This is a genomic window from Nocardia jejuensis NBRC 103114 (genome assembly GCF_001613145.1).
GTDB lineage: Bacteria > Actinomycetota > Actinomycetes > Mycobacteriales > Mycobacteriaceae > Nocardia > Nocardia jejuensis.
In genome coordinates, this window is record NZ_BDBU01000025.1 from 115,343 (window position 1) to 173,013 (window position 57,671).

Consider the following 57,671-nt stretch of genomic DNA (forward strand, 5'->3'; position numbering starts at 1 on the left):
GCCTGGCCCTGGTCCCCGGTCGCCGCGACACCCGCACCATCCCGCAGGAGGTCAAGGCCCAGGTCTGGCTGCGCGACGGCGGCAAATGCGTCGAATGCGGCGACAGTCACTATCTGGAATTCGACCATGTCATCCCGATCAGCAGGGGCGGTGCGACCAGCGCCGCGAACCTGCAGATCCTGTGCCGCGGTTGCAATCGCGAGAAGGGCGCGCGCATCTGAGCGCTCGCATCCAACCGGATCGACGCGCGCTCGAACCCCGAATGTGGCCCATCCGACGTCATGCGATGAATCATGTTGAACGCCGGAGGTTGCGGTTCTAGCGTCCGAGGGAAGGTTCTTCGGGGAAGGGATTCGAGATGCGGGTAGCGGTTTTGGGCGGGACGGGGACGCTCGGATCACCGGTGGTGCGGGATCTGGCCGCACGCGGGCACGAGGTGCGGGTGCTGACGCGCACCGCACCGGCGAACCCGGTGCCCCGAACACGGCACCACGCCGTCGATCTGACCACGGGCGCGGGACTGGACGAGGCGCTGGCGGGCGTGGACACGGTGGTGGATGCCGCCAATCACATCGGAGTCCGCAGCACGAAAGTACTGGTGGAGGGTGTTCGGTCGCTGCTGGCCGCCGAGGAGCGCGCGGGCGTGGGACACCACGTGGAGATCTCGATCGTCGGCTGCGACGAGGTGCCGTTCAGCTACTACCGCAGCAAGGTGGCCCAGGAGCAGGTGGTCACCGGCGGCCCGATTCCGTGGACTCTGTTGCGCGCCACCCAGTTCCACGAGCTGGTCGATCAACTCTTCACCGTCGCAGCGAAATTCGGTGTCGAGCCGCACGGTTCACTGCGTGTGCAGCCGGTCGATGTGGTGGCGGTCGCCGCCCGGCTGGCCGATGCGGCGGAGGCCGGTCCGGCCGGCCGGATCCGCGAGGTCGGTGGCCCCGCGGTCCAGACCCTGACCGAGCTTGCCGCGGCGCGGCGCGAGGTGCTCGGTACGAGGCGGCTGCCGTTCCCCGTGCCCCCACTCGGACGCATGGCCCGACGGGTGCGCGACGGTGCGCTCTGCCTCGGCAACGATGGCGAGGCACTGTCGTTCGACTACGCCGAGTGGTTGCGCCGACGGGGTGCGAAGCCGGGTTCCTGACCCGATTCCGTCGTCACCGACCCGCGCGGAGGGTTCTCAGCGCGAGACGCGCACGACGGCGGGTTCGGCACAGAATCGCTCGGTGGCCTGATCGAGGCTCAATCCGGTGCGGCTCAATCCGCCGGAATCCACGACGCTGCAACGGCTTCCGGCGACCTTGCCGTGCCCGTCGTCGAGCAGCCGGACCTCGGCGGTGACCACCGGCTCCAGCGTGTCCGAGACGAACTGCCAGAACTGGACATCCCAGACCGCGTATCCGTCACGCGCGGTGACGATGGTGTATCCGTCCGCCGAGGTGTCGATTCCGATCCCGGACAGTTCGCCCGCGCGCTGGAACTCTGTCGCGTCCCCGCTGGCGTGATGCACGGCGTAGCGGGTGTTCGCGGTGGCCAGATACACCGGGACGATCAGCTCGTCGCGGCCGTCGCCGTCGAGGTCGCGCAGTCGCGGTTCCCCAGGCGACCAGACGTGCTGCTCCTGGATGGTCTGCACGGTGGAGCCGGACGGGTCGAGCACGGTCACGGCGGTGACCGCGTGTTCGCCGCTGCCGCTGTGCCGCACCTCGAACGAGAGTCCCGCCGAATCACGCGAACGCAGCATGCAGTCGGGAGAGGTTGCCGCAGAAGCGATATCGCCGCACGGCGGTAGTTCCGATCGCGGCGTCTCGGAGGCGCTCGGCGGCATGGCCGTCCCGCTGCGGGTCGCGGCGGGCGGCAGCGTGATGCCCTGCGGTGCGCCCGGCGCCGGCTGCGCCGCCCCGTGCTGTGCGCAGCCGGCCAGCACGACGGCCGAGCACATCATCAGATAGCGCATTGCGGAACTCCTCCCCATGAGGGCGAGAATAGCGGCGAATCGCCCCCGCACCGAACCAACGGGATCAATCGGGCCTCTCGGAGTTTCCGCCGTGACCGGGAGGTGAGGTGAGCACCAGCGCTTATCCGACATCAAGTGCACAATTGCGCACATATAGTCCTATAGTGGCGGGCGTGATCGATGTACTGCGGCACGGCCGATTCCGGAAGTTGTTCACCGCCCAGGTCGTCGCCCTCGTCGGCACGGGCCTGCTCACCGTCGCCCTCGGCCTGCTCGCCTACGACCTCGCGGGCGGCCGAGCGGGAATCGTGCTCGGCACCGCGCTGGCGATCAAGATGGTGGCGTATGTCGTTGTGGCGCCGATTGTTTCGGCACTCACCGAACGTCTCCCCCGGCGTGCCCTGCTGGTGTCCGCCGACGCCGTGCGCGCCGCCATCGCACTCATGCTCCCCTTCGTGACGCACACCTGGCAGGTCTACGTCCTGATCGCCCTGCTGCAATCCGCCTCCGCCACCTTCACCCCGGCTTTCCAGTCCCTGATCCCGTCGATCCTCGAGGACGAGCGGGACTACACCCGGGGTCTGTCGCTCTCGCGCCTGGCCTACGACCTGGAGTCGCTGCTCAGCCCGATACTGGCCGCGGCGTTGCTCACCGTGATCGGCTACCACCTGCTGTTCATCGGCACCGCACTGGGTTTCGTGGCCTCGGCCGCCCTGGTGGTCACCACCCGGCTCCCCCGGCCCGCCGCACCCGAGCGCTCCGATCCACTGCCCCTGCGAATCACGCAGGGTGCGCGATTCATGCTCCGGCAGCCGGTACTGCGCGGCCTGCTGGCCATGAATCTGGCTGTGGCAGCGGCGACTTCGCTCGTGATTGTCAACACTGTCGTGTACGTGCGCGACGGACTCGGCGGTCCGAACAGCGCGGTCGCACTCGCCCTGGGTTGCTACGGGTTCGGTTCCATGGCCGTGGCACTCGCGGCTCCGCGCCTGCTGGCCGTGGTCACCGATCGCGAACTCATGCTCACCGGCTGCCGCATCCTGCCCGTCGGATTGCTGCTCGCGGCCGTGATCCCGCTGCTCGTCCCGGTCTCGGGCGGGTTGCTGCTGGCGCTGACCTGGGTGTTGCTCGGCGCGGGCACGTCGATGATCAACACCCCGTCGGCGCGACTACTGCGCGCACACTCCGATTCCGCCACCCGCACAGCGGTCTTCACCGCACAGTTCTCGCTCTCGCACGCGTGCTTCCTGCTGACCTACCCCCTGGCCGGGGGCCTCGGCGCGCTGGCCGGCCTGCCGATCGCGGCGGCCACCCTCGCGGTCATCGCTACACTGGCTGCTACAACAGCCGTGCGCGTGTGGCCCGGGTCCGCACCGGCGGGCACCGAGGCGGTGGTCTCGGCGGGAAGGTGAGTCATGGCGAGCAAGAGCAATGCGAAGGCGTTGCGCACGCCCAGCCTGACGCACCCCACCACACCGGATCAGTCCCGCCTGGACGCGGCCACCGAAACCTTCCGCATGCTCTCGGATCCGACACGGCTGCACATTCTCTGGATCCTCACCGAGAACGAAGCCGATGTCACCGCGCTGACCGAAGCCTGCGGCGCATCGCGGACCGCGGTCAGTCAGCATCTGGCCAAGTTGCGCTTCACCGGTCTGGTGGACACCCGCCGTGACGGACGGCGAATCATCTACCGCATTCGCGACGGTCACCTCGCCCGCCTGGTTCGCGAGGGCCTCAATCACGCCGATCACCTGGTGACGGGCGAGCCCGCGCACGAGTGACCCGCGTTCGAGGTTCGGGCTCCTGGTCAGTGGGACGAGCTCTCGCGACCTCCCGCATGTCGTTCGACACTATGCCTAATCGAAATAGTGTCAGACGAAGGTGGAGAGGTCGCGCATGCATCCCAGCGCCGAACAGGGCAGTCCATACGATGTGATCATCATCGGCGCCGGGTTCGCCGGGCTCTACGGCGTGCATCAGGCCGCGCGCGCCGGTCTGAACGTGCTGGGCCTGGAGGCCGGTGCGGATGTCGGCGGCACCTGGTTCTGGAATCGGTATCCGGGCGCGCGCTGCGATGTGGAGAGCGTCGACTACTCCTATTCCTTCGACGAGGACCTGCAGCAGAGCTGGACCTGGACCGAGCGTTTCGCGGCACAGCCGGAGATCCTCGCGTACCTGAACCATGTGGCCGACCGCTTCTCCCTGCGCGAGCGCTACCGATTCGAGCAGCGGGTCGGCGCGGCCCGATTCGACGACGCGAGCTGCCTCTGGACGCTGCGCACCGAGACCGGCGCGGAATATCGCTCCCGCTTCGTGGTTTTCGCCACCGGCTGCCTGTCCGCGCCGATCAAGCCGAACATCCCCGGTGTGGAAACCTTTGCGGGCGAGGAGATCTTCACCGCGCAGTGGCCCGAGGAGGGCGCCTGCCTCGAAGGCAAGCGGGTGGGCGTGATCGGCACCGGCTCCTCCGGGATCCAGGTCTCCCCCATCATCGCGCGACAGGCCGAGGCGCTCACCGTGTTTCAGCGCTCGCCCAACTTCAGCGTCCCCATCCCGAACCGGCCGTGGACCGAGCAGGAGCAGACCCAGATCCGCGCCACCTACCGGCAGCGTCGCGAAAAGTCCTACTACGCACCGGCGGCCACCCCGCACGCGAGCATCCAGACCAAGGCCCTTGACCTGACCGCGCAGGAGCGCGAGGAGGCCATGCAGGACCGCTGGAGTCAGGGCGGCGTGCTGTTCAACAAGGTGTTCCCCGACCAGAACAGCGACCTGACCGCCAACGAACTGGTGCGTGATTTCGCGGTCGCGAAGATTCGCGCGAAGGTCGAGAACCAGTCCGTCGCAGACGATCTCATCCCCACCGATCACCCGATCGGCACCAAGCGAATCTGCACCGACTCCGGCTACTACGAGATGTTCAACCGCCCGAACGTCGCACTGGTGAACCTGCGCCGCGAACCGATCCTGGAGATCACGCCGACCGGCGCGCGCACCGGCGAGCGGTTCATCGAGCTCGACACCCTGGTCTACGCAACCGGTTTCGACGCCATGACCGGCTCACTGCTGCGCATCGACATCCGCGGGTCCAACGATGCCCGGCTGGGCGAGGTGTGGGCCGACGGCCCGGTCACCTACCTGGGCTTCGGCATTCCCGGATTCCCGAACATGTTCAGCATCAACAGCGTCGGCACGCCGTCGGTGATGGCGAACATGGCGCTGCACTCGGAGCAGCAGCTCGACTGGGTGCTCGCGCTGATCGCACACAGCCGCGCGGGGAACATCGCGCGCGTCGAGGCGCGGGAAGAGGCCGCGGTCAAGTGGACCGATCATCTGATGGAGGTCGCCGAGGGCACGCTGTTCGTGAAGGCGAACTCCTGGTACATGGGCGCGAACGTCGAGGGCAAGAAGCGGGTGTTCATGCCGTACATCGGCGGTTTCGGCAATTACCGCCGGTTCTGCGACGAGGAACGCGACAACGGGTATCCGAGCTTCGAACTCGGCTGAGCCCGCTCCCGCCGTGAACCAGGCGAGCCCGCTCCCGATCGGGAGCGGGCTCGTCCGGCATCACAGGTTCTGCGTCACAGGATGCAGGCGCTGCTGCCCAGCTGGCAGATCAACTGCGACAGCCATTGCAGCGGGGTGGTCGGGATGCTGACGGGGGTGATCACGGGGGTCATCGGTACTCCTGTTTCTCGGTGTTCTGCCCACGATCATCGCCACACCGTGCTCGTGAGGATCGGCGGGCACGATTCTCGCGGACATCCGGCACACCCGAGGGGTTTCGGACCGGTTGGTTCCAGGTGGGTGTTCCGGACGGAGTCGTCAGGCGGGCAGGCCCAGACCGGCCGCCAGGACCGGCCAGGACTGCTTCAGATCGTCCTCCCAGTAACCCCAGGAATGGGTTCCGGTGGGCTGGAAGCTGAAGGTGGCCGGAATGCCGAGCCGGCCGAGCTCGCCCTGCAGATTGTGGGTGCAGTAGTTGGTCGCGGCCTCGAGCGCACCGCCGACGGTGACCTGATTGGCCAGTCCGCCCACACCGGGCAGCGCGTGCTCACCGTCGAGGGTGTCCCACTGGCCGGGCAGCCCGGATCCGCTGGAGATGAACAGGTTGAGCCCGCGCAGTTGGTCGGCGTGCACGTAGGGGTCGTTCTCGGCCCACATGGGATCGCCCTGGGGACCGTACATGTTCTCGGTCTTGCCGCCGCCGGCGCTGACCACCAGGTTGACCGCGTTGTATCCGACCGGATCGCTGATCTGCGCGCAGCCGCTGTAGGCGGCCACCGACCGGTACAGGCCCGGTGCGGCGATGGGCAGCTGCAGCACGGAGGTGCCCGCCATGGAGAGTCCGGCGATCGCGTTGCGGCCGTCGGTGTTCAGCGCGCGATCGATCAGCGGAGGAAGTTCCTCGGTGAGGAAGGTCTTCCACTTGTTCACGCCCAGAACCGGATCCGGCTCACGCCAGTCGGTGTAGTAGCTGAACCCGCCGCCGACCGGCTGCACCACGTTGACGTTCTTGTCCGCGAGGAAGCCCAGTGCGTCGGTCTGCTTCTGCCAGGTCGCCGAATCCGTGCCGCCGCCCGCGCCGTTGAGCAGGTAGAGCACTGGCGTCGGCTGCGAGGTGTCGACCGCGCGCTGCACGTCGACCTCGATGTTCTTGCCCATGGCGGCCGAGTAGACCTGCAACTTCACCGTGCGTGCGTCCACGGCCTCGCTGGAGGCGATCCGGGAACCGTCCGCGGAGGTTCCGGCCGGAGCTGGCGCGGGGCCCGATACGGCGTGGGCGGTGCCCGCGGCAATCGGTAGCAGAACAGTTGCGGACAGCGCCATCACGGCGGCGCCCCAGGTCTTCGTCGAACGCACGCCGGGTTCTCCTTCGGCAGGTTGAATTATTCGCCACTAGTCAGTCGCTAAACCTGCCCGATCCCACTGAGTGTTAGCTGGCTCGAAGCTGAGTAACCACTGAGAGCACCGGCCCCGACCTGGTGAGAGCCCCGGCTCCGGCCACCGTGACCTCGATCACCACATCCGCCCGAACGTCCCACACGAGCGCGGTCCGCGGGCTTGCTGACCACCTCCCCGAGCCCGCCGACAGCACCTGCCCGCGGGCTGTCGGTCAGCTGTCGGTGCGCTGTCAGCGCACATCGGCACAGTGATGTTCATCGAAAGCACCGGCCGCACGGGCCGGGCACGACTAGGCGAAAGGTAGTGCGATGTCGGATATCACGCGCTCCGAGAACACTCTGTCGACGTTCATCGAAGCCGCCGCCACCGACTTCGGAATCCCCGGGGTCGCGGTCGGAATCTTCGTGAACGGCCGGGAGATCTTCGCAAGCCACGGCGTCACCAGCATCGAGAATCCGCTGCCGGTCGATGAGAACACGCTCTTCGCAATCGGCTCGATCAGCAAGCCCACCACGGCGACCGCGCTGATGCGGCTGGTCGCCGAGGGCGCGATCGACATCGAGGCCCCGGTCCGGCGCTATGTGCCGGAGTTGAACCTGCCCGAGGAGCGCGCCGCCGCCGAGATCACCGTGAAGCAGCTGCTCAACCACACGGCCGGGTTGGACTGGAACCTCATCAACAACACGGGCGAGGGGGATGACGCGCTGGCCGAGTTCGTGGCGAGTCTGGCCGAGATCCCGCTGATCGGCGAGCCCGGCGGGCGATCCTCCTACAGTCAGGCGGGCTTCAATCTGCTCGGCCGGGTGATCGAGAACGTCACCGGGCTCGGTTTCGAGGAGGCCGTCGCCACCCTGGTGCTCGAACCGATCGGACTGCCGAGCACCTTCTACTTCCGCGACGACATCATGACTCGGCGATTCGCCGCCGGGCACGAGCGCGAGGAGACCGGCGAACTGTCGGTGTCACGAATCTGGAAGGGTACCCGCGCGAACAACCCCGGCGGCGGGCTCGCCTCGACGGTGACGGACCAATTGCGTTTCGCCCGTTACCATCTCGGCGACGGACGGACCGCGAACGGCGTGCCTCTGCTGCCCGCCGAGACCCTGCTGTCGATGCGGGAGCCGACCGTCGAACTGCGCGCCAGCCTGCTCGGGGACGCCCACGGCCTGTGCTGGTTCCTGCGGGACATCGACGGGGTGCGGACCTTCGGCCACGGCGGCTCGGGCTTCGGCCAGTTCGGCGAGATGCTCGTTGTGCCGGAACATGATTGCGCGATCGTCGTGTTGTCCAATGCCAGTCCCGACAGCATCCTGTGCAACCAGGTCATCGTGCGCTGGGTGCTGGAGAACTACCTCGGCGTGCTCGACAAGGATCCACAACCACTGCCCTACAACGATTCCCAGGTCCGCGAGATCCTCGGCGACTACGCGAACGAGGCCATGACCATGACCGTCACCACCGACGGCGCGACCCTGCACCTGGAATGCCTGATCAAGCCCGAGATCCGCGAGGCCGCGGGGGCGGAGATGCCCCAGGATCACCCGCCTTTCGAGTTCGGCCTGCTCCCCGGCGACGAATACATCATCACCAAGGGCTCTTTCCAGGGTCAGCGCGGCTTCTTCAGCCGTGACGAGTCCGGGACCATCACCGGGGCAGACCTCGGCGGCCGACTGTTCCCCCGCGTCTCCTGACAGTTCCCGGCTGGACAGGTCGGCTCGGACCGGCGTCCGGCGGAGGTTGCCGCGAGCAGCGCCGATCAGTCCGACGAACCCGGCCGCCGGAGACATCGCCGAACTCCGCCGCTCGGCGGGTGACACGGGGCCGGGAGCGCCCCGCATGGTTGTGGGAGTGCCCACGGCCGGGTGGGTCCGGGTCGCGGACACGGAACTCACGGCCGATCCGAAGTCTCCGGCGAAAGTCGTTGCAGCGCGACCGGTCTGGGTACGCGTGCGCCCCGGCCGTAGGCGTCGAGGAAAGCGCTCTCACCCAACTGCTCCTTCAGGGCGGCGGTGAGCGCGCGAAGTTCGGGGTCGCCGTGGTCGAATACGCCCCGGATGACTTCGCTCGTCCCGAGACCGGTCGCCGCGTCGACCGGTTCGCCCTCCAGGAACCGGAGTTTCGCCAGCAGTTGGGCGGATCGGGCGACCGCCTGGGCGACGGTGGCGGGGTCGCCGTGCAACAGGGAGCCCGCGATCACCAGCGGGAGCAGCTTTCTGGCAGCGGGGGCATCGGCGGCGGTGAGGCGGTTGGCCAGGCGGGCGACGATGATGCGGTCGGCGGCCATCCGTTCGGGATAGGGAAGACTCCCGATGCGCTGTTCGACCCGGTCGAGGTCACGGTCGGCGAGAGTGACATCGCCGCGACGCCGATGGAGTTCGGCGGAGTCGAAGAGGACGGCCGCGGCCAGGCGGGGGAAGCCACGTTCGGTCGCGAGGCGTCGTGCCGCGTCGATATCGCGTTCCGCGCCGAGCAGATCTCCCGCTCGCATGCGTTCGGTGGCGAGTTCGGTGCGGGCGGCGAAGATGTCGTCCTCCGTGCCGAGTTCCGACGCGACGGCGACGGCACGACTGAAGCAGGCCAGCGCCCGATCGTGATCGCCGCGCAGCGAGTGATCGCGGCCGACGGCAAGCAGAGCGACGCCGAGACCCCAACGGTCGCCGACTGTTTCGAAGCCCCGCAGCGCTTCACCTCTGGCCTCGGCGCCGGCGGGCTGCTCCCCACGACCCGTCAGCGCGAAGTCGCGGGCGAGATGGGCGCTGGCACGCACCCAGGGATCCGGCCAGCTCAGGGCGAGTTCGAGCTGTCGCTCCGCGAGGTCGGCGGCTTCGGCCCGCGTGGCCACCAGCGCGGTCCACAGTGGAACCGCCGGATGGAAATCCAGGCCACCTGCGCGGGTGCACTCTTCAATCAGGGCGGGCGCGGCTCCGGGTTGGACAGTGAACGATCCGGCCATCAGCTCGATGACCCGCAACGCGGCACGCGCTTCGGGCCGCAATGCCGTGCCGAGGCGGAGCACATCCCGCAGTGATGTCTCGAACTGCGTGCTCATTCCGCGAATTCCCCAGTACCAGAACAGGGCTCGCACCCAGCGCGTGGACACCTCGGGGCTCGGGTCGGTCAGCGCCGTTCGAAGGGCGGCGGCCATGTTCGCGTGCTCGGCGTCGAAGAGCGCGATCGCCTCCAGTTGCGCGCCGGTGCGCAGCGCGGGCTCGTTCGCCTCGGCCAGCGCGAGGAAGTACTCGCCGTAGCGGTCCGCGAAGTCCTCCCCGGATCGGACGAGTTGCTCGGCCGCATACGCGCGAATCGTCTCCAGCATGCGGTAGCGGGGCTGTTCGTCCGCTCGCGCCGCTTCGCTCGTGCTCGGCGCGTCGTCCCGGGATCCGGCGTCGTCGCTCACATCGCGACCGGCCGCCGAATACGGCGCGACGCTGGAGGATTCGACGATCGACTTCTCCACGAGGGAGCCCAGGACGTACAGCACGTCGCGAGCGGGGAGCGTCTCGTCGGCGCAGGTCGCTTCGAGCGCCGCGATGGTCGCACCACCGGGGAACATGGAAAGCCTTCGGGCGAGCGCTCTTTCGGGCTCCTCCAGGAGATCCCAGCTCCATTCGACCAGCGCGTGCAACGTACGCTGGCGCGGCAGCGCGGTGCGACTGCCGGTGCTCAGCAGGCGGAATCGATCGTCGAGGCGCTGGGCGATGTGATCGACGCTCATCGAGCGCAGTTTGGCCGCGGCCAGCTCCAGCGCCAGCGGCATTCCGTCGAGGCGGCGGCAGATTTCGAGGATCGGCCCGAGGGTGTGTGCGTTCGAGGTGAAGCCCGGGCGCGCGGCGGCCGCACGATCGACGAACAGGCGGACCGACGACGCTCGTTCCGCCGCAGCGGGTTCGGTGGATTCGGACGGCACCGCGAGTGGCCCGAGGTGCCACAGCGTCTCGCCCGTGACGGCCAGGGGTTCTCGGCTGGTGGCGAGAATCCGCAGCTGCGGCAGTCGGGTCAGCAGATCCTCCGCGAGCGTCGCGGCGGCGTCGAGGAGGTGTTCGCAATTGTCCAGGATCAGCACTGCCGCACCGACATCCAGCAGCTCGGACAGGCGCGCGGTCTTGTCGGCACGTGACTCGCCCGCGGTGGCGTCCAGTGCGCCGGCGACCGCGTCGGCGAGCTGATCGGGTGCGCCGATCTCGGCCAGTGGCACGAAGAACACCGGACCGGGGCGCTGCGCGCTCATCGCCTCGATCGACAGCCGTGTCTTGCCCGCGCCTCCGGGACCGACGATGGTGACCAGGCGGGCGGCGGCGACCAGCCGCGCCAGCCCCTCCAGGTCCGCCTCGCGCCCGATGAAGCTGGTCAGCCGGGCGGGCAGGATGCTGCCGATGGGTTCCCTTGCGACAGTGCGTGTTTCCAGCTCGCCGCGCAGCAGTGCCAGGTGGGTCTCCCGCAGCTCCGCCGAGGGATCGATACCCAGATCGTCGTCCAGGCGGGCCCGCACGTCCTCGTACACGGCCAGCGCGTCGGATTGGCGTCCCGCCGCCGCGAGTGCCCGCATCCGCAGTGCGGCCAGTCGCTCGCGCAGCGGATGTTCGGTTCCGGCGGCATCCAGATCGGCCAGTATCGTCGCGTGACGGCCGAGCCGGAGTTCTGCCTCGAACCGGTCCTCCGCGACAGCCGCCCGCAGATCCTCGAGCCGAACCGCGACCGTTCGCGCATACGGGGCATCCAGAACGTCGCACAGCGCTGCGCCGCGCCACAACCCGAGCGCTTCGGACAGCACGGACGCGGCCGATTCGGCGTGCCCCTGCGCCAACTCGCGCCGCCCGCGCGTGGCGAGTGCCTCGAACCGTTCGGCATCGACGATCACCTCGGAGAGGCGATAGCCGCCCGCGACCAGTTCCACGGTTCCCGCCTCGCGCAGAGCTCGGCGCAGTCTCGACACCAGCGCCTGCAGCGCACCCGCCGCCTCCGTGGGCGGGTCCTCACCCCACAGGCCGTCGATGAGCGCCGCCACCGGCACCGATCCGCCGGCCTCGAGTGCCAGCCGGGCAGCGAGCATGCGCACCCTGACTCCGCCGATCTCCACCGGCGTCCCGTCTTCCGCGTGGACTTCGATCGGCCCCAGCACACCTACCCGCACGTCCCGAGTCTGTCAGAGCAGGAACCCGGCTCTCACCGAGCGTCGCCGCCATACCCGGCCGCTCTCGCAGCAGTCGCTCGCTGTGCGGGGTGCGTGGCAGCGCGCGGCGCGCGCTGGCCTGTGTGCCGGGCCGGCATTACCAGCGAGGTAATCGACCATCGACGCGCACTCCGGCACAGTCGTTGCCATGACCGATATCGCAACCGATCCCCTGGGGACGCAGTTGTTCAGCACCATGCCCTTCACCGCGGGCCTCGGGGTCGAGGTGCTCGAATGCGGGCCGGCGCAGGTTCGCAGCCGCCTGGCCTGGAACGAATCGCTGTGCACGCTGGGCGGGGCCATGCACGGCGGTGCGCTCATGTCGTTGGGCGATGCCACCGCGGCGGTGTGCGCGTACCTCAATCTGCCCGAGGGCAAGCAGGGGACCACGACGGTGGAGTCCAAGACGAACTTCCTGCGCGCGGTGCGATCGGGCCATGCCACCGCGACCTCGCGCCCCCTGCACGCGGGCCGCAGCTTCATCGTGGTCGAGACCGAAATCCACGATGACGCAGGCAAACTCGTCGCCAAGGTGACGCAGACCCAAGCGGTCCTGTGAGCCGTGGACAGTCATTTCCCGCGCGGTATCGCGGCGACGTCAAGCACCATCACACAAGTGGTCTGAAAATTTCCGACCGAAGTGGCACTTTCACCAGTCCACTCTGGTGAATACGCTGGTCCCGTGACCAACTCAACCACCGACTGGTTCGACAGCCCTACGCTGTCCGGCGACTATGTGACCCTCGAGCCGCTGGCACTCGCCCACGCCGAGGGCCTGCACGAGGCGGGCAAGGACCCGGCGATCTGGACCTGGCTGAGCGCCCGCCAACCGGTCACCGTCGCGGACACCCGCGAATCCGTCGAGGCCGGCCTCATCGCGGCACGCGACCACGTCCGCCTGCCCTGGGTCCAACTCGACGCCGACACCGGCGAGGTCGCGGGCACCACCTCCTTCTACGAGATCGATCCCCACCACCGCGCCCTCTACATCGGCTACACCTGGCTCGGCGCGCGCTGGCAACGCACGGCCCTCAACACCGAGGCCAAACTCCTGCTCCTCACCCGAGCCTTCGACACCCTCGGCGCCCACCGGGTCGGCTGGCACACCGACATCAACAACACCCGCTCCCAGCGCGCCATCGAACGCCTGGGAGCCACCCGAGAGGGCGTCCTGCGCAGCCACCGCATCCGCCCCGACGGCACCCTCCGCGACACCGTCGTCTATTCGGTCACCGACGCCGAATGGCCCGCGGTCCGAGACCGTCTCCGGGAGCGCCTCGCCACGCATCAGGCCCGGTAGCACCGAATTCCGTTCCTAAGCAACTTTTTCCGTGAACCAGCCGAGGCATCACTGCCACCGATCATGATGCGCGGGGCGGGTCCGCCTGCCGCGCGGTCCGATGGGCGCGACGCACCCGGTAGCGCGACAGAAGATGAGGCGGGCCGCCCACCACAGCCGCGATACCGATCCACACCAGCAGCTGCCGACCGACAGCGGCGGCGGAAACATCGGGGCTCGTGAGTTTTTCGAGAGCCAAGACCACCATCAGAGCCAGCGGCGGACCGGTCCAGCCGATCAGGACTCCGATGCCGAGCTGGCGAGGCAGACCCGGGACGCAGAGCAGCGCCGCGGTGATCACCACGCACCCGGCGAGCAGCGGCCAACTCGAACGAGGGAGCGCGTCCTCCCAGTCGTTCACCCTGCCCCAGACGAAATACGAAATCGACACGGCGAGAAAGCCGAGCGGGCCGAACCGACCGGGGATGCGCCGTTCGGGGATGCCGCCGGTGGCGGTGTCGCGCGGCAGATCCATCAATGACTCGATATCCATTCGGTGATCAACGCACCGCTGACGAGCAACGCCAGCGCCAGCCCGCGCGGCACCGAACCTCCGAAACGGAAGGCGGCCACGGCGAGTCCCGCCTCGGCCGCCAACGGCGCCCAGAGGACCGGGCCCGGTGAACTCTCGCCGAGCCCCGGCACCGGCAACGCGGCCCAGCACAGCCACACCGGTATCTGTGCCAGGACGGCGAGCGGGAACCCGAGTGTGGCAGCCATCCAGAGTCTTTCGTCACGCCCTGTCGATCGCACGGGGATCGGCCGTCCTGCAATCACACCCGAAACCTATCCGGCGCTCGTGGGGTTTCACCACACATCACGTGGAGATCCTGTGTAGAGGCGGGAGGGCGGTGATCGACGCTGCCGCAGCGTATTCGAGCAACAGTGCTCGGATGCTGCACCTCGTGTGGGTACGGTGGGGATGAGGCCGGTCGGGCCGGGAGGCCGGTGGGGAACGAGGGGGACGCTGCTCATGTCCGAGAACGTGTCAGTGGTGCAGGTCGCCGAGGTTGTGGTCGGCGGGATTCGGTGCGCCGTATTCGACAGTGGTCCAGCCGAATCCGGGGAGGCCGTGGTATTCGTGCACGGCAATCCTGGGCCGGCCGACGATTGGGTGGACCTGATTCCCGAGATCGCCGGGTTCGCGCGGGTGATCGCCATGGACATGCCGGGTTTCGGCCGATCGGAACGGCCGCGAGCCTTCGATCACAGCGTGGTCGGATACGCCCGCTTCCTCGGACTGCTCCTCGATCGACTCGGCGTCGAGCGTGCCCACCTGGTGCTGCACGATTTCGGCGGGGCCTGGGGCATGCGCTGGGCGCTGGATCATCTCGATCGCGTAGCCAGCCTCACGCTCATCAATTGCGGTGTACTCGACGGCTACGAGTGGCATCGCTACGCGAAGATCTGGCAGACCCCGGTCCTCGGCGAACTGTTCCAGTTGATCAGCAATCCCCGCGCCATGCATATCGCCCTCAACCGCGACAATCCCCGGCCCCTCCCCCGCGCCTACATCGACCGCGTCGACCGCTATGCGGACAAGGCACACAAGCGCGCCGTCCTGCGGGTCTATCGCACCTCCAGGGATCCCGGTGCGGCATTCCCGGAGAAGAGCCTCGGCCTGGCCGCCGACGCCCTGCCCACCTGCGTGATCTGGGGCGACGGCGACCCGTACATCCCCGTCCGCTTCGCCTCCGACCAGCGAACCCACTTCCCCGAGGCCGAGATTCACATCCTCGAGGGTCTCGGCCACTGGCCGTTCGTGGACGACCCGCAGGCCGTGCTGGCTCCGCTCGCGGCATTCCTGCGCAAGCACGTCCGCCCCTGAAACTTCGCAGACCGTAGGCGCGGTCTCCCGCTCCCGCGACAGCGCCTGGCCGCCGAACTGCAGGCCGGAACAGAGGCGCCGCCCATCCTAGGCCGCGGATCGATTTGCGCTATCTATTCGAATCACCGAAACTCGAATTCCTCTGCCGCACCCGAATGGGAATTTCCCGACAACCCGTGCGATGCCGGAGAATAGAACCACTCCGCGCGACTGTCTGTAATACCAAGGGGCATAACCCTTTCGGGCATGACACTTTCGGGCATCGCACCTTCGTGCATTGCACTTTCGGCCGTTGACGGCCGGTTCGAACGGCTACTACGGTCGTAATCAGAGGCAAGCAATTGCTTGTTTTCGAATGAATTCATCGCGGAAGCCAGAGCTTTCGCTTTTCCGGGCCCGTGGATCGCCGTAGCTCCAGACATCTGCCCGGGCGTCGTCAACGGTTCGGCCGTTTCATTTCTGGGGGTATTCATGCCTGCTTCGATGCGTTTGCCTTTCACCGCCTATCAGCGTGACATCTGGTCGATCGTCGAGCAGCATCCCGGTCTGCCCACCTATCTCTGCTGTGCGGTCTGGCATCTGACCGTTCCCGTCGACGTCGCGGAGATGCTGGGCGCGGCCGAACGCACCCTGGCCCGGAACGACGGCCTCCGGATGCGCTACGGCGTCCTCGATGGCGTTCCGTATCAGGAGCTCACGCCCGACTGGGCGCCGCCGGTGACCCTCATCGACGTCACGGACGCCGCCGACCCGGAAGCCGCTGCGCAGCAGCACATTCGCGACCGCACGCGTGCGCCGATCGATGTGACCGGCCCGGAACCGTTACGGTTCGCCGTCGTTCGGGCCGGTGCCGCATCCACCTATCTGGTCACCACGGCGCATCACCTCATGGTCGACGCGACCGGCCTGCGCAACTTCCGCACTCAGCTGCTGAGCGATTACGCGGCAGCGAGCGAGGCGGGTGCTCGGTCCGGCCCGGCGGGATCCTCGTTCGCCGAATGCCTGGTCTACGAACGTGAATACCGGGCGAGTGAGCACTACCGCCTCGATCGCGACGCCCTCGTTCCGCGCCTGCACGGCATCACCCCCGCGCTGTTCGACCGCCGACTCGACTCCGAGGGGCTCTCTCCGATCATCACCCGCGGGTTCACCCTCGATCGAGAACTGGTCGACCGCATCCGAGCGGCGGGCATCTCGCTGTATCCCTACCTGTGCGCGATGCTCGGCGTCTACCTGTCGCGGGTACTGCGGACCGAGGAGATCGTCCTGGGTGTTCCGTTCAACAATCGCAACAATCCCACCGAGCTGACCGCGGTCGGCAATTTCGCCAACACCCTGCCGCTGCCGATCCGAACCGATGCCGCTGCGACCGTGGCCGAGTTGGTCAGCACCGTGAAAGCCGATGTGCGCCGGATGAAGCAGCATCAGCGCTATCCCCTCGGCGACCTGGTGGCCGAGCTGCGCAGGGCAGGCAGCCCCGCGCACCGGCTGTTCGATGTGACGGTTTCCTATCTTCGTCTCCCCGCCAGTCTCACGCGTGTCGAAGGCTTCGACACCGGCGGGCAGCCGTCGGTGTCGACCACCTTCGCCGGCGCGGCCTCCTCGAGCTGGCAGGGGTACAGCCCCAACACGATGGCGTGGACGATCATGGAGCTGGACGAGGACGGCCCACTGGTGATCCGGCTGGATCACGCCGCGGATGTCTTCGACGCCGACTACCCCATCGAGTCGGTCGTCAGCGGACTGATCACGCTGCTGGAAGCCGGAATCGCCACTCCGGACGCACATCCGGGATCGCTGTGTGCGGTGTCGGCGAACGAGGCCGATCAGCTGGTGGACCGGGAGCGAGTCACCGAGCGTCCCTATGACGACCGGACGAGCGTGGTGGGCGCGATTCTCGCCCAGTGCCGACGGACCCCGGACGCGATCGCGGTGCACACCGGGTCCGCCTCCCACCTCACCTATCGCGAACTCGCCGAGCGCTCGGTCGCGCTCTCGATGCTGCTGCGCGACAACGGTGTCGGGATCGGCGATCTGGTCGCGATCATGCTCGAGCGCGGCCCCGACCTGGTGATCGCGATCCTGGCGACCATGCACGCGGGGGCCGCCTACGTGCCCATCGACCCGGCGTACCCGGCCGAACGCGTGGAGTATCTGCTCACCGACAGCGCCGCCGCCGTGGTGCTGACCGACGCCGCAACCGTCGCACCGTCCGGCGTCACCGTGCTGACCCCGGACCGCTGGGCGGAGCGCACGGCACCGCCGGTTCTCCGTCCCGAGCCGGTACCCGGCGGCACCGACCTGGCCTACGTGATCTACACCTCGGGGTCCACCGGAAAACCCAAAGGCGTAGCCGTCGAACATCATTCGATCGTCAACCGGCTCTCCTGGATGCAGCGCCGGTACCCGCTCGGCCCCTCCGATGTGATCCTGCAGAAGACGCCGTCGTCGTTCGACGTGTCGGTGTGGGAATTGTTCTGGTGGGGACTCGCCGGAGCCCAGGTGGCGCTGCTGAAGCCCGGTGGTGAGAAGGACCCGCGCGACATCCTCGACGCCATCGCTGATTTCGGCGTCACCGTCCTGCACTTCGTCCCGTCGATGCTGACCCCGTTCCTGGATCTGCTGGAATCCGACCCGGCGCTGACATCCCGGGCGGCAAGTCTGCGCACGGCCTTCTGCAGCGGCGAAGCACTGCTGCCGCATCAGGTTTCACGCTGGAACCGAATCTTCGCATCGATCGGTGACGCCGCGCCCCGGCTGGTGAACCTGTACGGACCGACCGAGGCGACCGTCGACGTCTCCTACTACGACTGCCCCACCGACCCGGATCTGCCGGTCTCGCGGATTCCGCTGGGCCGCGCGATCGACAACACCCGGCTGTATGTCCTCGGCCCCGGCGATCAGCCGCAGCCGGCCGGAGTGCCGGGCGAGCTGTGCATCGCGGGCGCGGGAGTGGCGCGCGGCTACCTGAACCGGCCCGAGCTGACCGCGGAGAAGTTCGTCCCGGATCCGTTCCATCCCGGCGAAAGAATGTATCGCACAGGTGATCTGGCCCGTCTGCTGGCCGACGGCGAGTTGGAGTACCTCGGCCGGATCGACCGCCAGGTGAAGATCCGCGGTAACCGGGTGGAGCTCGGGGAGGTGGAGAACGCACTGGCGACGCTGCCGTCGATCACCGCCGCCGCGGTGATCGATCTGCAGTCGCCCACTCGTGGCAGCTATCTCGCCGCCTACTGCGTGTCCGGGGCCCCGCTGGAGCCGGCGCTGCTGCGCGCCGCGCTCGCGAAGACGCTGCCGGAGTACATGATTCCCGTGCAGTACATCGCTGTCGCGGCGATTCCCCTGACCCCCAGCGGGAAAACCGATCGGGCCGCCCTGATCTCGATCCGCCCCACCCGCGAACCCGCCCCGCACACCGCGCCTCGAACCCGGGTGCAGCAGCAGCTCGCACACGTGTGGGCCGAGGTGTTCGATCGCGAGTCGATCTCGGTGACCGACAATTTCTACGACCTCGGCGGCGATTCGATTCTGCTGCTTCGAGTCCGGGCTCGCGCCCGAGCCCGCGGACTGCTGTTCAGCGCGCGCGATATCGCCGAGTCCCCCACCATCGCCGAACTGGCGGATCGGGTTCACATCGGAGTGGCGACGACGCCCGCGGTGACGCCGTTCGAGTTGGTGGCGGTGATCGACCGCTCCCGGCTCGGCCACCTCGAGGATGCGTACCCGTTGACCCGGCTACAGCTGGGAATGCTGTTCCACAGCCGCGAACGCGCCGAATCACCGCTCTATCAAGATGTTTTCCGATACTCGCTGCGGATGGACTGGGACGAGGCGGCATGGCGGACCGCGCTGACCCGTGCCGTCACCCGCCATCCGGTGTTGCGCACCTCCTTCGATCTGGCGTCCTTTTCCGAACCCCTGCAGCTGGTCCACCCGCGGCTGGACCCGCCGACCGAGATCGCCGATCTGCGATCGATCGACACGGAGACGGCCGAGGCCGTGGTGGCCGGCCATGTCAGCCGACATCGCTGGGAGCGTTACCGATTCGAGCGACCCGGGCTGTTCCACATCGCCGTGTTCCGGCTCCCCGAGCGCATCGACCTGGTCCTGTCGTTCCACCACGCGATCCTCGACGGGTGGAGCGTGTCCACACTGATGTCGGAATTGCTGGCCGACTATCGCGCGGCGGCCACGAGCGTCGAGTCGCCCGCTGCCCCCGAACTGCCGTCGTTCGCCGAGTATGTACGCGCCGAACGGAATTCGATCTCCGACGCGGCCGACCGGCAGTACTGGGCCGAGCTGCTCGCGGGTGCGGAATTCGCCGGCATCCCCGGCATCCGCCCGAATGTCCCCGATGTTCGGGACCCGGCGGATCCGCTCACGGCCCTGTCCTCGTCGAGTGTCCGGCTGTCCCTGTCGATTCCGATTCCCGAGCACCTGAGCGACCGGGCGCACGCCGTGGCCGCGACCGCGCACCTGCCGCTGAAGACCGTGCTGCTCGCCGCCCACCTGTGCACGGTCGGACTGCTGTCCGGGCGTACGGATGTCGCCACGGGCGTGATCACGCACGGCCGCCCCGATCTGCTCGATGCCGAGCGCATGACCGGGCTGTTCCTCAATACGATGCCGTATCGGCTGCACATCGGCGGCCAGGCCGGCCCGGGTGAGATCCTGACGGCGCTGTTCGAGCAGGAGCGAAACAGCGCACCGCACAGGCGATTCCCCCTCGCCGAGATCCAGCGCGAGCTGGGTACGACGCTCGATACCGCCTTCAACTACATCCACTTCCATGCCTTCGGCACGGCTCTGCGGGCCTTGGACGTGGACCTGCTCGGCGTCGACATTCGCGAGGACACGAATTTCGCGCTGCTGGTCAACGCCGTGCGCAGACCCTCCGATGGCGGCCTGTCGTTGCGCATCGACGGCGATCCGGCGGTCTACACCCGGGACCAGCTGACATCGATCGGTGACACCTACCTGTCGGTGCTGGCACTGCTCACCGGCGATGCCGCCGCGCCGATCGATTTCTCCGCACTCGCCCCGGCCCCGGCCCCCGCTCCGACGGGCGACGCCGGCGCGACCACGGTGGTGGAACTTTTCGACGCCCACGCGACGCGGTCGCCCGATTCGATCGCACTCGAATTCGACGCCCGCACCGTGAGTTACGCGGAACTGGCGAGGCTGTCCCGCGGGATCGCGGCGGCGCTGGTGACCCGCGGCGCCCGCCCGGGCGACCGCATCGCGCTCGCGGTGGACCGCTCACCGGAACTGGTGGCGGCCGTCCTCGGCATCGCCCGGACGGGCGCGGCCTGCGTGCCGCTGGATCCGAGTTATCCCGTCCCGCGCCTGCACGCCATGCTCGATCAGGCGCGGCCGTTCGCGGTGATCACCGATGCGCATCACGAAACACTGGTCCCACCAGAGCATTCGCGGATCGCCCTGACCGAGCTGACGAACGCGGACGCAGACAGCGATCTGCCCGGGCCCGACCCGGACGCGACCGCGTACGTGCTGTTCACCTCCGGCTCGACCGGCGCCCCGAAGGGGGTCGCCATGCCGCATCGAGCGCTGGCGAACCTGATCGACTGGCAGCTCTCGACCCCCAGCGGCCGACTACCCGAAACCGGACTCGCCCCGGCCACAACCCAATTCGCGCCGCTGTCGTTCGATGTCTCGTTCCAGGAGATCTATTCGACCCTGTGCGGCGGTGGGCGGCTCATCCTGCTGAGCGAGGACCAGCGTCACGACCTGCCCGCGCTGGCCACTGTGCTGACCGCCACCGGCGCCGAGCGCATCTTCCTGCCCTATGTCGCCCTGCAGCAGCTGGCCGAGGCCGCGACCCGGCTGGGCACCGCACCGGCCGGACTGCGAGTGATCATCTCCTCCGGGGAGCAGCTGCGGGTCACCGACGAGATCCGCGCGCTGTGCGCCGCGGGTGCGGAGGTGATCCTCGAAAACCAATACGGCCCCACCGAGACGCACGTCGCCACCCGCTACACCATGCGCGGTGACCCGGATCGGTTTCCCGCGCTGCCGCCGATCGGGACGGCGATCGACAACGTCGAGATTCTGGTTCTGGACGAGCACCTGCGCCCGGTGCCCGACGGCGCTCCGGGCGAAATCCACCTCGGGGGCCGGTGCCTCGCCGACGGCTACGAGAACCGGCCCGACCTCACCGATGCGGCCTTCGGACCCCACCCCCTCGTGCCCGGCGCGCGCCTGTATCGCACCGGCGACATCGGCCGCCGTTTGCCCAGCGGTGACGTGGTCAGCGACGGCCGGCGCGGCGGCCAGGTCAAGATCCGCGGCCATCGGGTGGAACCGATGGAGGTCGAGCTGGCACTGCGCCGGGTCACCGCCGCGCTGCCCGGCGTCACCGAAGTGGCCGTCGTGGCGCACGGCGGCACGGGCGCCTCGAGCGCGCATACCCGGCTGGTGGCTTTCCTGGTCGGATCCCGCACCGGCGTGGACGAACCGGGCGTCATCGCCGCACTCCGAGAATGGCTGCCCGAGTACATGATTCCCAGCCGTCTGGTCTGGCTGACGGCGATGCCGCTGACACCCAGCGGGAAGCGCGCCGACGCGGCGCTGGCCGGAATGTCGCTGCCCGCCCTCGACCTCGTCGATCGGGTGCCCCCGCGTACACCCGTCGAGTCGGTCGTAGCCGCCCTGATGGCCGAGACGCTGGGACTGACCGATATCGGCGTGCACGACGACTTCTTCGCCCTGGGCGGGAATTCACTGACCGCCATGCGGCTCATCGTGCTGATCGAGCAGCGGTTCGGTTCGTCGCTACCGGTCTCGTCCCTGGCGACCGGCCCGACCGTGGCCGCGCTGGCCGAACAGCTGCGTGAACGACCGGACTCGGGATTCGACCCGCTGGTCCTGCTGCGTGCGGGAGACGGCACGCCGCTGTTCCTGGCGCCCCCGATCGGCGGAAACGTGCTCTGCTACGTCGAATTGGGCAAGCAGCTCCCCGAGGGCACACCGCTCTACGGCTTGCAGTCCGAGGGACTGCGGCCCGGCAGTACCGCGCCGACGAGCATGGCGGAGATCGCGGCCACCTACGTCCGGGCGATCCGGCAGGTTCAGCCGGAGGGGCCGTACCACCTGGGTGGCTGGTCGCTGGGCGGCATGATGGCCTTCGAGATGGCCCAGCAGCTCGGACGAGCCGGGCACGAGGTGAGCTCGCTGGTGCTGATCGACGCGATGACGGTCCGGCGCGGCGATCCGCTACCGGTATCGGAGCGCAGGCTGCACGAGTTCTTCCTGTGGGAGCTGCTGCTGCCTGCGCGCGGCACGGACGCCCCCGCGCTGGAGATCCCCGCCGAGTTCGACACCGACGACGCAGTATTCGATTTCATGCTCGACGCGGCTGTCGCGGCGGGGGTGCTGCCCGCCGCCGGCTCGCGGCAACTGGTCCGGCGCCTGTTCGACGTGTTCGTCGGCAATTGGCGCGCCTTCGTCGGATACGAGCCGCTGCCCTATGCCGGGAACATGACCCTCCTGCGTGCCGCCGAACCACTGCCCGCGATGCTCCGGCTGCGACACGACCGGGTCGGCACGTTGCACCGGGATCCCACCAATGGCTGGAACACCTACGCCGCCGGGCACTTCGAGGTGATCGAGGTACCCGGTGACCATCTCACCCTGATCCAGCCCCCACAGGTCACCGAGGTCGCGGCCCAGCTCGTGCGGCTGCTGCACCCGGCATCCGCGTCGGCCTCGTGAAACATCCGAATCACCCTATCCTGCAAGGAGATCCAGTGAATTCTCCCGTGAAATCCGCGATCGTCGTCGGAGCGGGCATCGGCGGTCTCACCGCCGCGGCGGCGCTGCGCCGAGCCGGCATCGAGGTGGTGCTGTGCGAACGGGGCCCCGAACTGCGCGCCGCCGGATTCGGCCTGTCGCTGCAGTCGAATGCGCTGAACGCGCTGCGCACCCTGGATCTGGGCATCGACGAGCAACTGCTCCGGGTCGGTGGCCGGGCGCTGTCGGCCAGTTATCGCCGCCCCGACGGCTCGGTGATGCGCCGGGTCGAGGTCGCTCCGGCCGAGGCGCTGCTGGGCGCACCCGCCGTCGTGCTGGCCCGGCCCGATCTGCACGACGTCCTGCTGGCCGCCTGCGGCGCCGATCTGCGCGTCGAATCCGGCGCCGAGGTGCTCCGATTCACCGAGACCTCCGACCTGGTGCAGGTGGAACTGGCCGACGGGCGCACCCTGCGTGCCGACGTGCTGATCGGCGCGGACGGCATCAATTCCGCGATCCGCCGCCAACTGCACGGCGACGAGCCGCCGCGCCCCGGAGAGTTCGTGTGCTGGCTGGCATTGGCGCGCTTCGACCGCAGCTTCGTCGAGGTCGGCGAGTCCGTCCAATACTGGGGCACCGGAACGAGATTCGGCATCAGCGATCTCGGCGACGGCCGAATCTACTGGTGGGGCACCCAGACGACCACCGCCGAGCTGGCCTCGAACTGGCCGTACGGCAAGGACGATCTGCTGGCCCGGTTCGCGGAGTGGGCTCCGCCGCTCACCGAAATCATCTCCGGCACACCTGAATCCGACATCCTGGCCCTCCCCGCCCAGGACCGCCCGGCACTGTCAGAATGGGGACGCGGCCGGGTCACCCTGCTCGGCGACGCCGCCCACCCGATGCTGCCCAGCCTCGGCCAAGGCGCGAACGCGGCCATCGAGGACGCGGTCGTCCTGGCGCACGCGCTGTCCACCCACGACGATGCCGAGACCGCGCTGCGCGTCTACGAGCGGCGCCGAATTCCCCGCACCACCATGTTCGTCGACGAATCACGCAAGCTCGGCGAGCTCGAGCAGACCGTCGATCCCGACCGCGTCGCGGCGCGTGACCGCTACATGTCCGGCGACACCGGCCACACCCGGAGCCTGGAACCGATGACGTGGCCGGGTTTCGACGAGCCGGGTTCGCCCGGCGTGCTGCCCCGCCCGCTGTCCCCGCTGGAACGCTGGCATTGGACCGTCGACCAGGTCGCACCGCTGCACCTGGTGTCCCGAGTGCGCGTGCAGGGGAATCTGACCGCCGATGCCGTGCGCTCCGGCCTCGCCGCGCTGGTCCGGCGGCATCCCGTGCTGCACGTACTCGTGCGCAGTGACGAGGGCCGCGACCCGTGGTTCGTACCGGCTGCCCCGCAACCGATCCCGCTGCGGGAGGTCACCTCCGGCGACTGGACCGCCGAGATCGACGCCGAACTGCGGGTGCGATTCGACCCGGCGGAGCACGCTCTCGATCCGGCCACCGGACACGACCCCGCCTCGACCGCGGCGCCGCTGCTGCGTGCCACGCTCATCACCTCCGCGCCCGGCGTCCACGACCTGCTGCTGACCTCCACGTACACGATCGCCGATGCGGTGACGATGGTGTCCTTCGCCCGGCAGGTACTCGAGTTCGCGGCCGCGGAGACGATCGGCTGGGTTCCGGAGATCCCGGCCCCGGCACCACCGGAAGCACTGCTGCCCAGGGAGTTTCAGGACCCCGACGGCAAGCGCGCGGCACTCGGCCGGGTGCGCGAGGCCGCCGAGCGCGACCAGGAACGCAACCCCCTGCGGCTGTCCACCGATGCCGAGGTGCCGCCGGAGCAGCGCACGAGCCGCGCGGTGCGGCGCGTGCTCGATGGCCCCGAATACCGGGCCCTGCTGGCGGCCTGCAAGGAACGTGCGGTCCTACCACAGAGCGTGGTGGCCGCCGCACTGGCCCGTGCCGCGGCCGCGGATACCGGTGTGCCGCACGCGCATTACCCCATCGGCGTCTCGGTGCAGTTCCGGCGGCATCTGGCCGAACCGTTGGATGACACGCGCACCGGGGCGTATCAGTCGATGATCGCGGTACCCACCCAGGCCGGGCCGCCGCTGTGGGAGGTCGCGTCCGGCTTCGAGACCGAGTACGACGTGCGCGTCGAGGAACGCCGGCACCTCGCCGGTCTGCTCGGCATCGGCTATCTGATGCCCGAGACGCCCGCCCACGCGGACCGGATCATCGAACAGCTCGATGCCCGCGGTCCCGGGAACCTGTGCATGACGGTGCTGGACACCGGCGACTTTCCGGCGCGCATCGGGCAGTGGGAAGTCTCCGGCATCGAATCCGTCTCCGGGATGTCGATCAGCGGTCTGGTCATGCTGACCGTCGGCATCGGCGCCGACGAGTTGTCGCTGAACCTCGGGTATGTCGAGGGTCTACTGTCCGCGGATCGCGCGAACGCTCTGCTCGACGCGCTCGCCGGGACGGTGCGGGAGGCGGTATCGGCAACCGAAATCAGCGCGGTGCACTGACATTCGACGCGGATCGGCGCATCGGTGAGGCGGGCGTCATCCGATGCCCGCCAGCGGATCCCACGCGGACATGGCGGCGCCCACGATCGCGTCCAGGTCGGTTCGGGTCGCGCCGTCGTGAGCCTGGATCGACATGCCCTGCTGGATCGTGGTGTAGAACGCCGCCATCGCTTCGACCGTCGCCGTGCCGGGCAGATCGCCCTCGGAGACGGCTCGTCGCAGCCGGGCGGCGATCGCGTCCTGGATCCCGCGGCGAAGGTCCGCGAGGTAGACCTGGACGTCCGGTCCGATCGCCGTCCGCGCGGCCATGACGACCATGCAGCCGGGCGGCGTCGCGGGATCGGCGTAGAAATCCGCACTCGTGGAGAGCATTCCGTGTACCGCTGCGCGAGCCTCGGCCGCGTCCTGCAGCGCCCGTCGCGCCGGGATGCCCGCGATCGAGTCGTAGAGCCGAACGGACTCGCGGAAGAGCTGCTCCTTGGAACCGAAGCAGGCGTAAATGCTCGGCGAGGCGATCCCCATCGCGCTGGTGAGGTCGGTCATCGACGTTCCCTCGTAGCCCTTGCTCCAGAACGCGAGCATCGCCTGCCGCAGCACCGCGTCACGGTCGAAACCGCGCGGGCGGCCACGCTCTCCCACTTCGCACCAGCCTTTCCCGACCCCGGATGAATTCTGTGTCGTTCATTAAAGATAACCCTTGACGCGGCTTCCGGAGCACTGCTACCTATTTTTGTGTCGATCAACAAAGAAATCGAGGACGGGGACATGACGACCGAACGCAACCCATGGGGGGCACTGGGCGCGCTGTGCGTCGGCTACTTCATGATCCTGTTGGACATGACGATCGTGGCGGTGGCGAACCCCGCGATCATGAGCGGCCTCGACACCGACCTGCCCAAGGTGATCTGGGTGACCAGCGCGTACCTGCTCACCTTCGCGGTGCCGCTGCTCATCACCGGCCGCCTCGGCGACCGGTTCGGACCGAAGTACCTCTACCTGGGCGGACTGGCGATCTTCACGGGGGCGTCGCTGTGGTGCGGCCTGGCCGGCAGCATCGGATCGCTGATCGCCGCCCGAGCGGTGCAGGGCCTGGGCGCGGCGTTGATGGCGCCGCAGACGATGGCGGTGATCGGGCGAATCTTCCCGTGGGACAAGCGCGGCGCGGCCATGGGCGTCTGGGGCGGCGTCGCGGGTATCGCGACGTTGGTCGGCCCGATCTTCGGCGGCGTGCTCATCGACAGCGGCGGCTGGCAATGGATCTTCTACGTCAACGTCCCGATCGGTCTGATCGCGTTCGCGCTGGGGGTGTGGCTGGTTCCTGCGCTGCCGACCAGCTCCCATCGCTTCGACATTCCCGGAATGGTCGTCGTCGCAATCGGCATGTCGGCGTTGGTGTTCGGCATCCAGGAGGGCAACAGCTACCACTGGGCGGGCTGGATCTGGGCCCTGATCATCGGCGGTCTGGTGGTACTCGCGCTGTTCCTCGCGTATCAGGGGCGGGTGAAGGATGAACCGCTGGTGCCGCTCGGGCTCTTCCGGAACCGCAACTTCTCGCTCGGCAATGTGGCGACCGGGGCGCTCGGCGCGGCGATGACGGCCCAGATGGTCCCGTCGTACTTCTACCTGCAGGCCGTGCGCGACCTCTCGCCGACCGAGGCGGCGCTGGTGTTCGCCCCGATGGCGGTCGTGTCCGCGGTGCTGTCGCCGTTCGTCGGCAAGCTCTCGGACCGGGTGCCGCCGCGCTACGTGCTGACCTTCGGTTTCACCCTGTTCACCGCGGCCGTGCTGTGGTTCGTCGCACTCGCCACCCCCGACGGGTCCATCCCGCTGATGCTGGTGATGTCGGCGCTCTGCGGAATCGGCAGCTCCTGCATCTGGGCGCCGCTCCCGGCGACCGCGCTGCGCAGCCTGCCACTGCCGCAGATGGGGGCGGCCTCGGGCATCTACAACACCACTCGCCAGGTCGGGTCCGTGCTCGGCAGCGCGGGCATCGGAGCCCTGCTGGCCGCGCGAATGACAGCGCACGGGCTGCCCACCTCGGCCGGCGAGGCCGGGCCCCTTCCCGACTCGGTCAAGGCGCCGTACTCCTCCGCCCTGACCGACTCGCTGTACCTGACAGTGCTCCTGCTGATCGTCTGCGCGGTCGCCGCGGTGTTCTTCACGACGCCCGAGGCTGCCGCCGCACCGCCCGCAGCGGCAAAGAACACCACACCGGATCTGGCCGATCAGCACTAGCCCACTTGACACCTCGGCATCGGGTTGGCTACTCCCACAACGATTCCCATCGAAGCGCCGTAACCGGTGGTGACTGCGAGATAAGCGCACCTCACGAAATATTATGGCGGGTAACATTTTTCGCCCGTCGGCAACCCTTGCGCGACCTGCGATGCCCACAGTTGCAGGGGCAGCACCACCCAACCGTTTAGCATGCGTCATGGTATTTTCGGATTATTGACACAATCTGCCAGATGCGACGGACGCGGTCCGTCGCATCGCATCGGCGGGGGCATGAGCGTGGGGATGTCGAAGATGGATGACGCAGTGCGGCAACCCTCGGTGGCCGCGATCGACCACGACCATCAGGTGGTGGCCGAGTACTGGAAAGACGAGATCGGCCGGGTGAAAAACCTGTCCGAACGCGAGCTCGACGTGTTCCTCATGCTGGGCACCGGCAAGTCCAACCGGACCATGGCACAACAGTTCAACATCGCCGAGCGAACCGTCAAAGCCCATGTCACCCAGATCTTGTCGAAGCTCGACGTGGAATCGAGGCTGCAGGCCGGACTCGTCTCGTACGCATTCCAACTGCTCCCCGAAAACGCCACACCCCACCCCGAACCGAACCCCCTGGTTCAAAGCAAGTCCGCCTGACACCCGGCGACCACCAGCGGACGACGAGCGACCGCCAACTGATAGCGGACGTTCCTGCGCCGCAGCACCTCTGGTGGTCGGCAGCCCGCTCCCCGCCATCTTGTCGAACTGTAGGCGCAGATGATCTCCTCTACCGCAGGGCATTTGAAGACTTCAGCTCTCGGAAATCTCCAACCCTGGCGCCCCATATGACCGGAGTCTTGCGCGAATACCTGGCTGGGTGAGGTTTGTGCTCGTACGGCTCGCAATCAAGGCGCCCGGAAGAGCTGGTCTGGCAGGGAAGTGGGGCGGGTGGGGCTCGAACCCACGACCAATGGATTATGAGTCCACGGCTCTAACCGACTGAGCTACCGCCCCGAACCGCTGGAAGTACCCCGCGGGCCTCGCGATGCTACCGCTTCGGGGTAGCGGTTGCCTATTCGGACCCCGGCATGTCCGGGACGCCCTGCCCGTGAGTGTGGCCGGGGCAGGGCGCGGACACGATTACTGCGCGAAGCGGTCGGCGATCTTGTTCAGCTCGAGCTGGTAGTAGAGGATGCCGAGGCCGAAGACGAAGTTGAGGAGGAAGCCGTAGAGGGGGTTGCAGGTGCCTTCGAGGCCTGCGCTTTCCTGGGATTCCTTGATGCGGGTTCCGGTGCGCCAGAAGCTGATGATGGCGGCGATGCCGGTCCAGGACAGGAAGATCATGACCAGGAGCGGGCCGGCGACGGGGGCTTCGGGGTCGCGGCGGAGCTCGGCCATCTCCTTGTGGATCTTGTAGTACCAGACCAGGAAGTAGATGCCGAGGGTGATGAGGGGCCAAACCAACCACACCAGAACGGGATTGCGCTGTTTGATCGGGACGGCGAGAGCTGTGTTCATATCTTCGATCCTGTAGTCATCGGGTGTTTCTCGAACCGCCGGCAGGACGGGGCGGCAAGACCGTATCCACGGCTCCGTGACCAGATCGTTGAACTCCCCCCGACCCGTTAACCCCCACCGGGCAGGGTAAATATAGGGCAAATCGGGCGGCGGCGCGCGGAATGAGGCGTCGCGCATAGGCTTACGGCGACCACGAGTGCAGGAGGAACCATGGCGGGACTGTTCGTGAACGTGCTACGCGGGCATCAGTGGATCTACGAGAACAGCAGGGGGGTCGTCGGGCACCGGCTTCTGTTCGGGAATCCGACGCTGCTGCTGCGCACCGTGGGGCGCAAGTCCGGCAAGGATCGAACCTCGGCGCTGACCTACGCGACCGATGGCAAGGACTTCCTGGTGACCGCGTCCAACGGCGGCTCCTCGCGCCCGCCGGGCTGGCTGGCCAACCTCAAGGCCTCGCCCGAGATCGAGATCCAGGTCGGGACGAAGAAGATCCCGGTCACCGCCCACGCCACCTACCCGGACGATCCGGACTACGCGCGGCGGTTCGCGCTGGTCGACAAGGTCAACTCGGGGCGGTACGCCGAGTACCAGAAGAAGACATCGCGGCAGATCGCCGTCGTAGTGCTCAGCCCCAGGTAGCAGGCCCGGCGGGCGCACGCGGGGGCACGTGAAGTTGGACAGCTGAGCTAAGGCTCGGCTATTCTGTGTCACAGAGGGGAGTACTTCCCAAGATTATTCCGGTCAGTACGGGTCGCGCCGCCGCGGCCCCCGGATGATCGCCCACGCTGTGGCCGTTCGGCACCCTGGGTGAAGGAGACCTCGAGCTGGTAACCCATGCCCGAGGAGGTCCCGTTGAGTCCTACCCTTTCCGTACTCGCGAATTCCACCGTCATCGAGTCCGTCGGCACGCCCTGGCTGTGGGCGGGAACGATCGGCGTCGTCCTGATCCTGCTGGTGCTGGACTTCGCGCTCACCCGTCGCCCGCACGAGGTCTCCATGCGGGAGGCGATCGGGTGGTCCGTCTTCTACATCGCCCTGCCGGTCGCGTTCGGTTTCTTCCTGTGGGCGAACAAGGGCGGCACACCGGCCGTCGAGTTCTTCACCGGCTATCTTCTGGAGAAGTCGCTCTCGGTCGACAACCTGTTCGTGTTCATGCTGCTGCTGTCCGCGTTCGCGGTGCCGAAGGTGCTGGCCCAGCGGGTGCTGCTGTTCGGTATCGCGGGCGCGCTGGTGCTGCGCGGCATCTTCATCGCCCTCGGCGCGGCCGCGCTGGCCACGCTGGACTGGGCCTTCCTGCTGTTCGGCGTGATCCTGCTGATCACCGCCGTGAAGCTGCTGGCCGACGCGGCCGGCGGTCACGATCAGGAAGTCGACATCTCGTCGATGAAGTCGGTGCGGCTACTGCGCCGATTCTGGCCGGTCACCGACGACTATCAGGGCACCAAGCTCACCGTCCGCCAGGCCGGACGCCGCGCGCTGACCCCGCTCGCGCTGGTGGTGGCCGCGGTCATCGCCACCGACCTGGTGTTCGCCGTCGACTCGGTCCCCGCGGTGTACGGGGTCACCGGTGACCCGTTCCTGGTGTTCGCGACCAACGCGTTCGCGCTACTCGGTTTGCGCGCACTGTATTTCGTGCTGCACGCCGCGCTGTCGCGATTGGTGCATCTGGCTTACGGCTTGGCCGCGATCCTCGCCTTTATCGGCGTGAAGCTGGTTCTGCACTGGGCACACGGCATCTGGAGCGGCGTACCGCAGATCCCCACCGTCACATCGCTGGTGGTGATCGTGCTGGTGCTGGCCACGGTGACGCTCACCAGCCTGCGGGCCACCCGCGGTCGGACACAGCCGGACGACGACACGGATGCCCCGGTCGCCTGACCCGGACAGCACCAGACCGATTCGGCCCGAACCGCATCGACGGTTCGGGCCGATTCACTGCCGAAAACGCGAGTCGAGCGTGTATCGGGCGAAGTCACGCACCGGCTCGTTGGCCTCGACAGCCCTGCGGGCGTGGCCGGGCACCGAGGGGATCACCGGTTCGCCGAGCCGGAAGAGCCGGGTGCGGTAGTCGAGCTCGAATCGACTCTCGCGCCCGCTCGTCCAGCGTTCGGCGAAGGCCAGGACATGGTCCTCGACGCCTTCGACATCGGGTACCGGTACGCCGGTCTCGGCGAAGACATCGGCCACCGCTTCGACGGCGCTGTCGGGCAGCTCGCTGAGCATGACACCGTGCGATTCGGTCCAGGAGGCCGCGCCGATCACGCACGCGCCCTCGTGCACGGAGACGAACCGGCCCGGATACACCGAGACGCCGCTGACCATATTGTCGAGAATCGTCAGAAGAACGGTATGCCGCAACGGATCACGGCCCAGGAATTCCGCGGTGAGCTTCTGATACTCGACCGCGTCGCTGGTGACCTCGAGTCGCATACCGCTCGACGATAGGGGGTGAATCGGGGGCATGACCATCGGTTTATCGCGACGTACGGTGAATCATGGTGCTACAACGCTTCCGACGCCCGTCGATCGACGAACTGAACCGTGTGGTGGATGCTCTGGAGATTCCGGAGGCGGTCTTCAAGACCAGTCCGTGGCAACCCCGCGACCTGGTGGAAACCGGTCTGCGGCAATGGTTGCGGTGCTGCGGCGCGGCCATGCGCGACGACCAGGTGATCGGCATGCCCTCACATGCGGTGGACGAGGCCTGGCACGGCCTGATCCTGTGCACCATGCGCTACGCGCGGTTCTGCGATGCGGCATACGGGCGCTTCCTGCACCATTTCCCCGAGGGTGAGGGGTCGCGCGGAGCGGTGGTGGATCCGATGGCCGATCAGCTGGGCCGCACCGTGGTGGCATGGACGCTGGTGGCGCGACCGGACGAGCAGTGTGTGCTCTGGAATCTGGATACGGTTGTGGGAGTCGAACATCTGTGGGGCATCTCGCCGGAGCGAGTGGACGCGATCGAGGAATCCCTGCGCACCCGGGCGTGAACGGTCGTTGCCGGTCCGACAGACCGGCAACTCCCCCCGTCGGTGATCACGCTGCGCTTCGGGTCGTCGTTCGTCATGTGTGCGACCGCGATCAGGAACCCCCGCCACCGCCGCAACCACCACCCCCTCCGCAACCGCCCCCTCCACAACTGCTCCCGCCGCCGCAACCGCTGCCGCCGCCACAGCCACCGCCGAGGTAGCCGCCGGAGGAGGATCCGCCGTAACCTCCCGCGCGCCAGGCACCTCCGCGGCCACGGCCACGCCGCTTGCGGCGGTTCCGATCTTTGATGTCCCCCAGCCAGATCACGGCGATCGACAGGAAGACGAACACCGCGATCCCGATTCCGATGATTGTTGCTGCCATGTCCGAAATCTACTGTCGCACAGCGATCTCGGGCAGACCCATCATTTCGGGGACCACTACCGGGTGTGAACGGAGCGGGTGCTGGGTAGCGGATCACGCGCTGCCACGAAAGCCGAAATTTCCCCGGAGCAACGACTCCGGAGCCTGTCTCGTCGCAGCCGGTGCACGGCCACGGCACTGCGCGCTCGTCCCGAATCCGCGGCGGTTATCCGCGCACCTCACCTGACCGAACGCGATGCCCGCTGCTTGATATGTGGCATCGCATGCTTCACCGGCGGCACATGACCGCGGCGACACCGCGGGAACGCCGAAACGAAACATACCCCCGCGAATGGTCCGCGAGGGCATGTTCTTACTGCGCGTAGGGATTACGTCAGCTTCACGCGCGCGGCGAAGAAGCGGTTCACCGCCGGGGCGAACCGGCTGAAGCGGTACTGCAACCATGCCTCGGGCGTCACCGGCACGATGTCCCGATCGCGTTCGACCGCCTTGACGATCTGTGCGGCGACCTTCTCCGGGCCGTAGCGGCGCGCGGCGTAGAGCTTGTCGTAGCGCTGCTGCTTGGCCGCCTCCTCCGCCTCGGAGACACCCGCGAAACGGGTATTGGCAACGATATTGGTGTGCACGATGCCGGGGCAGATGGTGTGCACGCCGATTCCCTTGCCCGCCAGTTCCGCGCGCAGGCAGTCGGAGAACATGAAGACCGCGGACTTGCTGGTGGAGTACGCCGAGAAGCCGCGCTGCGGGCTGTAGGCCGCCATGCTCGACAGGTTGACGATATGTCCGCCCAGCCCGCGTTCGGCCATGGCCTTGCCGAAGGCGCGGCAGCCGTTGATGACTCCGTGCAGGTTGATGTTCAGCACCCGGTCGAATTCGGCGGCGGAGGTCTCGAAGAAGTCGCCCGCCTGGCCGATTCCGGCATTGTTGATCAGGATGTCCGGCACGCCGTGCGCGGCGATGACGGTGGCCGCGTGCTCGTTCACCGCGTCCGCGGAGGACACGTCCAGCTGGTACGCGTGCGCCGTACCACCCTCGCGCGCAATGAGTTCCGCGGTTTCCTTGGCCGAGTCCAGATTGATGTCCGACAGCACGATCTCGGCCCCGCCCCGCGCGAACGCGAGTGCGGTCTCACGGCCGATGCCGCTGCCGCCCCCGGTGATCACCAGCAGCTGATCGTCGAAAGGCCGCTGCTGTCTGCCGACTTCGGCGCGACGCAGTCCCCGCGAGAGTTCCCCCGTGCGCAGCGAATCGACGAGTTCGGTGGTGGCGGTGGCCAGCAGCTCCGGATGCGAGAACGGCAGCCAGTGCCCGCCGCCGACCTCGCGGCGGTACAGGTTCGGCGCCCACTCCTTGGTGTCGCTGTAGCCCGCGGGCCGCACGGCCACGTCACGGCGCGCGATCACCAGCTGCACCGGCACCTCGGTGCGGCGCTCACGCGGCTCACCCATGCGCTGCAGGATGTTCGCGCGGTAGATGCGCATGCCGTCGAAGAAGTCGCGACGGAACTCCGGGCCGAATTTGATGTTCTCCGGCGAGGTGTCGTTCATCAGTCCGACGAACCGCGACCACACCTTCTCGGTGCCCAGCGGCTTGAGTACCACGCGCGGTACTCCCGGCGTCATGAACAGGCCGGTGTACAGCGAGGACAGCAGCTGAGTGAACGGCCCCCACACCTTGCCCTGCGAGAGCTGAGTACGAGTCCACGCGCCCAGGTGATCCAGGTTCGGGCCGGACACCGAGGTGAACGAGGCGACGCGGTCCGCGGCCTGCGGTTCGCACACCGCCTCCCACATCTCCACCGAACCCCAGTCGTGGGCCAGGATGTGCACCGGCTCGTCCGGGCTCACCGCGTCGGCGACCGCGAAGAAGTCCGAGGCGAAGTTCGCCAGCTTGTAGTCCTCGGTCTTGCTGGTGCGGGTGGAGCGGCCGTGCCCGCGGGTGTCGTAGGTGACCACGTGGAAGCGGTCGGCCAGCAGCGGCACCACGCGATCCCACAGGTGATTGTCGTCGGGCCAGCCGTGCACCAGCACGATGGTCTCGGCGGACGGCTCACCGTATTCGTAGACGGCGATCTCGAATTCACCGTTGCGGACGACGCGTTCGGAGGCGGGGATGATGGTCGTTTGATCGGTCACGATCTTCTCCTGGGAGTGGGTGCTAGAGGTCCAGCACCAAACGGTCGCCGGCACAACGGGATACGCAGATGAGCATCTCTCCCGCGGCCCGCTCGGCGGACGTGAGCACGGTGTCGCGGTGATCGACTTCGCCCTCGAGCACCCGCACCTTGCAGGTGCGGCAGAAGCCCTGGCGGCACGAATACTGGGTGTCGGGACGAACTTCGAGGACCTGTTCGAGCACCGACCTGTCCGCGGCCACGTCCACGACACCACCGCTGGCGGCCAGCTCGACCTGGAAGGCGGTGCCGTTCACCACCGGCGGGGCGGAGAAGCGCTCGGAGTACATCTCCACGCCCGGCATGGACCGCACGGCCGTGGCGATGGTCGCGGTCATGATCGTGGGTCCACAGCAGTAGATCGAGGTGTCCGGGCCGACGCCGGCCAACAGATCAGCGGCCGTGGGCAACCCGTGTTCGTCGTCGGTGCGCACGGTGACTCGATCGCCGAAGGATTCCACCTCGGACAGGAACGGAATGGTGTCGCGACTGCGCCCGGCGTACACCATGGACCAGTCCACGCCGAGCCGGTGCGCCATCCGCACCATCGGCAGAATCGGCGTGATGCCGATACCACCGGCCACGAAATGCACTCGGGCAGCGGATGATCCGTAGCCCGGCAGCACGAACGGGAACGCGTTGCGGGGTCCGCGCACGATCAGCGGTGTGCCCACCGGCAGCTGATCGTGCACCTCCAGCGATCCGCCGCCACCGTTCGGAATGCGCCGCACCGCAACGCGATAGCTGTGCTGATCGGCCGGATCGCCGCACAGCGAGTACTGGCGGATCCGTCCGGAAGGCAGCTCCAGATCCAGATGTGCGCCCGGCCGCCACGCGGGCAGCCTGCGCCCGTCCTGGGCCACGAGCATCAGACTGATGACGTCGGTGTCGTGCGCTTCCACCCGGCGTTCGACCACCGTCAGCGGGATCCGATGATCGTCGATCCGCGCGGGCGGCTCCTTGCGATTGACGAAAGTCGTCCAGCGCAAACGAGATTCGGCGATCAGGTCGAGCACTCGGGTGGCGCGGTCCGAGCGTTCCTTCCCGTACAGGTCACGTGGTGGCTCGGCCGGAACCGGCCGGGTCGCGGGCATGGTCACGACGCCATCATCCGGGCGGCCGGGGACTGCGCCAGGTAGGCCAGGGCCTGCGCGGTGGAACCGACCGGCTCCGGGGTGTAGCCCGGCTTGAAGGTGGACAGCGCGCTGATCAGCAGCGACGGGATGCCCGGCACGCGGCCGCGCCACATCGCGGCGAAGATCCGTCCCACCAGCATCGGGTACCGATGGTTGGGCAGTTCCGGATCCTGATGCACCAGGTACTTGGTGCCGCGCAGCAGCAGCGCGATGAAGATCGGGAAGACCAGCAGCATGAGCGCACCGCGGCGCAGGTAGCCGACCCCGAAGTATTCCGCGACGTCGTGCGCGACCATGCGGTGCTCGACCTCTTCGGCGCCGTGCCAGCGGAACAGGTCCAGCATCTGCGGATCCGCGTCGGCGCCCTCCAGATCGGCATTGAGCACCCAGTCGCCCAGGAAGGCGAAGAAATGCTCGAGCGTCGCGATCACGCCGAGGCGTTCCACCAGCAATTGCTGCCGCGCTGCCTCACTGCGCATCTCTCGCGGTCCGAGGGTCTTACGGAACAGGAACTCGGCCTGGCGCACGTACGGCTCCACGTCGATGCCGTGCGCCGCGAGGACCTCCTCGAGCGCACCGTTGTGGCTCTCGGCGTGCATGGATTCCTGGCCGATGAAGCCGATCATGGCTTCCCGGAGTTTCTCGTCCTTGACCAGCTCGAGCGCTTCCCCGTAGGTCACCAGGAACATGCGCTCACCTTCGGGCAGCAGCATGCTCAGGGCGTTGAGGACGTGCGAGGCGATCGGTTCGGACTTCATCCAGACCGGGGAGGTCTCGGACCAGTCGAACTGCACGTTCCGAGCGTGCAGCGCTACCTCACCGGGTTCGGTCTCCGCGGCGCGGCCCAGTTTCGGAAGTAGCTTCATCGATACTCCTGGTTCAGTGAAACGACACTGTGCCTGGGCGGGTCAGGGTGACCGGATCCACATCAGGCGTTTGCTGCGTGAGCGTAGCAATATTCTACCCGTGTGTGAAACCAGCAGTTACATCTAGATTTGGCAACTATCCCGCCCGGACGGGTGGCCTCAGCTGTCCACGTGCACGTGTGGGCGCTGGGAGCGGCGCGGGACCGCGCGGCGAATGATCTCGCGGGTCACCGGGGCCACCTCGCCCTCGCCGAAGAACATGAAGCGCAGCAGGTTGGTCAGCGGATTGCCCTCGGACCATTCGAAATACACGTGCGGGATGACGCCGGTGCGGTCGCGGATGGCGAGCAGAATGGCCGCGATCGAGTTGGGGACGGCGGCGGCGTCGACGGTGAGGATGCGGTACTGCTCGACCACCACCTCGGTGACCAGCAGATCGGTGCTGAACTCGGAGGGATCCTTGACGACGACCTCGAGAAAGACAATCGGCTCGGAGTCGGGAATGTGGCTCTCGCGCCGCTGATCGGCTTCCTTCTCCGCGTACTCCTGCGGTTGCCGCTCGTCGATGTCGTGGGTGACGATGCGAATCTCGCCGCGCGCGGCGAGCTCGTCGATCACCCGGGCGGCCCGCTCGTCGAAGCTCACCTCGATGGCACGCAGTTCGAAGGCCCGCCGGAAGCGGGAGGCGAAGGACACCACCAGGATCGCGATGACGAAGAGGATCGCGAGGTGCACACCCGCGGGCTTCTCGATGATGTTGTCGATGGTGGTGTACACGAAGATCAGCGACACCACACCGAAGCCCAGCACCCGGCTGTACTGCTGCTTGCGCCACGCCGAGAACGTCACCGCGACCGCCGCCGAGGTGATCAGGACGAGCACACCGGTCGCGTAGGCCGCGCCCTGGGCATCCACCGAGGCATCGAAATACCAGGTGATGCCGAAGGCCACCGCCGCGAAAACCAGGACGAGCGGCCGGATCTGGCGCGCCCACTCCGGAGCCATGCCGAAGCGCGGCAGATAGCGGGGCACCAGATTGAGCAGGCCCGCCATGGCCGAGGCACCCGCGAACCACAGGATCGCGATGGTGCTGACGTCGTAGACGGTGCCGAAGGTGTCACCCAGATGCTCGTGCGCGAGGTACGCCAGCGCACGGCCGTTGGCGGGTCCGCCCGGTTCGAACGCGGCCTCGGGAATCAGCACGGTGGTGATGAAACTGGTGATCACCAGGAAGCCGCTCATGATCAGCGCGGCGGTGGTGAGCAGTGTGCGGGTGCCGGCGATTCGAGCGCGCGGGTACTCCTCGGTATCACCGGGCGCGCCCTTGATCTGCGGCATCACCGCGACGCCGGTCTCGAATCCGGACAGACCCAGTGCCAGCTTCGGGAACACCAGCAGCGCGACCCCGACCATCGCGATCGGACTGCCGTGCTCGGCGGTGAGCAGATGCGTCCAGTCGGTGATCACGTGCGGGGCCTGCAGCACCTTCACGATGCCGGTCACCGCGACCACCACGTTCAGCGCCAGGTAGGTGCCGACCAGCACCACCGCGATGCCGATGGCTTCACTGAAACCCTTGAGGAACACCGCCGCCAACAGGGCGAGCAGGATCAGCGTGATGATCATGTTGTGCCCGTGCAGGGCATCGGGTACCAGCGGATTCTCGACGATATGGGCCGCACCGTCGGCCGCCGAGAGCGTCATGGTGATGGTGAAGTCGGTGGCCGCGAAGCCCAGCAGCACCAGAATGAAGACCTTGCCCCACCAGCTCGGCAGGAAGGTCGCGAACATGGCGATGGAACCGCCGCCGTGCGGGCTCTCCTTGGCCACCCGCCGATACACCGGCAGCGCGCCCAGCAGGGTCAGCGCGACCAGGACCAGCGTGGCCAGCGGCGACAGCACACCGGCCGCCAGCGCCGCGATGCCGGGTTGGTAGCCGAGCGTCGAGAAGTAGTCGACGCCGGTCAGGCACATCACCTTCCACCAGGAATGCTGACGTTCCTTGGGGGCGCGCTTGGCCATCGGCCCGGGCAGCTGCGAATGCTGCTCGCCCGCGTCCTCGAGCAGCCAGGACGCGAATCGCGATCGGGGCCGAACCTCGGTCGTGGTCAAGAGTCCTCCCCGGAACCCGTCAGTCCGGTTCGCCCGAACTTCCAGCAGTGTCGTGGTCAATGTACTCACGACATTCCGGGCGAAACGCACCCCGCGCCGTGCGTCGGCGCGGTGGCTGCGCTAGTTGCTACTACCCGACGTAGGAGACGATAGCGGAGGTGATGGCGGCCGCGAATCGGGCACGCCCGTCCGGGGATTCGATGAGCGCGGCATCGCCGGGATCCCGCATATTGCCGCACTCCACCAGGGCCGAGGGCCGCTCGGCGAAATTGAGCCCGGCCAGATCCGCGCGCGGATTCATGCCGTCGGAACCGACGTAGGTCGAGGGGGTGAAGCCCGCGCCGACCATGCTGTCGCGAATCGCGGTGGCCAGCCTGGCCGAGGGCTCGCCCTGTGAATCGTTCAGGGCGGGAGCCGAATGCGCGACGTGGAAGCCGTGCGCACCGGCGGGCGCGCCGTCGGCGTGGATGGAGACCACGGCCGCGGCATCGACGCGCTGCCCCAGCGTTCCGCGCTCGTCCACGCACGGGCCCGCGCCGTCGTCGCTGTCACGGCTCATGACGACTCGGAAGCCGCGCGCGGACAGCGCGTCTCGCACCCGGTTCGCCACATCCCAGTTGAATTCGTGCTCGGTATAGCCGTCGTCGGCACTGGTTCCCGTGGTGTTGCAGGGCTTGGTGCCGCCGCGGCCGTCCGGCACCTGCGCGTTGATCACGCCAGGATTGGCGGCACCGCCGCCGTTGTGACCGGGGTCGAGCACGATCACCCGATCGGGGAACGGAAACCGCTGATGCGCGGGCGAATCCAGCATCGGATGCGCCCCCCGATCCACCGGAACGACGGCAACAGCCTGACCACTCCCCCCGGTCAGTAGTGCTCCGCAGATCGCCAGAATTGCTTTCCCATGTCGGATGCGCACCCGGCCCACACTAACGGGCCGATAGCGGGACGGTAAGTCGCCGCCGAACCTCGCACCCTCTGTTCAGGGATCAGTGCTCGGCGCTCGGTGCTCAGTGCTCAGTGCTCAGTGCTCGAGTTTGCGCAGTAGCCGATGCAGCGCACGCAGATCGTCCGCGTCCAGCTGTTCGACCTCCGCCGGCGCGGGGTCGGGGGTCGCCAGCGCGCGGGCCACCACCTCGCGCCCCTCGTCGGTGAGCGACACCAGCTTCCGCCGCCGGTTCTCCGGATCGATCTCCCGCACCACCAGGCCCCGTGACTCCAGATCGTTGACCGTGACGGTGGTCGCGGGCGCGTCCATCGCGGCGGCCGAGGCGAGTTCCTTGACGGTCAGCGGGCCCGGCCGCAATCGGCGCAGCACCCGAACCCGGCTGAACGGCATGCCCGTTCGCTCCACCACCGCACGCTTCCAGGCGTCTCTGGAGTCGTTGACCAGATGGGTCAGCAACCGCCAGACGTCGTCGGGGGTGGGCGTGTCAGCCGGCATTGGCGGGGACTTTCTGTTCGAGCAGCGGAGCGACGCGGTCACGGGTGCGATACGACCAATCGGTGTTCGCGGCGACCCCCAGTGCGAGGACTGCGGCGGCGAAACCGGTGATGGTCCACCACAGTCCGGCCCCCGAGAGCGCACCACACAATGCCACACCGAGGCTCACTCCGACCTGACGACTGGTGGAGGCCACCGCCGAGGCCGCGCCCGCGCGATCGAGCGGCATGCCGCTCACCGCGGTCGTGGTGATGGGCGCGTTGACCATGCCGAAGCCCACGCCGAAGATCGCGAACACGATGATCAGCTGCCAGAGAGGGGTCTCCGGGGCGAGCCGGGTGAGGCCGATCGCGGCCACGCCCATGAAGACACCGGCCACCAGCAGCGACGGCCGGGTGCCGTACCGCCCGACCATCCGCCCCGAGATCGGCGAGAAGACCAGCATGGCCAGCGCCATCGGCAGGTACAGCAGACCGGTGTGAGTGGCCGAGAAGTGCCGGGTGCCTTGCAGATACAGCGAGACGTCGAACAGGAACGCGCCCAGTCCCGCGAACGCGCAGACCGCGATCACGGTGGCCGAGGAGAACGGGAAGCTGCGGAAGAAACGCAGATCGATGAACGGCGACGGATGACGCGACTCGTGCCGGATGAAGCCGGCCAGCGCGGCGGCGGTCAGCACGAAGATCAGCGGCGTGCCCTCGATCAGGCCGAACACCAGGGTGAACAGGATGGCGATCGCCAGCACCTGACCGATTGGATCGATGCCGCGCGCGTTCGCCGACTTCGATTCCGGAACGTAGATCGTGGTGAGCACGAAGGCGACCGCGACGATCGGCAGATTGATCCAGAACACCGACTGCCAGCCCAGCGCGTCGATCAGCCCACCGCCGACCAGTGGGCCGATCGCGGTCGAGATGCCGACCACCGCGCCCCACACACCCACCGCGCGGGCGCGCTCCACCCGCCCGGTGAAGACGGTCGTAATGATCGACATGGCAACGGGATTGAGCATGGAACCGCCGATGGCCTGCACGAAGCGCGCACCGATCAGCACCTCGATGGTCGGTGCGAGGCTGCACAGCAGCGAGCCGCCCGCGAAGATCAGCAGCCCGATCCGGAACATCCGCTTGCGCCCGAAGCGGTCGGCGGTCGCGCCCGAGAGCATCAGCAGGCTGGCGAGAGTGAGGGTGTAGACGTCGACGATCCACTGCAGTTTCGACAGCGGCGCACCGAGATCGTTCTGGATGGTGGGGAGCGCGACATTGACGATCGTCGCGTCCATCGACGAGATGAGCAGGCTCATGCAACAGGTGATCAGCACGATCGTCTTGCGCCGGGCCGTCAGCCCGTCAACAGTTGTAAGCACACAACGATTGTGAATCCACAACTGTTTGCTGACAACCCCGGAACACAGTGGGACAGGTCACTCAGCGAGTCGGTTGCCACTGCGTGAAGACTCCGGACAGCGCACCGAGCACATCCTCGGTCTGCTCTTCCGAGGTGCCGTAGGTATGGGCACTGACCGTGAACCCCGGACCGAACGAGGCCGAGGCCACCTCGGGCACCCCCACATCGGCCCAGCCCCATTTGGTTCCGGTCACCCGCGGTAGCCGGGCGGTGCCCCAGTCCTGCGCGGTGCCGTCGGCGGCGACCGGGTTGGCATGCTCCATCCAGTCGAACAGCGGGGAGTGCGGATCGGTGCGCTGCTTGGCCGCCAGGAAATCGGCGATATCGGCCGTGCTGGTCGAGGACATACCCCAATCGCTCGCGCCGTGGGTCGCCTCGAGCTGGTACTCGGCGGCCACGGCATCGATGGCCTGCGGGTATTTCGCGGCCATGACATCGGCCGCGGCGTCGTCGGAGTTGCGGATCATGCGTTCGCCCAGCGCCTTGTCCTCGGCGGAACCGTCGCCGTGCCGCAGCGCGTAATCGACCAGGTACAGCTTGGAAATCGACAGTCCCCCACGCGATTCCGTCTCGTTCGAGGTACCCCAGCCGACTCCCGGGACCATGGTGCGCAGCGAGATGGACGTGCGCGGGGGCACGTCGGCGTGCACCGGCGGCGGCTCGTTCGGCTTCGGCTCGGCGGCGGCGCTCGGTGCGAAACACAAGCACACCCCCGCGGCGAGTGCCCCGATCAGCCCGGTCCGATAGCGCATCGCAACCTCCGCGTCGTGCCCCCACCGACCCACTCTGCCCGCGCGCGACGCCGACACCAGCGAAAACCGGTCTGACACGCCGCGCCGATCATCGCGAACGAGGCATCCCTGCGACGCGACAGCCGTGCCGTGCACGCGCTGACAGGGCACCGCGACCATCCGGAACAACGCCGTCGGATCAACCGACCGGCAACAGACCCGCGAGACGTGACGAACCCGGGGATGCGGAGCACACCCGGGACGCAGACGCCGAGATTTTGCGAACCCGGGACGCGGGCACCGCGCGATCACACCCGGCGGCGCGGATCCCGACGGGCGACGTACCCGCGACAGATTCCACCCGCAGGGCATCGAAGACCGGCGATCCGCGATGGGTTCCGGCCTTCGATGCCGCGTCCTCGAGCGGTGCCGCCGAGTCAGACGGTGAGGATCGTGCGCCCGGCGGCGGTCCGGGATTCGATGGCGGCGTGTGCGGCGGCCGCGTCCTCGAGCGGGAAGCTCTGCCCGATCACGACCTCCAGCCGTCCGGCGGCGGCCTCGGCCTGGGCGCGGTCGTGCAGCGCGTTCCAGTCGACGCCGTCAGCGGTCAGCTCGAACAATGTGACGACCGTAACACCCTGTGCAGCAGCCGCTTCCGTGTCGACGGCGGCGAATCCTCCAGCGGCGTTGCCGTATCCGATGAACCGGGCCCCCGGCGTCACCGCACCGAGCGCTATCCCGCCGGTCTCCCCGCCCGCGCCGTCCAGGACCACCTGCACGCCGCCGGTCAGCTCCCGGACCTTCTCGACCCACCCGTCCTCGGAGTAGTCGACCACTTCCTGCGCGCCGAGGCGTTGCGCCAGTTCCAGTTTCGCCGCACCCCGCGCGGCGGCGATGACCCTGGCGCCGGCCGTGCGGGCTAGCTGGATCAGCAGGGTCCCCAAACCCCCGGCGGCCGCGGTGATCAGCACCCATTCGCCCGGCTGGATCGCGGCCCGATCGGCGACGGCGAGCGCGGTGCGCCCGTCGTGCACCAGCGCCACCGCCTGGGTCAGGCTCAATCCGTCGGGCACGACCGCGAGGGTGTCGGCCTTGGCCAAGGCCCGCTCCGCGTATCCCCCGGTCGGGGTGCCACCGCCGATTCCACTCGCGGCCGTGGGCGTCCCGACCCGGCGGCCGATCCATTCCGCGCCGACTCCGGCACCGACCGACTCGACCACTCCGGCGACCGCGCCGCCGGGCACGAACGGCGGCGCGACCGGGAAGTAGTCCCTGCCCGCACCGCTGCGCAGCAGCGTGTCCAGGAACATCACGTCCGCCGCCTCGACCCGCACCACGACCTCGCCGGGACCGGCCACCGGATCGGGGGCCTCGGTCACCGTCAACGCCTCGGGTCCTCCGAATGCCTCGGCCTGCACTGTGCGCATCTCGCTGCCGCCCTTCCGTTCTCGACCGTTGTTCCGACTGCTCACAGCTTGGAACCTGAACATAGGTTCAGGTCAAGTCGACAGCCCAGATTTCACGCGGAGCGAACCGGGGAATATCCGCGCCGCCCTTCGGGACCCCGTCCTCGACCCGAACCAGACCGGAGATCTCACCGCATTCGGCGCTCGGACGCCCCGATCGGATTCCGGCGGTTCCTACGAGGCCGCCCGACCGCACCCGGCGAGCACCCCGTGCCGACGCGCGGATACCAGGGACGCACGCGAGCATTACCCGCCCGCGAACCCGAATCCCGGGACGCCCCCGTCGATCAGCGGGATCCGCACTCGGTCCGCACACCCCGGCGAACATTGGCGGAACATGTCACGCCGGTCGATGAAACTCCGCCCCAACGGATCTCACGTCCGCCCGGTGCAGTGCGCCCGCCCATCGAGACTTCGTTTGCCGGGGTGTTCGCGCTCAGGTAGCGCCGAGCGTCCCGGGTGCCTATGCTCGTCCGCGAGATCCGAATCCTCTTGTCGGTCCGCCTATTTGGCGTGCCCTCAGGCCGGGGGGCGACGGTCGCTTCGGGGCGTCTGCCTCGATGAACGAGTGCGGAAGTGCGAAGCTTGTCGGAGTCATCGAATCCGCCGGGCGGCGTACCGGAGCCCCGGTCGGGTGTTCGGGTGCCGTTTCGGACGTTGTCGGCGTGTATCGGATCAGTTGTTCTAGGGGTCGCCGCGACGTATTTCATCGCGTCCGACGATCTGCGTATCCCCCTCGTGGTGATCGTGGGCGTGCTGGGCGCACTGCTGGGCGCGGCGGTGACGGTCGCGGAGTACTACCGGTCCGAGGCCGGGCGCGCACGCCGGGACGGTGACGCTCGCGCGGCATGGGCGGATGCCCGCACCGCCGCGGTGATCACCGAGGCCGAGTCCCGGATGGCCTCGGTCATCGCCGAGGCGCAGGGTCGAATCGCGGAGGCCGACTCCAAGGTTCAGACGCTCGACGCCGCCACATCCGAGCGCGCGCGAGATGCCAAGGACAGCGAGAACCGCCGGGCCGCGGCGCTGTCGGCCTTCGCGGGCGCGGCCGGGCGCATGCAGGCCATGAGCACCAGCATGCTGGCCGAGCTGCGCGAGATGGAGAACCGGCACGGCGATCCGAAGGTGCTCGCCGATCTGCTGGAACTGGACCACCGCACCGCGCAGGCGGGCCGCCTGGCCGACAGCATCGCGGTGCTGAGCGGCGCGCGGACCGGCCGCCGCTGGGCCAAACCCATTGCCATGGAATCGATCCTGCGCGGAGCGATGGGCCGGGTCGCGGGCTACCAGCGGGTGCGGCTGCGGGCGGTCACCGATATCGCCATCGCCGGGCACGCGGCCGAGGGCGTCATGCACGCACTGGCCGAGTTGCTCGACAATGCCTGCAACTTCTCCCCGCCCACCACCGAGGTGCACGTGTACGCGGCCGAGGTGCCCGCGGGCGTGGTGATCACCATCGAGGACAGCGGCCTGGTGATGAGCGAATCCGCCTTGCGCCGAGCCGAATCCACGGTCTCGGGCCGCACCGGCGGCGGTTCGGATCTGTCCTCGCTCTCGGGCACCCGCCTGGGCCTGGCCGTGGTCGGCTACCTGGCACGCAAGCACGAACTGACCGTGTCCTACCGCCCGTCCGCGATCGGCGGCACGGCCGTGGTGATCGTGGTCCCGCGCGAGCTGACCACCCGCGTCGATCGCACCGCGACGCTCGGCTCCATTCCGCTGCCCGCCGCCGCGATCGAGCAGCACTCCGATCGGCAGCAAGCCCTTCCGGTCCGCGAAACCGCCGCGCTGCCCGCCGCCGAACCGGCCCGCGCGCTCACCGATCTCGAGACCTTCGCCACCGAGAGCGCCCCCGCCACAGCGCCTTCGGGTGCAGTGCCTTCGGCTACCGAGCTCGCCACCACGCCTTCGGCTGCAGCGCCAGTCACCACGTCCGGTCTGCCCAAACGCCGCCGCGGCACCACCCTGGCGGCGGTGCACCCCGGTGGTCTGCCGGACATGCTGCCCGACGGCCCCGACCCCCAGAACTCTCCCCTGCCGCTGCGTCAGGTCTCCTCGCCCTCCGCGCTCGGCGCCTTCCAGCGCGCGATGAACGGTCGCGAGAATGCCGGCGCCGCAACCTCTTCCCCGTCCGTAGCCTTGGAGGCCGATCAATGAATCCGACCGGGACGCCGTCGGCGACACATCTGGGCTGGCTGCTCGAGCAGCTGCTCACCCGTACCCCGCGCGCCAAGCACGCCCTGCTGCTGTCCGGCGACGGTCTGAAGATCTGCCATACCCCCGAGCTCGGCAACGACAGCGCCGATCAGCTCGCCGCCATCTCCGCCGGCATCCAAAGTCTCTCCCACGGTGCCTCTATCGAATTCGGTGACGGCCGCGGCGGAGTGCGCCAGTCCATGACCGAGTTCTATGGGGGCATCCTGTTCATCGTCGAGGCCGGGGTCGGCGCGCATATCGCGGTGGTCGCCGCGGAGGACGCCGACGCGGGCCTGGTCGGCCACAATATGCGAGAGCTGGTCGAGCAACTCGGCGAGCATCTCGCCGCCGCGCCCAGAATTCCGGGCGCGACCGTACCCCAGGGCCGGGGAGCTGGCGTGTCGTGACCAGGCCAGACGAGGATCCGGACCGGCTCTACACGCTGACCGGCGGACGCAGCCGGCCCGATTCGGATGCCTTCGATCTGGTCACCCTCGTTGTGAGCGAATGTGATCCGAGTCCCGGCATGCAGTCCGAGCATGTGGCGATCCTGGAGATCTGCCGCTCGCCCGCCGCGGTCGTGGAGATCGCGGCGGAGTTGAAACTCCCGGTCGGCATCACCACGATCCTACTGTCGGACCTGCTGCTCGCGGGCCGGATCACCGTGCGGCATCCGCGCACGAACCCTGGCGCGCAATGGAATTCGCTTCCAGACTCCACCACCCTCGAGAAGGTGCTCGTTGGACTCCGCAATCTTTGATCCCCGGCCCGCCCGCGCGGACGCACCACTGCACGCCGATGCCCGGCACGGCCTGAAGATCGTCATCGTGGGCGGTTTCGGCGTCGGCAAGACCACCATGGTGCGCTCGATCAGCGAGATCCGGCCGCTGGACACCGAGGCCACCATGACCCAGGTGAGCCAGGGTGTGGACGACATCACTCTCGCGCCCGGAAAGTCCACCACCACGGTGGCTTTCGACTTCGGCCGGATCACCATCGACGCCGAGCACGTGCTGTATCTGTTCGGCGCCCCCGGCCAGGAGCGCTTCTGGTTCCTGTGGGATCGACTGTTCACCGGCGCGCTCGGCGCGATCGTGCTGGTGGATCAGCGCCGGATCGAGGACTCGTGGTACGCGATCGACCGGCTCGAACATCAGCGCACGCCGTTCATCGTGGCGTGCAACAACTTCGGCGGGACGGCCGATCCGCAGGAGGTCCGCGACGCGCTGGATCTGGATCCGCACGTGCCGCTGGTGGATTGCGATGCACGCAACCGCGATTCCTGTAAGCGAGTGCTGATCGAACTGGTCGAGTACCTGTACACCCCGACTGCTCCGGTTCGGAAGGATCCCGCATGAGCTCACCCGCACAGGCCGGCGGCTGCCCGGTTCGGCCGAGCCCCGGCGTGGTTCCGCTGAGTGGCCCGCGCTTTCACACCGACCCGCAGCATCTCTACAACGAGATGCGCCGCGAGCACGGCGCGGTGGTGCCCGTCGAGCTGCCCGGCGATGTCCCGGCCTGGCTGGTCATCGGATACCGGGAAATGCATCAGGTCACCAACTCTCCCGAGTTGTTCCCGCGCGATGTGAGCCTGTGGAACCAGTGGGGGAACATTCCCGCGGACTGGCCGCTGCTGCCCATGGTCGGTTCACCGCGACCGTCGATCTACTTCACCGCCGGCGCCGAGCATCTGCGGCACGTGGCGATGGTGGAGCCCGCGCTCGAAGCCGTCGATCCGTTCGAAATGCGCCGCATCTGCGAGGAACTGTCCGATCGTCTGATCGACCGGTTCTGTGGTCGCGGCACCGCGGATCTGGTCGCCGATTTCGCCGAGCAGCTGCCGGTGCTGGTGCTGGCCTGGCTGATGGGCTTCTCGGACGAGGACGGCGCCGACCTGGCCTGGACCATGAAGGTGATGGCCGACGGCGGCGCCGACGCCCAGGCCGCGCAGCTGCGGTTCATGCAGCACATGCAGAACCTGCTCGCCATGAAGCGGGCCGTGCCCGGTGACGACGTCGTCTCGCGCATGATCGCCTACCCGGATTCGTTCACCGACGACGAGTACGTCCAGGACCTGATGGCGATCACCGCCGCGGGCCACCTGCCCACCTGTGACTGGCTCGGGAACTCGTTGCGGCTCATGCTCACCGACGACCGGTTCGCCGCGGCGCTCGGCGGCGGGCGGCGCAGTGTCGGGCAGGCGATGAACGAGGTGCTGTGGGAGGACAGCCCCAATGCGATTCTGGCGGGGCGCTGGGCCTCGCGCGACACCCGGTTGGGCGACAAGACGATTCGCGCGGGCGACATGCTGCTGCTCGGGCTCGGTCCGGCCAATACCGATCCGCATGTGCGACAGCATGTCTCGGACCTGGCGCATTCGGGCAACAGCGCGCACTTCGCGTTCAGCCACGGCGAGTACCGCTGCCCCTTCCCGGCGCAACAGCTCGCCGAGATCATCGCCCGGACCGGGATCGAGGTGCTGCTGGACCGGCTGCCCGACCTGGACCTGGCGGTGCCCGCGCAGAACCTGATGCGGCGACCCTCCCCCTTCCTGTGCGGAATGACTTCCCTGCCAGTTGTTTTCACGCCTGTTCGAGCTGTCGGAGGTTTCCAGTGAGTTCCTGCCCCCATGCCATGGTCATCGACCCGATGATGGGTGACCTGGACGGAGAGACCACCGCTCTGCGCGCCGCGGGCCCCGTGACCCGGATCGAACTGCTCGGCGTGCCCGTGTGGACGGTCACCGATCACACCGTCGCACGCCAATTGCTCACCGACACACGGCTGATCAAGGACATCGGCGCCTGGGCGCCGTGGACCTCCGGCGCGGTGACCCGGCAGTGGCCGCTGATCGGCATGATCGATGTGGGCCGCTCCATGTTCACCGTGGACGGGGCCGAGCATCGCCGCCTGCGGATCAAGACCACCCAGGCGCTGACCCCGCGTCGGCTGGAGGCGCTGCGTCCGTCCATCGAGCAGCTGGTGAAGGAGCTGCTGGACAACCTCGAGGAGGCCGGGCGCGACGGCGCGGTCGTGGACCTCAAGCAGGTCTTCGCCTACCCGCTGCCGATGCGGGTGATCAGCGAGCTCATGGGCGTGCCGCCCGAGGATCAGGCCCTGCTGCTGGGCTGGTACAAGGCGTTCTTCTCGATGGTGACCCCGCAGGACGAGCGCCTGAAGGTGATCGAGGATCTGGACGTCTACTTCACCGAGATGGTGCGCCGCAAGACCGCCGAGCCGGGCGACGACCTCACCAGCGCGCTGATCCTCGCCGACGAGGGCGGTGACCCGCTCACCGAGGAAGAGGTGGTGGGCAACCTCAAGGCCCTGGTCGCCGCCGGTCACGAGACCACGGTCAGCCTCATCGTGAATGCGGTGCGCGCCTTGCTCTCCCGTCCCGGACAGCTGGCGCGGATCCGCTCCGGCGACGTGCAGTGGAAGCAGGCCATCGAGGAGACGCTGCGCTGGGACGGGCCGGTCACGCATCTGCTCATGCGCTTCGCCACCGAGGACATCACGGTGGGCGATCTGACCATCGACAAGGGTGAGGGCGTGGTGATGTCGTACCGCGCGATCGGCCGCGACACCGCGATCCACGGGGAGGACGCCGACGAGTTCGACCTCGACCGGACCACCTCGAGCCGCAATCTCTCCTTCGGGTACGGGCCGCACATCTGCCCCGGGGCGGCGTTGGCGCGGCTGGAGGCGGCGATCGGCCTTCCTGCGCTGTTCGACCGGTTCCCCGAGCTGACCCTGGCGGTGCCCGCCGAGGAGATCCCGCATCTTCCGGTCATGACGCAGAACGATGTGGCGGCGGTGCCGGTCCGCCTGCGCTGAACCCGCTCGATCGGGCGCGCGTCGCGAGAGCCGGTCGCCACCGGGTCACCGCGGGCGAGTCGCGGGCGTCGTAGCGTGCGCGTCGCCCGGGACTCGCCGTGCTCGAGCGGCGCATCACCCGGGGCTGCGCGACTCCGCGCACAGATCCGCCGGCGCACTGGCATGCTGTCGCGCGTGAAGCGCACAGGAGCGTGGGTATCGGCGGCCGTCGGCGTGGTGCTTGTGACCAGTGGTTGCGGAGGAGGTGGGTCCGCGAGCGCGTCGGGCGATTCCGCGCCGAGCACGCCGCTCGAGCAGATGGTGCTGGCCGACAGCGAGTTCCCGGCGGGGGCGAAGAGGCTGGACCTGCCGCCGGAAAAGCTCAAGTCGACCCTGTCCGACCTGGGCGGCGCGATGGCCAGCTCGACGGTGACGCCCGCCGAATGCCAAGTGCCCCAACAGGATCTGTCCAATGCCTCGCGGGACATCCTCGGCAAATCCGCCCTGGTCGCCGCCACCACCGACGATATGACCGTCTACGTCGACTTCGTCGCCAGTGGCGTCATGGACCTGACCAGGATCACCGATACCTATACCCGCTGCGGGACGGTGCAGGTCTCGGCCACCACCGAGGGCGCGAAGGTCGACACCGAGGTCGTCATGGACAAGCTCCCTGCGCCCGGTGAGCTGTCGGGCAGCAATGCCATCGCCTACCGATCGACCAGCACCAGCAATGTCGACGACAAACAGCTGCTGTCGCGCACGTCGTATCAGGGCTGGGTGACTCTGCGCGACACCACGGTCGGCGTCCGCGTCTCGGCGCTGTCCGGGGTTCCCGACGAGGCGAAGTTCGACAAGTTCTTCGCCGACGCCGCCAGGAAGGTCCGCGACGCGAAGTAGTTCTGCTCCGGCGCCGGGCTCCCACCGCGCCCGCGAGTGCACCGATATCGCCTGCCGCACGGGGTATTCCGGCCGGGCGCGCTGATCTGTCGCGACACGCTCATGGTCACCCTTGAAACTGCTAGGTTCGTACCGCGTAGCAGGCTAGACAAGGAGCATGCCATGGGCATCATCGTCATGATCATCATCGGCCTCATCGCGGGTGCGATCGCCCGCCTCCTGGTCCCAGGCAAAGAAGACTTCGGCTGGCTCATGACGATCGTCCTGGGCATTGTCGGCGGTTACGTCGGCGGCACCCTCGGCAGCCTCGTCTTCGCCCCCCACAAATTCGACCTGCGTCCCCCGGTCGAACACTCCTTCCTCGGCGCGATCGTCGGCGCGGTGATCATCCTGGTGATCTACAAGTTCGTCCGCGCCCGCGTCTGACCCGAACCGGCGACTCCGCGACCGCGCTCGACCCGGTCGCGGAGTTCTCGTGCGCCACAACGACCCACTCGGCTGCGGATCGCGGACAGGTCCGGGCACACTGTGTGTTTCGAGGTGTGCGGCGGCATCGTGGTCTGCGCTGAGCACCTCAGTTCGGGCGGTTGCGCCCGGCATTGCGGGCGGTGCCGCGGTGCGCCCGCACCGTCGCCGGGTCCTCCGGCCAGGCGTGCTTCGGATAGCGACCCCGCAGGTCCGCACGGACCTGCGGCCAACCGGTGCGCCAGAAGGATTCGAGGTCGGCGGTGACCGCTACCGGGCGCTGGGCGGGCGAGAGCAGGTGTAGCAGGATCGGGACGCGGCCGTCGGCCAGACGCGGGGCTTCGGCCCAGCCGAACACCTCCTGTACCTTGACCGCGAGCACCGGCGGATCTGCCGAGTAGTCGATGCGCGGGCTGCTGCCCGAGGGCACCGGAAGGCGTTCGGGCGCAAGCTCATCCAGGCGAACGGCCTCGGGCCAGGGCAGCAGGCGGCGCAGCGCCGTGCCGGCGTCGATGCGTTCGAGATCGGCGCGGCGGCGGGCCTTCGCGAGTTCGGGGGCGAGCCAAGAGTCGAGATCGGCCAGCAGCGACTCGTCATCCACGGCCGGCCAGGGCGCGCCCACCGTGCGATGCAGGAAGCCCAGCCGGTGCCGCAGAGCGCTCGCGTCCGCATCCCACCGCAGCACACCGAGACCGGTCGAGGTCAGGCCGCGCCGCACGGCCGCCTCGACCAATTGCCGGCTCGGTTCACGAATCTTCTTCTCCGACAGCACGATCGCGCCCAGCCGCTCGACCCGCCGCGCCACCACCTCGCCATCGACCCAATCGACCTCGTCGAGAACCGCCACCAGATTCGGCGCGGCCTGCCGGGCAAGCCGCTCATCGGCCACCGCGGCCAGTCGAATGATCCCGTCGGACCGCCCCGGATCCCGCGTGGCCACCGCCACCGCCAACCACTCCGCATCGCCCAGTCCGGACCCCGGCGGCAGCGTCGCCGCTGTGCCACCGGCCATCAGATAGCTCGCCGACCCGGCCCCGCGCCGCCGCGCCAACCGCTCCGGATGCGCCAGTGCGACAACAAGAGCCGGATCGTCTGCCTTGCCTGAATGCTGCTTGCCCTCCGACAGCCGCTCCGCGATTCCGGGAGCTCGCGCGGACTTCCGGTCCCGCTCGGCAGACTCCCGACTCGGCGTCTCACCCACTTCCGCGAACCCACCACCCGGCATCCCGGTCGAGTCGCTGGTCTCGTTCGGTGTCGAATCATCGTGCGGCTCAACCGATACTGTCGATGCCGAGCCGATTGCCGCCGGGGTCGCGGAGCGGCTCGACGTCTCGTTCAGTTGCCGAGTCAGGCGCTCGACCTCCCGCCGCCAGCGGTCCGGACGCTCCCGCCGCAGCGTGCGCAGTCCGGCGACGAGATCGACTCCGGGAGTCAGGGTGTCGTCATCGAGCAGCGTGACCACCTCCGCGGCGGCCCGCGCGCCGACCTCGGCCGCACCGTCGAGCAGGGCGCGTGCGAGTCGAGGATGCAGGCCCACCTCGGCCATTCGCCGACCGCGATCGGTCGCCGCACCGCTCGAGTCCACAGCGCCCAACGCGTGCAACACTTCTCGCCCGGCCGCCAGTCCGCCGACCGGCGGTGCGTCCCACCAGGCGAGGCCGGAGCCGTCGGGTGTGCCCCAGCACGCCAGTTCCAACGCCAATCGGGTCAGATCGGCGGTCTTGATCTCGGGTTCGGGGTAGGCGGGCAGAGTGCCGTGCTCGTACTCGGGCCAGCACCGCCACGCCCACCCCGGCGCCTCACGCCCGGCGCGGCCCGCCCGCTGCTCCGCCACCGCAGCCGAAACCCGCACCGTCGCAAGGCCGGACAGCCCTCTGCTCCGATCGATTCGCGGCACCCGGGCCACCCCCGAATCCACCACGGCGCGCACCCCCGGCACGGTCAAACTCGACTCCGCCACGGCGGTCGAGAGGACCACCCGCCGCCGAGTTCCCTTCCGCAGCGCGGTGTCCTGCCCCGCCGCGGTGAGGCGCCCGTGCAGCGGGACCACATCCACCCCGTTCAGCCCCGACAGCAGTGCCGCGGTCCGCCGAATCTCGGCCGCCCCCGGCAGAAACACCAGCACATCGCCGTCACTCCCGGTCAAAGCCATCCGGGTGGCCCGAGCGACCTGCGCCTCCAACCGTTCCCGAGGCACCGGCGGCACATACGCCATCTCCACCGGGTATGCCCGCCCCTGAACTCTCACCACCGGCGCCGGCTGCTCCCCGCCCAGCAACGCCGAAAGCCGATCCGCCGCAACAGTTGCCGAGGTGGCGAGCACCCGCAGATCCGGCCGCAATCCCTCCCGCGCGTCCAACAGCAACGCCAACAACAGATCCGCGTCCAAGTGCCGCTCATGACACTCGTCGAGCATCACCACCCCCACTCCGGACAACTCCGGATCACTCTGCAACCTCCGCACCAGCAACCCGGACGTCACCACCTCCACTCGGGTCCGAGCCCCCACCCGGCGATCCCCCCGCACCGAATACCCGACGGTCTCCCCGACCCGCTCCCCCAGCAACGCCGCCATCCGCCCCGCCGCCGCCCTGGCCGCCAACCGCCGAGGCTCCGCCACCACCACCCGCCCGCTCGCCCCCGCCGCCAGCGCCAACGGCACCAGCGTCGTCTTCCCCGTCCCCGGCGGCGCCACCAGCACCGCCGTCTCCCGCTCGTCGAGCGTCTCGACGATCCGATCGAGCACACCGCGGACCGGCAGATCAGGAAGCTCAGGCAGTTTCATCCCCACCAGTCTCCCAACCCCACTCAGACCTCTGTCTCACAGGGCGCTAGGACGGCGCCCGGATCCCATGGATTTGCGTGCAGGTCGCGACGGTGTGGGTTGTCGCGGGCGTGGGCCTGTCATCGCTGTTCGCACGACGTGCGGTGTGGTCGAGCTGTGCGGTCGCACGAATGATGACCACGGCGGGCCACCGAGAACTCCACGTGGTCCACGGCAATCGAACCGGGTGACAACATGCGAAGCCCCTGACAACCATCGCGAAAGATGTTGTCAGGGGCCGGTTTCACGCGGGTGAGCTCAGTGGGCGGAGGCGCTCGCGAGTTCGGTGCCGCGCAGGATGGAGTCGGCGGTGTTCGCGGGCCATTCCAGACCGGCATCGAGCTTGGCGAGGGCGTCCGCGGCGGGATCCTCGTTCAGGCACCGCTCGATCTGGCTGACGGCGTTCGCCGAAAGTCCGCTGGTGCGAGCCACATCGGCTTGGGTCCAGCCCTTCTCCTTGCGGCGGGCCTTGATGCGATCCGAGAGCGCCTTGAGATCGGGCTCGCCGGCCGGAGAAGTCGGCTTCGCGGCGGCCTTCGGCTCCTTCGCGGCTGCGCCCTCGGACTCCGCCACCGGCTCCTTCGGAGCAGTGGCTTTCGGCTCCTTCGCAGCGGCAGCTTTCGGCTCCTTGGCGGCGGGCTTGGTTTCCTGCGCGAGAGCCGCTCCCGACTGCGACCCAACAGCCTTGTCCGCCTTCGAACCGCTCTCGGGCGATACCTTCCGCGCGCCCCCATCCGGAACCAGGAGCCCCTGCGTCAACATCCGCGACCGCTTCCGCCTGCCCATCTTCGCCACAAACCCTCCTCGACTGTCGACCAACTCTCAACCGAACACGAGAAAGGTTGCCACGAGTTCACGTGAATCCCGGGCACGTCCCGTTTCTCGACGTGCCCACGTCGCGTCGGCGGTGAATCGGGATGAGGCTGCGGGCGGGACCACGAAGAGAAAGTGCCGCGTTGGCCGCTGTGAAAGGCAATGGATTCGCATGCAATTGCGCAGCCCACGAAAAGCCCCCTACCTGCTGGTAGAGGGCTTCTTTATGCTCTTCCATCTGGACTCGAACCAGAAACCTGCCGTCCTTTTCAGCGCCCTGCCACGATGCGCTGGAGTCTCCGAAACTCCCCCGCTACCAACATATCTCACTGATCTCCGCTATCAGAGTTCGCGGATTCGGAGGGTGTGAGCCACTCTGGAGCGTCTCGGCCTTCCGCGGGCAGCAATGTAGAACCGCGGCCACCCCTGTCGCGGCAGATGCCACCCACCCCCACGCCATCAAGTCGGAACCTCACTAGATGGCGGCTATCCCGCGACTGAATTTCGGTCGGCCCGTCGAGAAGAAGCCGGCACATTCGTGGCGCACCGAGCAGTCGTCACACTCCGCGACGTACGCGTTCTTCCAGTCCGAGATCGACTGCACCGCGAACGGCCGGATGCTGGCATCGAGGACGCACAGGGGCAGGTTGTAGATCGAAACGTTCACTCGGGCGGAGGAGAGGGCGTCGACACCAGCCTTCAACTGTTCCTGGTAATCGACGGGATCGATCCACAGTGTGGCGTCGTTGGCGACCGCGAAGCCGGTGTTTTCCATGCCCATCAGAGCCACATGATCGACGAATGGCAGGTTACGCGCGATCCACGAGCAGGTCTCACGCAGACGCGGCGCGGTGATGGCATGCAGAACAATACGAATCTCGACCCGTTGCCCCAGGTTCTTGAGTCGGAGCACGCCGAGAACAGTTTCGTCGAACGCGCCCGCGGCCTGAACCACATAGTCGTGAATGTGATCCACCGCCGCATAGATCGGTATACCTGCGGAGAGCTGCGGATGCCCGATCTCGGCCCAGGCGCGCGCGACGTCGGGAACGGAGAAGGCGCGCCCATTGGTCAACACGTGAATCGCGGTGTCCGGGAGCAGATCCCGCGACAGCTCCAGCAGCCCGATGAATCGGCGCCACTCGGTGAGTGGTTCCCCGCCGGTGAATGTCAGTGCGGGAGTCGCCGGGTCGAGCAGTGACAGTGCCTCCGCGATTTCGTCGATCAGCCAGCCGTCATCAACCTTCTTCGGCGGCTGCGAACACATCAGGCAATAGTTGTTGCAGCGTTCGGTGACGAGGAAGAAGTTGTGTCGCGACGACCGACGGTAGAGCAGCCTCACTCGACCCGATCGCGGGTAGAAGCTCAGCACATCGCCATCGCCGACCTCGGCGAACCCCGCCGGAAGTCGGAGGTAACTCGTCGATGCGCCGTCCGGGCACGCATCACGCCCGACCGCGATCCGGAATCCATTCGCCTGCGCCGCCTTCCAGTCGCCATCATCGACGATCAGCGCGGCATCGCGATCATCAGACGGGGCACTGTTCGGGGGACGGAGCCGCACGATCCGGTTCTCCTCGCCGAGTCCAACGTTGTCCGCCGCCGGTGATCGTCCTACAAGCAGAAGAGGTTTCACGACGCCCACTCCCGAAGAACGGCGGCGTCTTCGGGTGAGTGTTCCAACAGTTCGAACAAGTGAGTGATCACGCCCTTCTGTCGCTCGCAGAACTCGGATAGCGGCTTGATTCCCAGCAGATCCCCCTGCGTCGCGTGGTGATATACAGGGTCCGCGCCGCAGTTGGGCTCGAATACGCACGTCGAACACTGTGGAGCAGTCTGGGTCAGCGAATCCGCCACCGCCGACACCAGCGTGTCGGACAACACCAGATCTCGGTAACCATGCTCATGTACGTTGCCGAGTTCGAAGCTGCGGTCCCCCATTTCGGCGAGCATCCGCGCCTCGTCCGAGGCGAATACGGTGCCGTCATAGTTGTAGACCAGCGCACCGAGACCGATCCCCGCCGGACTTCTCAGATCGACATACCCGATGGGCTCATCGCTCAGCATCCGGCGAAGGATCAGGGCCGAATAGAACTCGGGAAACCGGCGCCCGGACTTGTTGATCTCCAGGATGTAGCGAAGACCGCGCTTCCAGAATTCGAGCCATTCCCGGGCATCGTACTTGTGGAACTGTTTGGTCTTGATCGCATGACCGTACGGAGACAACGGCCTCAGGAAGATGCCGTCGAGACCCTGTGCGACGTATTCGTCGACGATCTCCTCCACACGATCCAGACTCGCTTCGGTGGTGGTCATCAACGCACCAACCCGGTCCGGGCCGAGCCGCTCTCGAATGCGCCCGATTCCGGCCACCGCGAGCTCGTAGCTGTTCTGGCCACGACGGGGCCGATTCTTGTTGTGCAGATCGCGCGGCCCGTCCAATGAGGTACTGAGCAGAACATCGTGCTCAGCGCAGAATTCGAGCACTTCGTCATCCAGGAGCGCCAGGTTCGTCGTGATCACGAACTGCAACTGCTTGCCCAGGGACATCGCACGCTTCTCAGCGGTCACGACGATCCATCTGATGAGCTCGAAGTTCAGCAGCGGCTCGCCGCCTTGAAACTCGATCTTGATCATCGGCGCCGGCGCGGACAGTGCGATGTCCAGTGCTTTGGACGCCGTGGCGATGTCCATGTCGTAGCGGACGCGGTCCTTGCTCTGACGCGACACCTGGCAGTA

At 68.0% G+C, this 57,671-nt stretch carries 46 protein-coding genes and 1 tRNA gene (2 of these 47 running past the window's edge); 24 read left to right on the forward strand and 23 right to left on the reverse strand.

Annotated features, from left to right (window positions below; genetic code table 11):
- Both NJ1_RS20920 and NJ1_RS20925 read left to right on the forward strand, forming a co-directional pair.
- A protein-coding gene (locus NJ1_RS20920) for a TerD family protein (protein WP_067697005.1) crosses the window boundary here: on the forward strand, window positions 1-221 show its end. It extends 1,420 nt beyond the left edge of the window; only the last 221 of its 1,641 coding nucleotides appear in the window; the start codon falls outside the window, past its left edge; the stop codon is at window positions 219-221.
- Between the two features lie 137 nt (window positions 222-358).
- Window positions 359-1,141, forward strand: a complete 783-nt coding sequence (locus NJ1_RS20925) for an SDR family oxidoreductase (RefSeq protein ID WP_067697007.1) — start codon at window positions 359-361, stop codon at window positions 1,139-1,141.
- A 36-nt stretch (window positions 1,142-1,177) separates the two neighbouring features.
- On the opposite strand, the gene NJ1_RS20930 is transcribed toward NJ1_RS20925, so the two are convergent.
- Window positions 1,178-1,972, reverse strand: coding sequence for a hypothetical protein (locus NJ1_RS20930; protein WP_157574118.1), 795 nt, complete (start codon window positions 1,970-1,972; stop codon window positions 1,178-1,180).
- A 155-nt stretch (window positions 1,973-2,127) separates the two neighbouring features.
- Between NJ1_RS20930 and NJ1_RS20935 the strand changes: the two genes are divergently transcribed.
- The 3 genes from NJ1_RS20935 to NJ1_RS20945 all read left to right on the forward strand — a co-directional run bounded on the left by NJ1_RS20935 (window position 2,128) and on the right by NJ1_RS20945 (window position 5,464).
- Window positions 2,128-3,366 (forward strand): MFS transporter, encoded by a 1,239-nt coding sequence (locus NJ1_RS20935; RefSeq protein WP_067697179.1) that lies wholly within the window; start codon window positions 2,128-2,130, stop codon window positions 3,364-3,366.
- A 3-nt stretch (window positions 3,367-3,369) separates the two neighbouring features.
- Window positions 3,370-3,738, forward strand: a complete 369-nt coding sequence (locus NJ1_RS20940) for an ArsR/SmtB family transcription factor (RefSeq protein WP_067697011.1) — start codon at window positions 3,370-3,372, stop codon at window positions 3,736-3,738.
- Window positions 3,739-3,853: 115 nt separating this feature from the next.
- Window positions 3,854-5,464, forward strand: coding sequence for a flavin-containing monooxygenase (locus tag NJ1_RS20945; protein ID WP_067697013.1), 1,611 nt, complete (start codon window positions 3,854-3,856; stop codon window positions 5,462-5,464).
- 318 nt (window positions 5,465-5,782) lie between these two features.
- On the opposite strand, the gene NJ1_RS20950 is transcribed toward NJ1_RS20945, so the two are convergent.
- Window positions 5,783-6,787 carry an alpha/beta hydrolase gene (locus NJ1_RS20950; RefSeq protein WP_067697015.1) on the reverse strand — a complete coding sequence of 335 codons (1,005 nt, stop codon included), beginning with the start codon at window positions 6,785-6,787 and terminating at the stop codon, window positions 5,783-5,785.
- Window positions 6,788-7,170: 383 nt separating this feature from the next.
- Here NJ1_RS20950 and NJ1_RS20955 point away from each other — a divergent pair, with 383 nt between their 5' ends.
- Entirely contained in the window at window positions 7,171-8,553 is a 1,383-nt protein-coding gene (locus NJ1_RS20955; protein WP_067697017.1) for a serine hydrolase domain-containing protein, read from the forward strand.
- A gap of 197 nt (window positions 8,554-8,750) precedes the next feature.
- On the opposite strand, the gene NJ1_RS20960 is transcribed toward NJ1_RS20955, so the two are convergent.
- Window positions 8,751-11,993 carry an AfsR/SARP family transcriptional regulator gene (locus NJ1_RS20960; RefSeq protein ID WP_067697019.1) on the reverse strand — a complete coding sequence of 1,081 codons (3,243 nt, stop codon included), beginning with the start codon at window positions 11,991-11,993 and terminating at the stop codon, window positions 8,751-8,753.
- Between the two features lie 187 nt (window positions 11,994-12,180).
- Here NJ1_RS20960 and NJ1_RS20965 point away from each other — a divergent pair, with 187 nt between their 5' ends.
- Window positions 12,181-12,591 carry a PaaI family thioesterase gene (locus NJ1_RS20965; protein WP_067697020.1) on the forward strand — a complete coding sequence of 137 codons (411 nt, stop codon included), beginning with the start codon at window positions 12,181-12,183 and terminating at the stop codon, window positions 12,589-12,591.
- A 123-nt stretch (window positions 12,592-12,714) separates the two neighbouring features.
- On the forward strand, window positions 12,715-13,332 hold the full coding sequence (locus NJ1_RS20970; protein WP_067697021.1) for a GNAT family N-acetyltransferase: 618 nt from the start codon (window positions 12,715-12,717) through the stop codon (window positions 13,330-13,332).
- Between the two features lie 61 nt (window positions 13,333-13,393).
- Here NJ1_RS20970 and NJ1_RS20975 read toward each other — a convergent pair whose 3' ends face one another.
- Window positions 13,394-13,864, reverse strand: a complete 471-nt coding sequence (locus NJ1_RS20975; RefSeq protein ID WP_157574119.1) for a hypothetical protein — start codon at window positions 13,862-13,864, stop codon at window positions 13,394-13,396.
- Complete coding sequence (locus NJ1_RS20980; protein WP_067697023.1) at window positions 13,846-14,091, reverse strand: hypothetical protein; 246 nt, start codon at window positions 14,089-14,091, stop codon at window positions 13,846-13,848. The genes NJ1_RS20975 and NJ1_RS20980 overlap by 19 nt, the downstream gene beginning before the upstream one ends.
- Window positions 14,092-14,344: 253 nt before the next feature.
- Here NJ1_RS20980 and NJ1_RS20985 point away from each other — a divergent pair, with 253 nt between their 5' ends.
- Entirely contained in the window at window positions 14,345-15,199 is an 855-nt protein-coding gene (locus NJ1_RS20985; RefSeq protein WP_067697025.1) for an alpha/beta fold hydrolase, read from the forward strand.
- Between the two features lie 122 nt (window positions 15,200-15,321).
- On the opposite strand, the gene NJ1_RS39290 is transcribed toward NJ1_RS20985, so the two are convergent.
- The gene (locus tag NJ1_RS39290) at window positions 15,322-15,699 is read right to left on the reverse strand and encodes a hypothetical protein (RefSeq protein ID WP_157574120.1); all 378 of its coding nucleotides are present in this window, start codon (window positions 15,697-15,699) and stop codon (window positions 15,322-15,324) included.
- Here NJ1_RS39290 and NJ1_RS20990 point away from each other — a divergent pair.
- Together NJ1_RS20990 and NJ1_RS20995 are read left to right on the forward strand one after the other, a co-directional pair.
- Entirely contained in the window at window positions 15,683-22,930 is a 7,248-nt protein-coding gene (locus NJ1_RS20990) for a non-ribosomal peptide synthetase (protein WP_169813176.1), read from the forward strand. The two genes, NJ1_RS39290 and NJ1_RS20990, sit on opposite strands and share 17 nt — an antisense overlap.
- A gap of 35 nt (window positions 22,931-22,965) precedes the next feature.
- Window positions 22,966-25,497, forward strand: coding sequence for an FAD-dependent monooxygenase (locus NJ1_RS20995; RefSeq protein WP_067697029.1), 2,532 nt, complete (start codon window positions 22,966-22,968; stop codon window positions 25,495-25,497).
- Between the two features lie 36 nt (window positions 25,498-25,533).
- Here NJ1_RS20995 and NJ1_RS21000 read toward each other — a convergent pair whose 3' ends face one another.
- Window positions 25,534-26,136: a TetR/AcrR family transcriptional regulator gene (locus tag NJ1_RS21000; protein ID WP_067697031.1), complete on the reverse strand. Its 603-nt coding sequence runs from the start codon at window positions 26,134-26,136 to the stop codon at window positions 25,534-25,536.
- Window positions 26,137-26,262: 126 nt separating this feature from the next.
- On the opposite strand from NJ1_RS21000, the gene NJ1_RS21005 reads away from it, so the two are divergent.
- Both NJ1_RS21005 and NJ1_RS38280 read left to right on the forward strand, forming a co-directional pair.
- Window positions 26,263-27,732: an MFS transporter gene (locus tag NJ1_RS21005; RefSeq protein WP_067697181.1), complete on the forward strand. Its 1,470-nt coding sequence runs from the start codon at window positions 26,263-26,265 to the stop codon at window positions 27,730-27,732.
- Window positions 27,733-28,026: 294 nt separating this feature from the next.
- A complete protein-coding gene (locus NJ1_RS38280) occupies window positions 28,027-28,368 on the forward strand; it encodes a response regulator transcription factor (protein WP_218025233.1) in 342 nt (113 codons plus the stop codon).
- A gap of 283 nt (window positions 28,369-28,651) precedes the next feature.
- Here the strand turns inward: NJ1_RS38280 and NJ1_RS21015 are convergent.
- Both NJ1_RS21015 and NJ1_RS21020 read right to left on the reverse strand, forming a co-directional pair.
- Window positions 28,652-28,725, reverse strand: a tRNA-Ile gene (locus NJ1_RS21015).
- Between the two features lie 126 nt (window positions 28,726-28,851).
- Window positions 28,852-29,229: a DUF4234 domain-containing protein gene (locus tag NJ1_RS21020; protein ID WP_067697033.1), complete on the reverse strand. Its 378-nt coding sequence runs from the start codon at window positions 29,227-29,229 to the stop codon at window positions 28,852-28,854.
- Window positions 29,230-29,439: 210 nt separating this feature from the next.
- On the opposite strand from NJ1_RS21020, the gene NJ1_RS21025 reads away from it, so the two are divergent.
- Window positions 29,440-29,868, forward strand: coding sequence for a nitroreductase family deazaflavin-dependent oxidoreductase (locus NJ1_RS21025; protein ID WP_067697035.1), 429 nt, complete (start codon window positions 29,440-29,442; stop codon window positions 29,866-29,868).
- A gap of 213 nt (window positions 29,869-30,081) precedes the next feature.
- Window positions 30,082-31,107 (forward strand): TerC/Alx family metal homeostasis membrane protein, encoded by a 1,026-nt coding sequence (locus tag NJ1_RS21030; protein ID WP_245717497.1) that lies wholly within the window; start codon window positions 30,082-30,084, stop codon window positions 31,105-31,107.
- A 54-nt stretch (window positions 31,108-31,161) separates the two neighbouring features.
- Here NJ1_RS21030 and NJ1_RS21035 read toward each other — a convergent pair whose 3' ends face one another.
- Window positions 31,162-31,659 carry a hypothetical protein gene (locus tag NJ1_RS21035; RefSeq protein ID WP_067697038.1) on the reverse strand — a complete coding sequence of 166 codons (498 nt, stop codon included), beginning with the start codon at window positions 31,657-31,659 and terminating at the stop codon, window positions 31,162-31,164.
- A gap of 65 nt (window positions 31,660-31,724) precedes the next feature.
- On the opposite strand from NJ1_RS21035, the gene NJ1_RS21040 reads away from it, so the two are divergent.
- Window positions 31,725-32,219: a UCP032817 domain-containing protein gene (locus NJ1_RS21040; protein WP_067697040.1), complete on the forward strand. Its 495-nt coding sequence runs from the start codon at window positions 31,725-31,727 to the stop codon at window positions 32,217-32,219.
- 732 nt (window positions 32,220-32,951) lie between these two features.
- On the opposite strand, the gene NJ1_RS21045 is transcribed toward NJ1_RS21040, so the two are convergent.
- The 9 genes from NJ1_RS21045 to NJ1_RS21085 all read right to left on the reverse strand — a co-directional run bounded on the left by NJ1_RS21045 (window position 32,952) and on the right by NJ1_RS21085 (window position 43,924).
- The gene (locus NJ1_RS21045) at window positions 32,952-34,721 is read right to left on the reverse strand and encodes an SDR family oxidoreductase (protein WP_067697185.1); all 1,770 of its coding nucleotides are present in this window, start codon (window positions 34,719-34,721) and stop codon (window positions 32,952-32,954) included.
- Between the two features lie 19 nt (window positions 34,722-34,740).
- A complete protein-coding gene (locus tag NJ1_RS21050; RefSeq protein WP_067697042.1) occupies window positions 34,741-35,850 on the reverse strand; it encodes a PDR/VanB family oxidoreductase in 1,110 nt (369 codons plus the stop codon).
- A gap of 2 nt (window positions 35,851-35,852) precedes the next feature.
- Window positions 35,853-36,758: a metal-dependent hydrolase gene (locus NJ1_RS21055; protein WP_067697044.1), complete on the reverse strand. Its 906-nt coding sequence runs from the start codon at window positions 36,756-36,758 to the stop codon at window positions 35,853-35,855.
- A gap of 159 nt (window positions 36,759-36,917) precedes the next feature.
- Entirely contained in the window at window positions 36,918-38,780 is a 1,863-nt protein-coding gene (locus NJ1_RS21060; RefSeq protein WP_245717506.1) for an APC family permease, read from the reverse strand.
- A 220-nt stretch (window positions 38,781-39,000) separates the two neighbouring features.
- On the reverse strand, window positions 39,001-39,681 hold the full coding sequence (locus NJ1_RS21065; protein ID WP_067697048.1) for an N-acetylmuramoyl-L-alanine amidase: 681 nt from the start codon (window positions 39,679-39,681) through the stop codon (window positions 39,001-39,003).
- 213 nt (window positions 39,682-39,894) lie between these two features.
- Window positions 39,895-40,314 carry a MarR family winged helix-turn-helix transcriptional regulator gene (locus NJ1_RS21070; RefSeq protein WP_067697050.1) on the reverse strand — a complete coding sequence of 140 codons (420 nt, stop codon included), beginning with the start codon at window positions 40,312-40,314 and terminating at the stop codon, window positions 39,895-39,897.
- Window positions 40,304-41,680, reverse strand: coding sequence for an MFS transporter (locus NJ1_RS21075; RefSeq protein ID WP_067697052.1), 1,377 nt, complete (start codon window positions 41,678-41,680; stop codon window positions 40,304-40,306). Before NJ1_RS21075 ends, NJ1_RS21070 begins: the two co-directional genes overlap by 11 nt.
- Window positions 41,681-41,741: 61 nt before the next feature.
- Entirely contained in the window at window positions 41,742-42,473 is a 732-nt protein-coding gene (locus NJ1_RS21080) for a hypothetical protein (RefSeq protein WP_067697187.1), read from the reverse strand.
- 416 nt (window positions 42,474-42,889) lie between these two features.
- Window positions 42,890-43,924: a zinc-binding dehydrogenase gene (locus NJ1_RS21085; RefSeq protein ID WP_245717498.1), complete on the reverse strand. Its 1,035-nt coding sequence runs from the start codon at window positions 43,922-43,924 to the stop codon at window positions 42,890-42,892.
- 636 nt (window positions 43,925-44,560) lie between these two features.
- Here NJ1_RS21085 and NJ1_RS21090 point away from each other — a divergent pair.
- The 8 genes from NJ1_RS21090 (at window position 44,561) to NJ1_RS21125 (ending at window position 51,256) form a co-directional block, all read left to right on the forward strand.
- On the forward strand, window positions 44,561-46,075 hold the full coding sequence (locus NJ1_RS21090; RefSeq protein WP_067697054.1) for an ATP-binding protein: 1,515 nt from the start codon (window positions 44,561-44,563) through the stop codon (window positions 46,073-46,075).
- Window positions 46,072-46,521 carry a roadblock/LC7 domain-containing protein gene (locus NJ1_RS21095; protein WP_067697056.1) on the forward strand — a complete coding sequence of 150 codons (450 nt, stop codon included), beginning with the start codon at window positions 46,072-46,074 and terminating at the stop codon, window positions 46,519-46,521. Before NJ1_RS21090 ends, NJ1_RS21095 begins: the two co-directional genes overlap by 4 nt.
- Entirely contained in the window at window positions 46,518-46,874 is a 357-nt protein-coding gene (locus NJ1_RS21100; protein WP_067697058.1) for a DUF742 domain-containing protein, read from the forward strand. Before NJ1_RS21095 ends, NJ1_RS21100 begins: the two co-directional genes overlap by 4 nt.
- Window positions 46,855-47,472, forward strand: coding sequence for a GTP-binding protein (locus tag NJ1_RS21105; protein WP_067697060.1), 618 nt, complete (start codon window positions 46,855-46,857; stop codon window positions 47,470-47,472). Before NJ1_RS21100 ends, NJ1_RS21105 begins: the two co-directional genes overlap by 20 nt.
- Entirely contained in the window at window positions 47,469-48,731 is a 1,263-nt protein-coding gene (locus NJ1_RS21110) for a cytochrome P450 family protein (RefSeq protein ID WP_067697062.1), read from the forward strand. The genes NJ1_RS21105 and NJ1_RS21110 overlap by 4 nt, the downstream gene beginning before the upstream one ends.
- Window positions 48,728-49,951 carry a cytochrome P450 family protein gene (locus tag NJ1_RS21115; RefSeq protein WP_245717499.1) on the forward strand — a complete coding sequence of 408 codons (1,224 nt, stop codon included), beginning with the start codon at window positions 48,728-48,730 and terminating at the stop codon, window positions 49,949-49,951. The genes NJ1_RS21110 and NJ1_RS21115 overlap by 4 nt, the downstream gene beginning before the upstream one ends.
- 174 nt (window positions 49,952-50,125) lie before the next feature.
- A complete protein-coding gene (locus NJ1_RS21120; RefSeq protein ID WP_157574122.1) occupies window positions 50,126-50,830 on the forward strand; it encodes a hypothetical protein in 705 nt (234 codons plus the stop codon).
- Between the two features lie 162 nt (window positions 50,831-50,992).
- A complete protein-coding gene (locus NJ1_RS21125) occupies window positions 50,993-51,256 on the forward strand; it encodes a GlsB/YeaQ/YmgE family stress response membrane protein (RefSeq protein ID WP_067697067.1) in 264 nt (87 codons plus the stop codon).
- A 148-nt stretch (window positions 51,257-51,404) separates the two neighbouring features.
- Here NJ1_RS21125 and NJ1_RS21130 read toward each other — a convergent pair whose 3' ends face one another.
- The 4 genes from NJ1_RS21130 to hxsB form a co-directional block, all read right to left on the reverse strand.
- Window positions 51,405-54,080 (reverse strand): ATP-dependent RNA helicase, encoded by a 2,676-nt coding sequence (locus NJ1_RS21130; RefSeq protein ID WP_067697069.1) that lies wholly within the window; start codon window positions 54,078-54,080, stop codon window positions 51,405-51,407.
- A 297-nt stretch (window positions 54,081-54,377) separates the two neighbouring features.
- On the reverse strand, window positions 54,378-54,692 hold the full coding sequence (locus NJ1_RS39295; protein ID WP_157574123.1) for a helix-turn-helix domain-containing protein: 315 nt from the start codon (window positions 54,690-54,692) through the stop codon (window positions 54,378-54,380).
- 715 nt (window positions 54,693-55,407) lie between these two features.
- Entirely contained in the window at window positions 55,408-56,568 is a 1,161-nt protein-coding gene (gene hxsC, locus NJ1_RS21140) for a His-Xaa-Ser system radical SAM maturase HxsC (protein ID WP_245717500.1), read from the reverse strand.
- Window positions 56,565-57,671 carry the 3' portion of a His-Xaa-Ser system radical SAM maturase HxsB gene (gene hxsB / locus NJ1_RS21145; RefSeq protein ID WP_067697074.1) on the reverse strand. Its footprint extends 348 nt past the window's final position, so the window shows 1,107 of its 1,455 coding nt (coding positions 349-1,455); the start codon falls outside the window, past its right edge; it ends in the stop codon at window positions 56,565-56,567. The genes hxsC and hxsB overlap by 4 nt, the downstream gene beginning before the upstream one ends.

What these genes read in the sequence shown, in the direction of transcription:
- NJ1_RS21065 (WP_067697048.1), bottom strand. Translation starts at nt 39,681, where the DNA reads ATGCTGGATTCGCCCGCGCATCAGCGGTTTCCGTTCCCCGATCGGGTG.
- NJ1_RS21040 (WP_067697040.1), top strand. Translation starts at nt 31,725, where the DNA reads ATGGTGCTACAACGCTTCCGACGCCCGTCGATCGACGAACTGAACCGT.
- NJ1_RS21060 (WP_245717506.1), bottom strand. Translation starts at nt 38,780, where the DNA reads ATGGCCAAGCGCGCCCCCAAGGAACGTCAGCATTCCTGGTGGAAGGTG.
- NJ1_RS38280 (WP_218025233.1), top strand. Translation starts at nt 28,027, where the DNA reads ATGGATGACGCAGTGCGGCAACCCTCGGTGGCCGCGATCGACCACGAC.
- NJ1_RS20945 (WP_067697013.1), top strand. Translation starts at nt 3,854, where the DNA reads ATGCATCCCAGCGCCGAACAGGGCAGTCCATACGATGTGATCATCATC.
- NJ1_RS21005 (WP_067697181.1), top strand. Translation starts at nt 26,263, where the DNA reads ATGACGACCGAACGCAACCCATGGGGGGCACTGGGCGCGCTGTGCGTC.
- NJ1_RS20990 (WP_169813176.1), top strand. Translation starts at nt 15,683, where the DNA reads ATGCGTTTGCCTTTCACCGCCTATCAGCGTGACATCTGGTCGATCGTC.
- NJ1_RS20940 (WP_067697011.1), top strand. Translation starts at nt 3,370, where the DNA reads ATGGCGAGCAAGAGCAATGCGAAGGCGTTGCGCACGCCCAGCCTGACG.
- NJ1_RS21080 (WP_067697187.1), bottom strand. Translation starts at nt 42,473, where the DNA reads ATGCGCTATCGGACCGGGCTGATCGGGGCACTCGCCGCGGGGGTGTGC.
- NJ1_RS21110 (WP_067697062.1), top strand. Translation starts at nt 47,469, where the DNA reads ATGAGCTCACCCGCACAGGCCGGCGGCTGCCCGGTTCGGCCGAGCCCC.
- NJ1_RS21095 (WP_067697056.1), top strand. Translation starts at nt 46,072, where the DNA reads ATGAATCCGACCGGGACGCCGTCGGCGACACATCTGGGCTGGCTGCTC.
- NJ1_RS20955 (WP_067697017.1), top strand. Translation starts at nt 7,171, where the DNA reads ATGTCGGATATCACGCGCTCCGAGAACACTCTGTCGACGTTCATCGAA.
- NJ1_RS21020 (WP_067697033.1), bottom strand. Translation starts at nt 29,229, where the DNA reads ATGAACACAGCTCTCGCCGTCCCGATCAAACAGCGCAATCCCGTTCTG.
- NJ1_RS21025 (WP_067697035.1), top strand. Translation starts at nt 29,440, where the DNA reads ATGGCGGGACTGTTCGTGAACGTGCTACGCGGGCATCAGTGGATCTAC.
- NJ1_RS20985 (WP_067697025.1), top strand. Translation starts at nt 14,345, where the DNA reads ATGTCCGAGAACGTGTCAGTGGTGCAGGTCGCCGAGGTTGTGGTCGGC.
- NJ1_RS20925 (WP_067697007.1), top strand. Translation starts at nt 359, where the DNA reads ATGCGGGTAGCGGTTTTGGGCGGGACGGGGACGCTCGGATCACCGGTG.
- NJ1_RS20980 (WP_067697023.1), bottom strand. Translation starts at nt 14,091, where the DNA reads ATGGCTGCCACACTCGGGTTCCCGCTCGCCGTCCTGGCACAGATACCG.
- NJ1_RS20965 (WP_067697020.1), top strand. Translation starts at nt 12,181, where the DNA reads ATGACCGATATCGCAACCGATCCCCTGGGGACGCAGTTGTTCAGCACC.
- NJ1_RS21070 (WP_067697050.1), bottom strand. Translation starts at nt 40,314, where the DNA reads ATGCCGGCTGACACGCCCACCCCCGACGACGTCTGGCGGTTGCTGACC.
- NJ1_RS20930 (WP_157574118.1), bottom strand. Translation starts at nt 1,972, where the DNA reads ATGGGGAGGAGTTCCGCAATGCGCTATCTGATGATGTGCTCGGCCGTC.
- NJ1_RS21055 (WP_067697044.1), bottom strand. Translation starts at nt 36,758, where the DNA reads ATGAAGCTACTTCCGAAACTGGGCCGCGCCGCGGAGACCGAACCCGGT.
- NJ1_RS21125 (WP_067697067.1), top strand. Translation starts at nt 50,993, where the DNA reads ATGGGCATCATCGTCATGATCATCATCGGCCTCATCGCGGGTGCGATC.
- NJ1_RS21050 (WP_067697042.1), bottom strand. Translation starts at nt 35,850, where the DNA reads ATGCCCGCGACCCGGCCGGTTCCGGCCGAGCCACCACGTGACCTGTAC.
- NJ1_RS21035 (WP_067697038.1), bottom strand. Translation starts at nt 31,659, where the DNA reads ATGCGACTCGAGGTCACCAGCGACGCGGTCGAGTATCAGAAGCTCACC.
- NJ1_RS20975 (WP_157574119.1), bottom strand. Translation starts at nt 13,864, where the DNA reads ATGGATATCGAGTCATTGATGGATCTGCCGCGCGACACCGCCACCGGC.
- NJ1_RS21130 (WP_067697069.1), bottom strand. Translation starts at nt 54,080, where the DNA reads ATGAAACTGCCTGAGCTTCCTGATCTGCCGGTCCGCGGTGTGCTCGAT.
- NJ1_RS20950 (WP_067697015.1), bottom strand. Translation starts at nt 6,787, where the DNA reads ATGGCGCTGTCCGCAACTGTTCTGCTACCGATTGCCGCGGGCACCGCC.